At 52.6% G+C, this 57,671-nt stretch carries 37 protein-coding genes (1 of these 37 cut by a window edge); 8 read left to right on the top strand and 29 right to left on the bottom strand.

Going from position 1 to position 57,671, the window contains the following annotated elements:
- The 7 genes from OHJ21_RS22170 to OHJ21_RS22140 all read right to left on the bottom strand — a co-directional run.
- Positions 1-69, bottom strand: the 5' end (the start) of a protein-coding gene (locus tag OHJ21_RS22170) for a LytTR family transcriptional regulator DNA-binding domain-containing protein (RefSeq protein WP_411829530.1). The gene continues 1,269 nt to the left of window position 1, outside the view; 69 of the gene's 1,338 nt are visible here — the first part of the coding sequence; the start codon lies at positions 67-69; its stop codon lies beyond the left edge, outside the window.
- Positions 70-619: 550 nt separating this feature from the next.
- Positions 620-1,780: a GntR family transcriptional regulator gene (locus OHJ21_RS22165; RefSeq protein WP_326111608.1), complete on the bottom strand. Its 1,161-nt coding sequence runs from the start codon at positions 1,778-1,780 to the stop codon at positions 620-622.
- 274 nt (positions 1,781-2,054) lie between these two features.
- Complete coding sequence (locus OHJ21_RS22160; protein WP_100539786.1) at positions 2,055-2,942, bottom strand: carbohydrate ABC transporter permease; 888 nt, start codon at positions 2,940-2,942, stop codon at positions 2,055-2,057.
- A 10-nt stretch (positions 2,943-2,952) separates the two neighbouring features.
- Positions 2,953-3,822 carry an ABC transporter permease gene (locus OHJ21_RS22155; RefSeq protein ID WP_243390928.1) on the bottom strand — a complete coding sequence of 290 codons (870 nt, stop codon included), beginning with the start codon at positions 3,820-3,822 and terminating at the stop codon, positions 2,953-2,955.
- Positions 3,823-3,997: 175 nt separating this feature from the next.
- Positions 3,998-5,635, bottom strand: coding sequence for an extracellular solute-binding protein (locus tag OHJ21_RS22150; RefSeq protein ID WP_100539785.1), 1,638 nt, complete (start codon positions 5,633-5,635; stop codon positions 3,998-4,000).
- Between the two features lie 198 nt (positions 5,636-5,833).
- Positions 5,834-7,483, bottom strand: coding sequence for a sensor histidine kinase (locus tag OHJ21_RS22145; protein ID WP_394057802.1), 1,650 nt, complete (start codon positions 7,481-7,483; stop codon positions 5,834-5,836).
- The gene (locus OHJ21_RS22140; protein ID WP_243390903.1) at positions 7,452-8,204 is read right to left on the bottom strand and encodes a response regulator transcription factor; all 753 of its coding nucleotides are present in this window, start codon (positions 8,202-8,204) and stop codon (positions 7,452-7,454) included. Before OHJ21_RS22140 ends, OHJ21_RS22145 begins: the two co-directional genes overlap by 32 nt.
- 235 nt (positions 8,205-8,439) lie before the next feature.
- Here OHJ21_RS22140 and splB point away from each other — a divergent pair, with 235 nt between their 5' ends.
- Positions 8,440-9,465: a spore photoproduct lyase gene (gene splB / locus OHJ21_RS22135; RefSeq protein WP_326119574.1), complete on the top strand. Its 1,026-nt coding sequence runs from the start codon at positions 8,440-8,442 to the stop codon at positions 9,463-9,465.
- Between the two features lie 110 nt (positions 9,466-9,575).
- On the opposite strand, the gene OHJ21_RS22130 is transcribed toward splB, so the two are convergent.
- Positions 9,576-11,594, bottom strand: coding sequence for a bifunctional diguanylate cyclase/phosphodiesterase (locus OHJ21_RS22130; protein ID WP_486021163.1), 2,019 nt, complete (start codon positions 11,592-11,594; stop codon positions 9,576-9,578).
- Between the two features lie 362 nt (positions 11,595-11,956).
- Positions 11,957-12,295, bottom strand: coding sequence for a winged helix-turn-helix transcriptional regulator (locus OHJ21_RS22125; RefSeq protein ID WP_100539780.1), 339 nt, complete (start codon positions 12,293-12,295; stop codon positions 11,957-11,959).
- A gap of 178 nt (positions 12,296-12,473) precedes the next feature.
- Here OHJ21_RS22125 and OHJ21_RS22120 point away from each other — a divergent pair, with 178 nt between their 5' ends.
- Positions 12,474-13,478 (top strand): hypothetical protein, encoded by a 1,005-nt coding sequence (locus OHJ21_RS22120; protein WP_486021161.1) that lies wholly within the window; start codon positions 12,474-12,476, stop codon positions 13,476-13,478.
- Positions 13,475-14,059 (top strand): NAD(P)H oxidoreductase, encoded by a 585-nt coding sequence (locus OHJ21_RS22115; RefSeq protein WP_486021160.1) that lies wholly within the window; start codon positions 13,475-13,477, stop codon positions 14,057-14,059. Before OHJ21_RS22120 ends, OHJ21_RS22115 begins: the two co-directional genes overlap by 4 nt.
- Positions 14,060-14,311: 252 nt before the next feature.
- Here the strand turns inward: OHJ21_RS22115 and OHJ21_RS22110 are convergent, their stop codons facing one another.
- The 7 genes from OHJ21_RS22110 to OHJ21_RS22080 form a co-directional block, all read right to left on the bottom strand.
- Positions 14,312-14,731 carry an OsmC family protein gene (locus tag OHJ21_RS22110; RefSeq protein WP_486021158.1) on the bottom strand — a complete coding sequence of 140 codons (420 nt, stop codon included), beginning with the start codon at positions 14,729-14,731 and terminating at the stop codon, positions 14,312-14,314.
- A 30-nt stretch (positions 14,732-14,761) separates the two neighbouring features.
- Positions 14,762-15,763: an ABC transporter ATP-binding protein gene (locus OHJ21_RS22105; protein WP_486021157.1), complete on the bottom strand. Its 1,002-nt coding sequence runs from the start codon at positions 15,761-15,763 to the stop codon at positions 14,762-14,764.
- Positions 15,747-16,769, bottom strand: coding sequence for an ABC transporter ATP-binding protein (locus tag OHJ21_RS22100; RefSeq protein ID WP_486021156.1), 1,023 nt, complete (start codon positions 16,767-16,769; stop codon positions 15,747-15,749). The genes OHJ21_RS22105 and OHJ21_RS22100 overlap by 17 nt, the downstream gene beginning before the upstream one ends.
- 22 nt (positions 16,770-16,791) lie before the next feature.
- Positions 16,792-17,697: an ABC transporter permease gene (locus tag OHJ21_RS22095; protein WP_326111621.1), complete on the bottom strand. Its 906-nt coding sequence runs from the start codon at positions 17,695-17,697 to the stop codon at positions 16,792-16,794.
- Between the two features lie 15 nt (positions 17,698-17,712).
- Positions 17,713-18,663 carry an ABC transporter permease gene (locus OHJ21_RS22090; protein WP_486021155.1) on the bottom strand — a complete coding sequence of 317 codons (951 nt, stop codon included), beginning with the start codon at positions 18,661-18,663 and terminating at the stop codon, positions 17,713-17,715.
- Between the two features lie 99 nt (positions 18,664-18,762).
- Positions 18,763-20,361: an ABC transporter substrate-binding protein gene (locus OHJ21_RS22085; RefSeq protein WP_486021154.1), complete on the bottom strand. Its 1,599-nt coding sequence runs from the start codon at positions 20,359-20,361 to the stop codon at positions 18,763-18,765.
- Between the two features lie 310 nt (positions 20,362-20,671).
- The gene (locus OHJ21_RS22080) at positions 20,672-21,622 is read right to left on the bottom strand and encodes a phosphotransferase enzyme family protein (RefSeq protein WP_486021153.1); all 951 of its coding nucleotides are present in this window, start codon (positions 21,620-21,622) and stop codon (positions 20,672-20,674) included.
- Positions 21,623-21,894: 272 nt separating this feature from the next.
- Here OHJ21_RS22080 and OHJ21_RS22075 point away from each other — a divergent pair, with 272 nt between their 5' ends.
- On the top strand, positions 21,895-22,518 hold the full coding sequence (locus tag OHJ21_RS22075) for a TetR/AcrR family transcriptional regulator (RefSeq protein ID WP_100539771.1): 624 nt from the start codon (positions 21,895-21,897) through the stop codon (positions 22,516-22,518).
- 73 nt (positions 22,519-22,591) lie between these two features.
- On the opposite strand, the gene OHJ21_RS22070 is transcribed toward OHJ21_RS22075, so the two are convergent.
- The 4 genes from OHJ21_RS22070 to OHJ21_RS22055 form a co-directional block, all read right to left on the bottom strand.
- Entirely contained in the window at positions 22,592-23,731 is a 1,140-nt protein-coding gene (locus OHJ21_RS22070) for a toxic anion resistance protein (RefSeq protein WP_009593910.1), read from the bottom strand.
- 56 nt (positions 23,732-23,787) lie between these two features.
- A complete protein-coding gene (locus OHJ21_RS22065) occupies positions 23,788-25,476 on the bottom strand; it encodes a vWA domain-containing protein (RefSeq protein ID WP_100539769.1) in 1,689 nt (562 codons plus the stop codon).
- A 15-nt stretch (positions 25,477-25,491) separates the two neighbouring features.
- Positions 25,492-26,235 (bottom strand): hypothetical protein, encoded by a 744-nt coding sequence (locus OHJ21_RS22060; protein WP_486021151.1) that lies wholly within the window; start codon positions 26,233-26,235, stop codon positions 25,492-25,494.
- 429 nt (positions 26,236-26,664) lie between these two features.
- A complete protein-coding gene (locus OHJ21_RS22055; protein ID WP_486021150.1) occupies positions 26,665-27,507 on the bottom strand; it encodes a MurR/RpiR family transcriptional regulator in 843 nt (280 codons plus the stop codon).
- A gap of 198 nt (positions 27,508-27,705) precedes the next feature.
- Between OHJ21_RS22055 and OHJ21_RS22050 the strand changes: the two genes are divergently transcribed.
- Genes OHJ21_RS22050 through OHJ21_RS22035 form a run of 4 tightly spaced genes read left to right on the top strand, consistent with a single transcriptional unit; the run spans position 27,706 to position 32,138 of the window.
- Positions 27,706-28,596, top strand: a complete 891-nt coding sequence (locus OHJ21_RS22050) for a DUF8171 family membrane protein (RefSeq protein ID WP_486021149.1) — start codon at positions 27,706-27,708, stop codon at positions 28,594-28,596.
- Positions 28,589-30,547, top strand: a complete 1,959-nt coding sequence (locus OHJ21_RS22045; protein WP_486021148.1) for an ABC transporter ATP-binding protein — start codon at positions 28,589-28,591, stop codon at positions 30,545-30,547. The genes OHJ21_RS22050 and OHJ21_RS22045 overlap by 8 nt, the downstream gene beginning before the upstream one ends.
- Entirely contained in the window at positions 30,522-31,331 is an 810-nt protein-coding gene (locus OHJ21_RS22040) for an energy-coupling factor transporter transmembrane component T family protein (protein WP_009593920.1), read from the top strand. Before OHJ21_RS22045 ends, OHJ21_RS22040 begins: the two co-directional genes overlap by 26 nt.
- A 30-nt stretch (positions 31,332-31,361) precedes the next feature.
- Positions 31,362-32,138: a PHP domain-containing protein gene (locus OHJ21_RS22035; RefSeq protein WP_326119558.1), complete on the top strand. Its 777-nt coding sequence runs from the start codon at positions 31,362-31,364 to the stop codon at positions 32,136-32,138.
- Between the two features lie 211 nt (positions 32,139-32,349).
- Here OHJ21_RS22035 and OHJ21_RS22030 read toward each other — a convergent pair whose 3' ends face one another.
- The 9 genes from OHJ21_RS22030 to OHJ21_RS21990 form a co-directional block, all read right to left on the bottom strand.
- The gene (locus OHJ21_RS22030; RefSeq protein ID WP_486021147.1) at positions 32,350-39,942 is read right to left on the bottom strand and encodes a pullulanase; all 7,593 of its coding nucleotides are present in this window, start codon (positions 39,940-39,942) and stop codon (positions 32,350-32,352) included.
- Positions 39,943-40,381: 439 nt separating this feature from the next.
- Positions 40,382-43,066 (bottom strand): family 78 glycoside hydrolase catalytic domain, encoded by a 2,685-nt coding sequence (locus tag OHJ21_RS22025; RefSeq protein ID WP_486021145.1) that lies wholly within the window; start codon positions 43,064-43,066, stop codon positions 40,382-40,384.
- A 48-nt stretch (positions 43,067-43,114) separates the two neighbouring features.
- Complete coding sequence (locus OHJ21_RS22020) at positions 43,115-46,948, bottom strand: DUF5722 domain-containing protein (protein WP_486021309.1); 3,834 nt, start codon at positions 46,946-46,948, stop codon at positions 43,115-43,117.
- Between the two features lie 108 nt (positions 46,949-47,056).
- Positions 47,057-49,480 carry an alpha-L-rhamnosidase-related protein gene (locus OHJ21_RS22015; protein ID WP_486021144.1) on the bottom strand — a complete coding sequence of 808 codons (2,424 nt, stop codon included), beginning with the start codon at positions 49,478-49,480 and terminating at the stop codon, positions 47,057-47,059.
- Positions 49,480-51,624 carry an alpha-L-rhamnosidase C-terminal domain-containing protein gene (locus OHJ21_RS22010; RefSeq protein WP_486021143.1) on the bottom strand — a complete coding sequence of 715 codons (2,145 nt, stop codon included), beginning with the start codon at positions 51,622-51,624 and terminating at the stop codon, positions 49,480-49,482. Before OHJ21_RS22010 ends, OHJ21_RS22015 begins: the two co-directional genes overlap by 1 nt.
- Before the next feature lie 27 nt (positions 51,625-51,651).
- Positions 51,652-52,482, bottom strand: coding sequence for a carbohydrate ABC transporter permease (locus tag OHJ21_RS22005; protein WP_486021142.1), 831 nt, complete (start codon positions 52,480-52,482; stop codon positions 51,652-51,654).
- Between the two features lie 12 nt (positions 52,483-52,494).
- Positions 52,495-54,408 (bottom strand): ABC transporter permease subunit, encoded by a 1,914-nt coding sequence (locus tag OHJ21_RS22000; RefSeq protein WP_486021141.1) that lies wholly within the window; start codon positions 54,406-54,408, stop codon positions 52,495-52,497.
- A 98-nt stretch (positions 54,409-54,506) separates the two neighbouring features.
- Positions 54,507-56,177: an ABC transporter substrate-binding protein gene (locus tag OHJ21_RS21995; RefSeq protein WP_486021140.1), complete on the bottom strand. Its 1,671-nt coding sequence runs from the start codon at positions 56,175-56,177 to the stop codon at positions 54,507-54,509.
- 158 nt (positions 56,178-56,335) lie between these two features.
- Positions 56,336-57,349, bottom strand: a complete 1,014-nt coding sequence (locus OHJ21_RS21990) for a LacI family DNA-binding transcriptional regulator (RefSeq protein WP_009593909.1) — start codon at positions 57,347-57,349, stop codon at positions 56,336-56,338.
- Between the last annotated feature and the right edge of the window lie 322 nt (positions 57,350-57,671).

The raw sequence follows: 57,671 nt of genomic DNA, 5'->3' as shown, positions 1-57,671 counted from the left end.
GTCGATATGCGGAATTAATACGGTACTGCCGGATGTCTTCTGCACGTGTCGTAGCTGTACTACACTCATCTGATTTGATATCCCCCTAGAATGTTGTTCCAACAGTACTATTTTAGTGGAATGATTTGGCTGAAACTACTATTTGTTTCGGATAATTCGCTAGCAGATGCTATTTCCCGAGAAATAATGACAAGTGATGTAGACATAGGATTGAGATTTGTATGGATATTTTTGCATAGCAAAATAGTTCGTGTGTATTTAAGTTGATCGTATAATCTACAGTCACCCAGTTAATATATCAATATATAAAACAAATGTTATGTCTGAATTCTGCGTCTCCGCATAATATCTAATCCGCATTCATTTAGAAAAAAGAACAAAAAAACATGCACTCACTTATCCGTGAGCGCATGGCTTGTACTTGTTCATCTATAGTGGAAAAAGGATAAAACTGCCGTATTCCTGCATCCGGTTCAGATTCAGTATTCAGCTATGCATCGTCTTCGAAATCAAATTTCAATCAGGCGATATGGCGGTATCAGGTGGATTACGTTCGATCTTGCTATCCATGCATATGTTGACGCGCTTCACCGCACAGAGGTTTAGACAAGGTCACTGGTTATTTCTTTACAGGCCCGGTAGATGCACCAACCACCAATTCCGCCGGCAATCGCTTCTCAACGGCTACATCATCGTGATTCATGATGCCCAGTACCGTCTCGATCGCCAGCCTCCCCATCCCTTCCTCGTTCTGCCGCATATGGGTAAACAAATAACCCTCGCCGATATTTAGCTGCGGACTGTCGAAGCATATGATGGATACATCCTCCGGCACCCGCAGACCGAGGCGCTCGGCCGCAACCTTGGCCAGCAAAGCAATGTTATATTCGATCGCAAAAAAGGCAGTAATCGAAGGGTGATCCTGCAGATGCTGCACGATCCGCTGGATTTCACGTTCAATATTGCTCTCATGGAAGGCATTGGGCAAAGTGGCCGTCACATCGCTAATCCAGATTTCCTTATCAAACGCGATGCCCCGGGCGGCATGAGCCTGCACGAACCCTTCAATCCGTTCTTCAACCGCTGTCGTATCTCTCGGTGGAGGAGACAGCAGGGAAATATGACGGTGACCCAAATCGAATAAATGCTCCACCGCCTGCACGGCTGCCTCAAGATTATCTGTACTAATGGAAGCCGCTGCGACTCCCTTCAGCTTGCGATCAATCAGGACAAGCGGGAAACGGGCAATGACCATCTTTAATATTTCAGCATTGAAATATTCCCCCTGAGCGGGAAATACAATGAGTCCGTTCACGCCGAGATTACGCAGCTTCTGAATGGATAATTCCTCATTATCCTGGTCTCCAAACGTTCTGCGCAGCACCAGAAAGCAGTCATTCTCCCTCGAATACTGCTCCATGCTGTAGACCAGGCGTGTTCCGTAGCTTGAAGAAAAGTCCGTAATGACAAGACCGATCATCTTCTCCCGGCTGGCCCCTGCAGCATCTGCGCTCTCGGAGGAGAATGGTTCTCTGTGCACCACAGGCTCATCCGGATCGGCTACGAACGATCCCTTTCCCGGCTTGCGTACAATCACGCCTTCGGCCGCCAGCAGGTCCAATGCTTTTTTGCTTGTGATTCGACTAACTCCGTATTCATCCGCGAGTTCCTTCTCCGAAGGGACTTTATCGCCTATCCGAAAAATATGGGTTGAGATCTTTCGCTTCATCTCATTAAAAATTTGTTCATACATCGGCTTCGTGGAAGCTGCATCTTTCAAATTGATATCCCTCCAACGGTACTCCAAAACCTGCTAATTTATATAACAATATAACATGATATATTTAAATTGTCCATGTTGAACGGATACCACTTACAAATTAAATGCAATCTGAACAGTCTTAACCATGACAAAACAGCGCCGAAGGATGGTCTTTCGCCGGAAAGACTCATGCTAAGGGCGCTGTCTCTGTCGACTACCTAATTCATTTTGCCGATGCTGGATGTACCCGCTCAAACAGAGCACGCCAATAAGGCTGACCGGCTGAGCTGTTCTATTCCTTCACAGCCCCCAGAACGATTCCGTGGATTAAGTAACGCTGCAGAAACGGATAAATGAGCAGAATTGGAATCATGGAAACCAGAATTTTGGCCGAGTTCAGGGTCGTGTTGGAAATTTTATTGAACTGCTGCAGCTGTTCGACCGAGAGATTCTGCATCTGGTCACGCGTCAGACTGAGCTGCTGCAGATAGGTTTGAAGCGGTATTTTTTCGCTGTCATTGATCAGGATGATTCCGTCAAAGAAGTTGTTCCAGTGACCGACGATGACAAACAGGGTAATGGTCGCCAGACTGGGCATGGAGATCGGGATAAAGATCTTGAGCAGGATTTTCAGCGGACCGGCACCATCAATGAATGCGGCCTCCTCCAGCTCCTTCGGAATGCCCTTGAAGAAGTTCATCAGGAGAATCACGTTGAAGACAGGAACCGCACCCGGCAGAACCAGTGCCCAGATGCTGTTGATCAACCCCAGCTTGCTGATCACCATATACCAGGGAACGATCCCGCCGCTGAAGAGCATCGTAAACACGATAATCCACATATATTGGTTTCTCGATCGGAACTGCGTGACGCTCCGCGACAACGGATAGGCCATGAGGATGGTCAAAATCATGTTGATCGCGCCCCCAAGCAGCACCCGTTCCACGGATATGAGAAACGCCTTCCAAAACTTCGTGTCATTCAATATCTGCCCGTAGGATGAGAAGTTCAGCTCCACCGGAAAAAAGTAGACCTTGCCAGCATTAACAGCCGTGCTGCTGCTGACAGACACCATAATCGTATTGACTATGGGAGCCAGCGACACAAATGTAATCAGAACGAGCGCGAGCATAATCATCAGGCGGGATAGCCTTGAGCCCAGCGTTTTGGATTGAATCATGCTAACCCTCCTAGAAAATCCTGTACCCCGCATACCTCGAGGCCAGCCTGTAGGATATAACAATCAGAATAAAGCTGATGACCGATTTCATCAGTCCGATCGCCGTTGCGAACGAATACTGCATATTGATCAGACCCATGCGGTACACAAACGTATCGATAATATCACCCGTCTCATATACCAGCGGATTATACAGGTTGAACACCTGGTCAAATCCCGCATTCAGCACATTGCCGAGACTTAGCGTGCCCAGCAGGATGATCGTCGGAAACATGCCCGGCAGCGTGATATTCAGCGTCTGCTTCCAGCGGCTTGCGCCGTCCATTGCGGCCGATTCATACAAAGCCGGGTTAATCGCCGTCAACGCAGCCAAATACACAATCGTCCCGTATCCGAATTCCTTCCAGGTATCCGTCACGATGAGCAGCGGCCTGAACCAGTCGTTGCTTGCCAGAAACATGATCCGCTCCAGCCCCAGAAACTCAAGGAAATTGTTAATCATGCCGTCAAAGGAAAAGATCATGGTCAGCATCGTACCCAAGACCACCCATGACATAAAATGCGGCAAATACACGATGGTTTGAATCGTGCTTTTGAAGAGCTTCAGACGCACCTCATTAAGCAGCAGGGCGAACACGATCGGTACAATCAATCCGAGAACAATCTTCCCGACCGCGATGACCAGCGTATTCACAAAAATCTGTTTGGCATCCGGCAGTTGAAACATATACGTGAAATTGTCGAGTCCTGCCCATGCGGAGCCGAATATCCCTTTTGCAGGGATGAACTTTTGAAAAGCCATGACCACCCCGAACATTGGTACAATCGAGAAAATGAACAGCATGACCATGCCGGGCAGCAGCATCGCATGGTAGGTCATTTCGTCAAAGGTTCTTCGTTTCTTTTTCCTCCGGTATCGTACTTCCCGCTCTGAATTGACGGTTGTTTCCACTGCGCTCCACCTCCATCATGTCCCTGTCAGGACAGGCCTTATCGAATGAAAAGCCCGCGCGGATGACCACCAATAGCCCTCCGCGCCAAGGCTCCTGCTTTCCTTATCTGCTGCTCATCTGGTTGACCTCTTCCGTAATCTCATCGCCGCCGGTACGCTTCCAGGTGTCCACAAACTTATCGAATTCATCAACGGGGGCTTGGCCCATGATGATTTTCAATATCGTCTCTTCTTCGAGCTTTTGGAGGTTGGCCCACTTCAGCTTCATCGTCTCGGTGGTTCCGTAGAAGCCTGCAGGAATCACTTCCAGATTCGGATTGTTCGCTTCGCGTTGACCCTCGATACGTGAGAGGTATTCGCCATAGGTGTTCACATCGACGGCATTGCCTTTCTCCTTAAACTCCTGATATGCCTTGAAGGATACCACCCTGTCCTCCTGAACGGCCGAAGCATCCCCGGATTGATCCGCCTTCATCAGATCGTCGTAATAACGCTTCAACACGTCGTCATAATCCACTTGCATCGGAATTTGCGTCGGATCATTGTTCCAACGACTGGCATCGGTCAGCATCTCGTCCGGATGCTCTTTCTTGTAGTTGATTGCATCATCCGTTAAGGAGTACAGGAAATCCGTAGTCAGATTGACCGACTTCATGATCGCTTCGGGATGGGCAAAATCCTTCTTCACCACGACGATACCGCCGCCCACCGGATCCTGACGGATCGTTTTGAATTTGCCGTTCTCGTCTACCGGTGCCGATACGGCAACCCAGACAGCATCGGGATCCTGCTTGATCGAGTCCTTGTAGTTGGTGTAGCCGATCCACCATGGATTAAACAGCATGCCTACCTGACCGTTGATCACAAGCGCTTCCTTCTCTTCATTCGACCGGACGGCGAACTGTTTATCTATCAAACCTTCCTTGTACATGGCGCTCAGCTCCGTCAGCGCCTGCTTCATCTCGGGCTGAACCGATCCATATACGACCTGGCCGTCCTTCTCGATCCAGTTCATCGGAAAGGCGCCATGCGCAGCGAATACCGGCGTAAAGTTCATGGCGTTGGAATCCATCACCATTCCGACCGTCTTGCCTGTTCCCGAGGCGTCCTTTTCCACGAATGTTCTGGCGAGGTTCCATACGTCCTCGACGGATTCCGGCATCTTCGCGCCGACTTTATCCACCCAGTCCTTCCGAACCCACAGCAGCTGGTGCTGGTTGCCGATATTCGTCATCGGAAGGCCCATGATTTTACCGTCGACCTTCACCTGGTTCAGCAGCAAGTCGCCATAGGAAGCGTAGATATTCTTGACCCCGTCGGATGCGGTTTTCTCGTACACCTCCGTCATATCGGCAATCAGGTCATTATCCACCAGCTGGTTGAAAATATCGCGGCTGACCAGCATAACGTCCGGCAGATCGCCCGTTGTCATCGATAACGAGAGCTTCTGATCCATATCGTCCGTCTCCCAAGCCACCTTGGCTTTCACGTTCACCCGGTCCTCCACGTATCGGGTAGCCAAATTGTCCTCAATCGTATCGCCTGGTGGCAGGTTGTTCACATGATTGGTATTCCGGCCGATCGTAAATTCCACCGGTGTCTCATATTTTCCGTAAGGCTCATAATCCTGCTCTGAAATTTCCGGCTGCGCGTTATCACTCTTGCCCCCGCCGCAGCCGCTGAATACGACCAGCATCATGCAGCCGAGCAGCAGAGAAGCCATCTTTCTGCGTTTGTTCATCCTGTCATCCCCTTTTTTCTTGTTTTGGTTGATAATCAAATTGTATGCGGTTTCAAAATTGGCGTATATGCAACATTTTTTGGATATGTATCACTTTTTTCATGACCTTCTTGTTCTCCACTTCAAACTACAAAAAAAGCGGCTGCCTCAGCACACCGCTTTCATGACCAATGCTATGGACGGAATAACGCTCGCTGTTCAGGAAGCCGGAATGACCATCGATACTTCCGTTCCGCTGCCTGACTCACTATGAATATCGAGTCCGTAATCCTGTCCGTAATACAGCTTGATCCGGTCATTCACGTTCCGAACACCGCAGCCCCCGCTCTCTCCGGCCAGCAGCCTCGCCGCCTGCACGGGAGTCATGCCCACCCCGTTATCGCTGACGATTAGTTTAATTCCCCCTTCGACCTGGCTGACCCCAATGTGGATCTGGTAATCTGCCCCTCTGGCCTCCACAAATCCGTGTTTGATGGCATTCTCCACAATCGGCTGCAGAATAAAATGGATGACCTCGGTATGCAACACTCTCTCATCAATATGATAATCGACGTCAAACCGCCCATCATTCATAATAAGCTGCAAATCCAGGTAAGCCTTGATGTGCTGCACCTCATCCTTGATCGTTGCCATATGCCTCCCCTGATTCAGCGTCGTTCTATAGAACCGGGCCAATGCCGATACCATATAACTCGTTTCGATATCCGCCTTCTTCTCGGCCCTCCACCGGATAAAGGAGAGGGTGTTGTATAGGAAGTGCGGATTAATCTGATTGATCAGCTTGTTATATTCGCTTTCCCTCTTGGCGATTTCGGCTTGATACACCTGGGAGATAAGGCTGTTGATCCGTTTCAGCATTTTGCCGATGCCGTTGGTCAGCTCACCGAATTCATCCCTGGACGAGCTTTGGATAATGACATCCAGATTGTTCTGCTCCACCTTATCTACTTTGTTCTTGATATGGATAATTCTGCGCGTGAAATTGTTGGAGATCACATAAATGAGCAGGAAGGTAATGATCAAGCTGAGGATCATGACAAACAATGTAATTTGAAAAATACCGAGCGCATTGGCGTACGCATTCGTGTTCAGCAAATGGTAGTGAACCGTCCAGCCATTGTTAGCGAGTGATCGGCTTAGGCTCAGCCCGCTCGGCTCCCCATCCTCCAAACCGGCAGATGCATCCGGCGCCTTGCTTTCCTTGAATATCACCCGCTGCTCAGCATCCTCGATATGAACCGCCACATGCTCCGACAGCTTGTCCAGGTCTGCAAAGATGCTGTCATGCTGAATGGAAATGACCATGAAATTGCTATCCTTCGGATTGCTGATCAGCTCCTGAACGAGATAAAGCTTCTCCCCGTCCACAATCCAGCGCCTGCCCCGAAATCCGTCATACCAAGACTTGCTCTTAAGATCCCCGATCGGCAAAATATTGTCGCGAATCCCCAGCAGCTCACCGGATGTATAAAAGGTAATGGCCTCAATATCCTCGTCCATCAGCCGGATGTTCGAGATCAACGGCTCCAGGATATCCCGGAAATCCAGGTACATGTTAAAATAGTTCTCTTCGTAATCCTTAATGAAAATTTGGGATAAATCCCGATTCAGCACCATGAACTCGCTCAGCGTATTATACCGGTTAATCTTGTAATCCATAATGTTCGCCACCTGCTCCAGGCTGGCTTCGGCCTCGCTCCGCAGTTCCTTCATCTGAATGCGATAGGACTGAATGAAGGAGAGCAGCCCGAGCAGAAGAATGGGAATGAGTGCAATCACCAAGTGGGACAGCAGCAGTTTGTTGCGGAACCTGATATCATTGAACTTGTTCTTGATCCACCCGATCATGGAGCACCCCGCACTCTCTATACTGTATCGGACTCACGCCGAACTTGCTTTTGAACAGCTTGGCAAAGTAGGAATGGTTATCGATGCCAACCGCTACAGCGATATCATTGACCTTCATATTGGAATTCTGGAGCAGATGGCTTGCCCGCCGCAAGCGGTAATCGGTCAAATACTTCGAGAAGTTCTCGCCGGTCTCTTTCTTGAACAAAATACTTAAATACCCCGGGGACAGATATACATCATGGGCTGCATCCGACAACGAAATGTCCCGCTGGTAATGATCCTTCACATAATCCTTGACCTGAAGGATAACCTTGGATTCCAACGACTCCTGCTGGTAGTCCCCTCCATAAGGGCTGATCTGGGTAATGTCCTCCATCACCTCCAGAAACTCCTCCCTGACCAGCGGCTTCAGCAAGTAATTTACCACGCCCAGCCGGATGGCGCTGCGGGCATATTCAAATTCGTCATAACCACTGCAAATGACAATCTTTAGATCCTGCTGCATCTTTCGGGCTTGTTTGCTTAGCGCAAGTCCGTCCATCAGAGGCATTCTAACGTCGGTGATGAGGATATCAATCGCATTTTCCACCAGAATCCGCTCCGCGCTCATTCCGTTCTCGGCCTCCAATACTTGAAAGGGGAAGCGGTACTGAGAGATCAAATCCTTAATGCCTTCTCTTTGAACGGACTCATCGTCAACAACAAGAACATTAAACATCATGAAATCTCCTTTGCATATGAAAAGTATGGGAAATCATACAGGAAAATATAGGTTGTTATAAATGGTATGCCTGTTATGTCGTAGTATATCATAGAATCCGGAAAGGGCTTTCATAATCATGCTTAAGCCTGCTTATCCGTTTCCCCTTTGGATAACTTGAACTATGCATGATCATCACGACGGTTGCCAATCCTATACATCATATTCTTTATTTAGCGGGGAGGGAGATTATTTGGAGCGTTTTGACCCGGAACTGGTCTTTTTTGAGCCGGACGCGTTGGAGTATCCGCTTGGAAAGAAGCTGTATGCATGGTTTGAAGAATTAGGTACCCCCATTAAAATGACGACCTCTCATAATAGGGTGACCGGCATTCCAGGAGAATCGGAAACTGAAAAATACCGCAACGCCAAGAGAACGCTGGTTGTCGGGATCAGGAAAACATTGGACTTCGATACCTCCAAGCCGTCAGCGGAATATGCCATCCCGCTAACCACAGGATGTGCGGGACATTGTCATTACTGCTACCTGCAAACGACGATGAGCTCGAAACCCTATGTGCGGATTTACGTGAACCTGGATCAAATCCTGGATAAAGCAAAGGCCTATATCGCGGATCGGGCCCCGGAGATTACGCGTTTCGAAGCTGCTTGCACGGGGGATCCCGTATCGCTTGAGCATTTGACCGGAGCACTTGCCTATTACATTGAATTTATGGCCAAGCAGGAATATGGCCGACTGCGATTCGTGACGAAGTTCGCCAACATCGATTCCCTTCTGAATATCGATCACGGCGGCCATACCAGGGTCCGCTTCTCCATCAATTCCGATTATGTCATCCGTTATTTCGAGCCGGGCACCTCTTCCTTCGAAGAACGGATTGAAGCCGCGGGCAAAATTGCCGAAGCCGGATATCCGTTAGGTTTCATCATTGCCCCGATCGTCAAATATGACGGATGGCAAGAGGGATACTGGCATTTGTTAGAGAAGCTTCATGAGCGATTAAGCCATGTGGAGGTAGAGGATCTAACGTTCGAGCTCATTCAACACCGCTTTACCAAAACGGCCAAAAACACCATATTAAAGCGTTACCCCAAAACCAAACTGAATATGGACGAGGAAGATCGGCAGTTAAAATGGGGAAGGTACGGAAAGTTTAAATATGTCTATAAGGCCGAAACCGTCGAGGAATTCCAGCAGTTGTTCGAGAAGGGGATCCAAGAATATTTCCCTCGTGCGAAAATTGCCTATTTTGTTTAATTGCAGAGACTTGAGGGGCCCAGGCGGTTATTATATGTCTCCAATCACAACATAACGGACACCTCAGGGTGCCCGTTATTCGTATGATCTGTATCTATTCCTTCTACTTTTCATCGAAGGGTCACGATCTCTTCGTTCTTGTGTTCTTGGTCGTACATCCAGACCTTAATCTCATTGATATCCATCGGCTTTCCGTAATAATAACCCTGCATGACATGGCAGCCAAGTCCGGTCAAAAAGTCGATATGCTCCTTGTTCTCTACACCTTCCGCAATGACATCCAAATTCAAATTCTCTGCCATAAGAACGATGGCGTTGACGATGGCGCGTTTGCTGGGCGTGTCCAAATCATTGGTGAACTGGCGGTCCAGCTTTAAAGCATCAATCGGAATCCGGTCGAGGAGCCCAATCGAGGAATAACCGGTTCCGAAATCATCCATGGAGACCTTGACCCCCAAGGACCTGATATTCCCAAGCTGGCGGATAATATCATTCACATCGTGCAGCACCATGGACTCTGCTATCTCCAGCTCTAACAAGCGAGGTTCCAGATTCGCCTTGTCCAGCACGTTTTGAATAAGCTCCAGCAGATTGTCGCCATGAAATAAACGAATCGATAAATTCACCGAGACGGGCTGGACGATTCCTCTCTCCTGCCACACCTTGCACTGTTTGCATGCTTCCTCAAGCGTCCATCGGGTCATCGGTATAATCAGCCCCGTCTCTTCCGCAATCGGTATGAATTCAAGCGGGGATACCACGCCTAATCGGGGATGCTTCCAGCGGAGCAGCGCCTCAAATCCGACCAAGCGATCGCTCTGCACATTCCATTTCGGCTGATATGCAATGAAGAATTCCTTCAATTCAAGCGCTCGCTGCAGGTCCTTCTCCAATTCCATTTTACGAACCTCTTGAAGACCCATCTCCTCGTCATAGAGGCATTGCTGATTCTTGCCCAGCCCCTTCGCTTTATACATGGCGGTGTCCGCATTCTTCAGCAGCGTCGTACGGTCAGAGCTATGGACAGAACCGATGCTGATTCCGATGCTTGCCGTCACATACAGCTCGTTACCGTCGATATGGTAGACGTTTTTTATTTTTTGGAGTATATCGTCTGCTAAGCGCTGGGCATAATTGGGGTCGCTTCGCTTTAAAATAATCAGAAATTCGTCCCCGCCGATCCGGAATACCTGCTGGCCGCTTCCAATGAATTGACGCAGTCGCTTACCCACCTCCTGGACCAGCATATCCCCAACATTATGACCCAGCGTATCGTTGATCGCCTTAAATTGGTCCAAATCCAGAAACAGGATCGTAATTTTTTCCGTCTCGGCATTCGTCTCAAAGAATCGGTTCATTTCATTGCGGTTAGGCAATCCCGTGATGGTATCCTGATAGGCCAGCTTTTCCAGCACATGCCGGTCAAAGAACATCGCCCCCCAGGAAATCAGCAGGATGACAAAAATCGTGACCGTCACACCACACAGAAGCAGAAAATCGACAGACTGCGGCTGCTGCGTGATCATACCGGCATGAGCCTCAAACCGTGCAGCTTTCATGCCGGTATAATGCATCCCGCATACGGCAAATCCCATGACAACCGCCGAGCCCCACTTGAGAAAGCTGGACTTGGGATGATTCCGAAAGCGGAGAAACAATAATAAAGCCGCATAGGAAGCCACCAATGCTATGATGGCGGACAGTACCCAAAGGCCGGGATCATAACTGATCTCAGCATGTATGACCATGGCTTCCATTCCCATGTAATGCATGATGACAATGCCGCTTCCCATAATGAAGCCGCCAATGGCGATTTTGGACCAGTTAATATTTTTGGGCATCGTAATATAAAACGCGATGAAGGAGGAAACCACGCTGGCTAACATCGACATGATGGTCAGAAAGACATCGTACCTCACATTCATATTCATGTGCATGGCCAGCATGCCGACAAAATGCATGGACCAAACGCCGCTTCCCATGACCATAGCGCCGCCGAATAGCCAAAAAAACTTGGATTTGCCGTTCGCCTCCGAAATTTTGGATGTAATATTTAAAGCCGAGTATGAAGCAAGTATCGCAATCGCAATTGAAAGCCCAACAATATAATAGTTATAATTGCCGTCCATCTGAGCTGTGCACACCCCTTTTGTGAGTAATTCTTAAGTCCTATGAAGATCATACGTTTCCTAGCGGATAACGTTTCTATTAATTCACGGTGACTCGCCCCTGTGCATGCCAGGAAAAAGCAATCCTTATTTCTCGGCCTCCCTAGTCCTGCACTTCTCCATATTATATCTATAGTAACTATTCAATTTCTCGACAAACAAAGAAAGGTGCGAATGCGCCCGGATTTTAATGAGTCTAAAGAACTAATTATTCTACGGAGTTCAGGGCTATTCCTCTATCCTATGGAAAATATGGAGCGACAATTTTAAAAATAAAAAGCTACGGACCCTTATTAGGTCAGCAGCTTTTATTTTGTCTGTCCTCAAGGTGTAATGACCTTCGATTTTCCATTCAAGTACTTCTCGCCCCATTCACAGATTTGATCAAGGATCGGTTGTAGTGAAACGCCCAATTCACTCAGCTCGTAGACGACCTTAGGCGGCACTTGATTAAAGACCGTTCGCGTGATAATCCCATCCTCCTCCAGCTCCCGCAGCGTCTGCGTTAACATTTTCTGCGTAATATCCGGCATCTGCTTCTTAATTTCACTCGTTCGCTTGGGGCCATAACTTAAGTGGCACAGCACAATGACCTTCCACTTGCCGCCGATGACATCCATGGTCGCCTCAGACGGAATATTGTATTGTCGCTCCCCATTCATAAGAACTTCTCTCCTTTTCGAACGGAAGTGGCATCGGACTGATAACAGGCACTTTGGGGTACTAATGATACTTTTAGGTACCTATAGAACAATTAAGTGCGTACTTCCTTTCCGTCATTATATGTTACATAATCCCCTTATACCAGTACTTCAGTATGGAAATTGGAGGTGAAATGGCATGCAGCGTATTTACATTGCCGGAGGTTATGGCGTAATCGGAAGTGCTGTTGCCCGGCATATCCGAAAGATCAATCAAGATGCCGAGATTATACTCGCCGGAAGACATCCCGAGAAGGGGAGCTTATTAGTGCAAGAGCTGGGGAACGCCCGTACCGCTTTTTTAGATATCCGCCAGGGTCAGTCTCCAGCGGAGCTGGATCAAGTCGACCTTATCGTTTCTACCATTCAGGATCCGGCCGACCTCCTCATTCAAGAGGCCCTTGCAAAAGGAACTGCACATATCGGGATTACGAAGCTTGCCGACGAACTGACGCCTATTCTATTCGCCATGCAAAACCATCCCCCTCAAGCGCCGATTGTGCCTTTGGGGCATTCGCAAGCGGGGATCCTGACCTTGGTTGCGTATCAGGAGGCGAAGTCTTTCCGAAGCATCCAATCGATCGGTTTGACTGGTCACTATGATGAACGCGATCCGATGGGGCCTATGACGCTCGAGGAAACCGAAGGGTTTATCAGCCGTGCTCTCCTCCGGGAAAACGGGATATGGAAATGGGTTGAGGCTGCGAAGTATCCGAGAAGCATAAGTCTTTCAAACGGTTCCCGGGTAGAAGGCCATCCCATGAGTTTATTGGATGTTCCAAGCCTCGGGGCTGTTACGGGAGCGCCTAATATTCGATTCGACTTCGCCATTCATGACTCTATAGGAACACAGGCTGGAGGCAAGGCCTCCCAAGACCTCTACATTGATCTTGAAGGTGTTCTTCTTGACGGCCGTTCCACGAAACGGAGAATCGCGTTGACCGATCCGAAAGGACAGGCGCATTTTACGGCCCTCGGGATTCTCCTTTCCATTGAGCGAATTCTGGGCTGGGACGGCTCACCTCCTGCTTCCGGAGGCTTCTATCTACCGGAAACGTTGGTTCCTCTTGAAACTGCAATGAAACGTATTGAACAATTCGGCATTCAAATTCGAAGAGAAGAAAGAGACGGTGAACCTTCATGAAGGTATTAACGGTTGTTACGCATCCACGCGAAAATTCCTTTACTTTTGCAGTTACCGAAAAGTTTATACAGGGGCTTCGGGACTCCGGGCATGAAGCGGGAATTCTGGATCTTCACCGCATCGGTTTCAATCCAGTCCTGTGGGAGGCAGACGAACCCGATTGGTCTGATCCTAACAAACGGTATTCTCCTGAGGTTGAGGCCGAAATCGCACGAATGAAGGAGTACGACGCGCTGGCCTATATCTTCCCGGTGTGGTGGTACGGAACCCCGGCCATGCTGAAAGGGTATATCGATCGTGTCTGGAATCATGGCTTTGCTTACGGCGGCGGATCAAAGCTTCATCACCAACAGGTGTTATGGCTGGCGCTCGCGGGAGCTTCGGAAGACCATTTTGCCAAGCGGGGCTATGATCAGATGTTATCCCTTTCCCTCAATATCGGGATGGCCGACTACTCCGGAATCAAAAATTCCCGTGTGGAATTCTTCTATGATACGTTAGAAGGCAGACCGGAGCATATGGAGAGTTTGCTCGAACGAGCTTATCAGCTGGGATTGCATTATGCGGATTCTGGTGCATGATGCATTCTGGGCAATTCATCCCGAACGTATTACTACATCGCCCTCGAATCTGATGATGGAGACCGGAAGGTATTCCCCGATGCCAAAGGCGTAACTAAACGCCATACGGCATACGGTGAAAATAGATGCAGCATGTACACATAATAGTGCATTCACGGTCCCTGAAGAACACAACAGCCTTAGTCCGCTTATGAATCCTGGACTAAGGCTGTTGTTGGATTGGCTTGAAAAATTAACACAAAAGTTTATCCATTACGCATTGCTGCTCGTTTCGATGGGTTCATTCACTTCGATCAGTTCAACAACGGCCTCGCTCTTCAGCGTATTGCCGATCGTGCAGGCGCGCTCTACAACAGATTTCAGCTTCTCCTTGTACGCTGCCTCCAGGGTTGGCGGCAGTGTGACATGGACGTTGAAATGCGAGAACTTATTGCTTTTATCCTCTGCCTTTACCGATGACACTTCGATATGAATGGAAGACTTATCGTAATCCACGCCGTCGTAAGCCATTATTTTTTGGAGCGAGATGGATACGCACAGCGCCAGGGACGCTTCCAGCAGCTCTCTCGGAGACAGGCCGCCCTCCAGATTCGGGCCATGGTTTCCTGCGATCTGAAACCCAGCTTCATTGAATATTTGATCCTGGCCCTCTATCATTTTTAACGTTGTCATGTTCTAGCCTCTTTTCTTTTAGTCTTCGTTTCAGGATGAACGGCTCTCATCAACCAGATGACAAGCTACCTTTTGGCTCTGCCGAACTTCTCTTAAAGCCGGAACTTCTGCCTTGCATACATCCGTTGCATAGGGACAGCGCGTATGAAAAACACAACCGCTTGGCGGCGATAAGGGGGACGGGATTTCCCCCCGCAACATGATCCGTTCCTTTAATCGGCTGCGGGTAAAGTCAGGTACCGCCGAGAACAGTGCCTTCGTATAGGGATGCAATGGCTCATGGAACAAATCGTCCGTCAAAGCCTCCTCCATTATTTTTCCGAGATACATAATGCCGATCCGATCGGAAATATAACGAACCACGCTGATATCATGCGTAATAAATAATAGCGTTAATTTCAATTCCCGCTGCAGGTGCTTGAGCATATTCAAAATTTGCGACTGAATGGAGACATCCAGTGCCGAGACCGGCTCGTCGCATACGATAATCTTCGGATTCATAATAAGCGCGCGCGCCAAGCCTAAACGCTGGCGTTGACCACCTGAGAATTCATGGGGAAAACGGAAATAATGCTCCGGCTGCAGGCCCACGGTTTTCAAGATGTGAAAGACTTTTTCCTGACGCTCTGCCTTGTCACCCATTTTATGAATAATCAGGGGTTCCTCCAGAATCCGGCCGATTCTCTTCCTCGGGTTAAGTGAGGAGAACGGATCTTGAAAAACAAGCTGTACGTCCCTGCGGAAGTTCCGCATTTCCTCCCTCGACATCGCAGCCAAATCCCGGTCCCGGTATAGAACCTGACCTTGGCTTGCTGGGGTTAATCCTAAGATCGTACGCCCCGTGGTGGTTTTACCGGAACCGGATTCTCCAACAAGACCGTACGTTTCTCCCTCTCTTAATTGAAAGGAAACATCCGTTACGGCTTTCACATATCCCTTGGCGCCCCATAACTTACCGAAAGATCCGTACACCGGAAACTGCTTGTGGAGGGAGCTTACTTTTAAAATCGAATGATCAGATGCTTGTTCCAACGGTTGTCTCCCTCCCTTCCTGCTCGGATATAGCCTCGTAATGCCAGCACTTCACTCGATGGTCTGTATGGGCCGTTCGCATCGGCGGCTCCGAGGTACGGCATAACTCATCGGCATAGGGACATCGTGTAGAAAAACCGCAGCCCTGAGGAATATCCGTGAGTGAGGGCACCGTTCCCTCAATGACATGAAGCGGATCCCTCCTGTCTCCTTCCAGCTTGGGGATCGATTGAATCAGTCCCTGCGTATAGGGATGCAGCGGCGTGTGAAACAAGCGCTCCGTAGGGGCTTCCTCCACGATTTGTCCTAAGTACATCACCTTCACACCCGTACAAATTTCCGATACGACACCCAGATCATGCGTTATGAACAGCACGCCCATGCCCATTTTGCGGTTCAAGTCTGCAATGAGCTCCAGAATCTGCGCTTGAATCGTTACGTCGAGCGCGGTTGTCGGTTCATCCGCAATCAAAAGGTTGGGCTCACAGGAAAGCGCCATGGCAATCATGGCACGCTGCTGCATTCCTCCCGACAGCTGATGAGGATATTCATCCACTCTCACTTCCGGAGATGGAATACCCGTCATCCGCAGAATCTCAATGGCTTGCTGACGGGCCTCTTTCTTGGACTTCTTCTGATGGAGGCGTATAGCTTCACCGATTTGATTGCCAATCGTATATACGGGACTTAGGGAGGTAAGCGGGTCCTGAAAAACCATGGAGATTTTGTCGCCCCGGACCGCCCGCAATTTAGAATGCGGGAGAGACAGCAGGTCCTGCTTCTCAAACAGAATCTCTCCCTCGTACTCGATCGCATCCGTATGGTCCAGCAGCCTCATGATCGATTGGGACATTACGCTTTTTCCGCTGCCGGATTCCCCGACAATGCCGATGATGTCGCCTTTATTCATGGAAAAACTGACTCCGTTGACGGCCGTCACTTTCCCCCGCTCGGTATGAAAATGCGTTTTTAGATTGTTCACTTCCAATAGAGGCTCGTTATTCATGAAAGTACCTCCAGCTTTATATTCATGACTTTCTCAACTTTTGCTTCACGCGGGGATCCAGCAAATCACGCAGCCCGTCGCCCAGCAAATTTAAGCTCAGGACAGACAGAACAAGCGTTGCTCCTGGAAATACAACCATCCACCATGCCTTGTAAATAACAAGCTTGCTCGCCTGCAGAATATTCCCCCAGCTGGCTTCAGGCGCAGGAATACCCGCTCCGAGAAAGCTTAGCGCGGCCTCGGAAATAATGGCTTCGGCAAACACGAAGGTAGCCTGCACCAGTAGCGGAGATAGCGTATTGGGCACGATGTGCTGCCATATGATGCGCGTGGAGCTTGCCCCCTGGACATGCATCGCTTCGATGTAGGTTTGCTCGCGCACCACCAGCGCGGCCGAGCGAACGACCCGGGCGATATTCGGCGTGAACACGATAGTTAGCGCCGTGATGACATTGATGGCGGATGCGCCGAGCGCAGCCATCAAGGCAATAGCTAGCAAGATGCCCGGAATCGCAATCAATCCGTCACAGATGCGCATGAGAATATGATCCAATGTTTTGTAGTACGTGGCATAGACGCCGATCACGAGCCCCAGAGCGGAGGACAGCAGCGCAACCGCCAGTCCTACGCTAATCGATACCCTGGCGCCGTAGAGAAGCCTGGTTAACAAATCCCGTCCGAATTCGTCGGTACCCAGCCAATGCTCGGCTCCTGGCGGCATCAAACGTTCCACAACCTTCATGTCATACGGACCGTAGTTGGTGAAGAGCGGTCCGATCAGAGCCAGAATCACCAATAAAATAAAAATGGTCGCTCCGATCAAAAGCCCATAGTTCGACCTCAGTCGGCGATATCCTAGTGCACGCTGCTCCTTTTTCAGCTTTTTACTGACCTGAGCGACGTATTCTTTTTCCTGAACAGTTGCCATCCAATCACACCTCTTTTATTTGCGTTCCAAACGAACACGCGGATCAACCGCTCCATAAAGCAAGTCGATGATTAAGTTGATGGTGACGTACATAAGCGTAACGACAAGCACCACGCCTTGGATCACCGCGAAGTCCCTTCTGGCAATGGAATTCAAGATCAATTGACCCAATCCGGGAATATTGAATATCGCCTCCACGACCACAGCCCCTGTCACCAACGTGCCAAACGTTTGTCCAATGACGGTCAGAATGGGCAGAAACGCGCTCCGAAACGCATGTTTGAACAGCACCTTCATTTCATGCAAGCCTTTGGATCTGGCTGTCTTGATGAAATTCAAATTCAGCACTTCCAGCATGGACGAACGGGTCATCCGCGTAATCAGGGCTGCCTGTATGGTCCCGAGGGAAATGCCGGGAAGAATCAGATACTTCATATGTTCCCAGAGCCCGCTGCTCAGCGGTTCATATCCAGCCACTGGCAGCCACTGCAGCTTGACGCCAACAAACAGCATAAGGAACAATCCCAGCAAAAAACTAGGTAAAGCCATGCCCAGCAAGGATATCCCCATCAGCGTATAATCTGCGATGGACCCTCGCTTGTAAGCAGCGATAATCCCGAAGGGAATCGCCAGTATAATTGCGATAACCTGTGCCAGAATGGCCAGCGATAGCGTGGGGGTTACATGCTCCGCAATCGCTTCGCTGACCGGCTGATTCATGAAGATCGAATCCCCAAGATCCCCCTTGAACACGTTGGCTACCCAGCTCGTATATTGTTCGAGCATGGGGCGGTCCAAACCCAGGTCCTGATTCAGCTGCTGTATTTCCTCCTGCGACGCCTCCATGCCCAATATGGCCGCCGCCGGATCCCCTGGCGTAATGTGGATGATCAGAAAAATAGCGATGGTGACAACGGCCAGTACAGGAATCAACGACAAAAGTCTTTTCGTAATATAAGCCAGCACGGCAAACCCCTCATTTGTACATGGTCTATGAATCCAATTTCAAAAAAGGAAGGTGTTATCGAAGTTACTCCGGTAACTTGTAACACCCTCCATATACGCTTACTTCGCTACTTTGGCATTCCAAACCACCGGTGCTTCGAACAACTCGAAGCCTTCAAGCTTCTTCGTTGTGGCGACGACGCCATTATAATGGCCGATGACGGTGGAGGAAGCAAATTCGTAAAGGAAGCCCTGCAGCTTCTCCCATTCCTGCTTGGCGGCTTCCGGCGTAGCTGCGCCGCGAATATCAATCAATGCCTGCTTGACCGTTTCATTATCAAGACCGGCCCAATCCGGATTGACGGCCAGCAGCTGCGGCGGCGTAATCTGGTAACCCGTACTGGCAACAAATATGTCCCACTTGGAGCGGTCGTTCTTCGTTTCCAGGAATGTCGGGAAATCGAAGTTCTCCACTTTTACGTTCATGCCGATCTGACGAAGCTGCTCCTGAATGACCAATGTCGCGGTGTACATCTCATTGTAGTCCTTGGTCGTCAGCAGCGTGATTTCTTCACCGTTATACCCTGCTTCTTGCAGCAGCAGTTTGGCCTTCTCCGGGTTGGACTGGTTGTAATACTCCGCTCCGGCTTCGGTTGACCATTGGACCTGGTTCGTATTCAGGTAACCCGGTGCCAGGGAGTATAAATCCGGCTTGGCGAAGCTCGCCAACATGATCTCCTCATTATTAAACGCGGCGAGAATGGCCTGTCGGATCTTAACGTCCTTTAACAATCCTTCGCTGGTATTGAAAAATGCCGTCAGGGCACCGCCAGGGAACGAGAGCAAATTGATATTGTTGTCGGCGGCAAGCTCATCATAGCTTTCGATCGGAATGCTGTCCGCCACATCGTACTGTCCGGTCTTCACGCCAGCAATGCGCGTGGAGTGGTCGGTGACAAAATGAAAGTACAGATTCTGGGTAGGAGCTTCTTTTCGCCCGTCAAATCCGCTTGGCTCCGTATCCGCCACCTGATGATAATCTTCATTACGCACCAAGTGTATGTACTGATCCTGCTTCCATTCCTGGAATTTATAAGGTCCTGTACCGATGTACTCCTTGATTCCGTCAGCCGGCGCTGCGTCAACAATCTCTTTCGGCATGATGGAAGGGAACTGCGCTTGCGATGCAATAAGAATCAACACGTCGGATGTAGGCGCCTCTACAGTCAGCTTCACGGTATACGTATCGACGGCCTCAAATTTAGCATTCGTCAGCAGCACCTTCGCACGGGACGAAGTCACCAGCCAGCGGTTCATCGAGGCTACAACATCCTCGGACGTCATCTCTTTCCCGTTGTGAAACTTCACGCCTTGGCGAAGGGCGAACGTATACGTTAAACCATCCTCACTTCGTTCGACAGACTCTGCCAGAGCCGGTACGGGCTCATAGTTTGCATTCAGCGTGTAGAGCTGTTCGAAGATGTTGCCTGCCGTATCCAACGCGACCGCCGATACCGTCAAGGCCGTATCCAACGTAGGCGGCTGTGCCGTAAGTGCAATGTTCAGCTCGTCTTTGTACTCTTGTTGTTCGGCTTGCTTCTCACTTCCTTTGTCTTCGGCTGCGCTCTCTGCCGCCTGGTCGGAACCATTGCCGCATGCCGCGATCAACATCATCAGCACGATTGACGATAAGAGTAAACCTAACTTTCTGGCTTTCATTGTAATCCCCCCATGTAGTAGACATATGCATATGAAATGTATGCATCATGCTCTGTCAAAAACTTGTGAAACGAACGCACCCCTAAAATCTAAGTTATCTGGTAGGTTTAATAAGTTATGCACATACTAATAGATTCGCTATTTGCTGTCAATGCAATAATTGATCGTGCTTGAATTAATTTCCTGTTTCGAGTAATTCATGATTTCATCCTTGGTTTAGGCGACCTTCTTCTTCGGCTGAATACGCTGCGGCAGACCCTTACGTCAACTAAAAAAAGCCCTGGTTCCGACATGAACCAAGGCTTTCCGTTTATTCAATTGCTGGGAAACTTCGCAAAATCTTTTCCTTGCGTCCCCTCATATACCATTGTCCCCACGGATGGAGTTTATCGAGCTTCCCTCCACAGGCATGGAATAGCTTAATATAACGCCCCATTTCTCGCAGCTTCATGAAATACGGGATTTCTCGAAACCACTGTTCCTCCAGATGATGCTCCAGACGGTATCCTTCCAGAAACGGGGTCAGAAACGGACCCGGCTCCACATCCGCCCCTTCGGTTAAACCCGAGAAAAACGCGGCGACCGCAATATCATCGATGAACCATGAATATCGGCTGGCATCAAAATCAATCAAGCATAACGAATCCTCATAGACAAAAAAATTGCCGTAATGAAAATCCGCATGGATCAGTCCATAAGCGTCCACAGCAATCGGAAGCTCCGATATATAATGGAGCAATGCCTCATAACGACGGGTGATCCCTTTCTCGGTTAGCGGCAAATCGATATGCCGAACTTTCTCCGCCTCATCCGACCAATCAGGCCGTTTTGTAACGGGATCCAGATGGGTATACCCTCTGGTGATGCGATGCATGCAGCCCATGAATTGGCCCATTCGCCTGTATAAGCGCTCATCGGCATCGTTCTCTCCGACCGGACGCCCCTTGGCCTCCTCGTAACAAACTGCCGTATATTCACGGTCCTCCATCCGGATTCGCTCCGCAAGGTTTCCGGCCGCCGAATGGAGCGGCCTCGAAACGCAGACTCCCTTACTTCCGAGAAACTCGACCCACTGCACCTCGCCCTCAATTTTTACATACGGTTTGTGGGACTCATCCGTTATGCGCACATAAACGATCTTGGCACCAAGTTGATAAGAACGGATAAGGCTGTGTTCGGAAACATGCGTCTGTACCTTATCCTTCTCCAAGAGTCCGAACTTGCTTGCAGCGACGGCCATAAGTTCGTTTCGTTGTTCCAATTGCAGCGCCTCCCTTCAATACGGATGATCAAACGTTTCACTGATCATTGATTTCTGCATTGGATAGCCGGCTCCTGCATTTAACCACTATAATAAGGGAGGAAAACTACGGCTCTTCTCCTGTTTTTACCTTTACAACGGTTATCGATTTATAAGCGGTCCTTGTGCGGGCCGCTGTTTCCGCCGATGTATACACTTTTGTTGTCGTCAAAAGGGTGGGAGGATATAATACGGATAAAATAAAATCGTCATGTTTGAAAGAAGGCTCGATAATGAATCCCGAAACCCGAAATGCCCGAACGCAACTCATCATCGAAGCAGCAGAGTACGTATTTACACATAAAGGCATTGAAACAGCCACCATGCAGGATGTCGCCACCGAGGCCAACATGGGCATAGCCACCATTTTCCGGTTTTTTCCGCGTAAGGAGAAACTCGTCGTTGCCGTTGCTACGAAAAAGCTGGAGGCCGTTCTCGAAACCTTCCGTTCCATCGCGGAACGGCCGATTTCCTGCATGGAGAAGCTGGAGCTACTGTTCGACCACTTCATTTCCCTGCTGGAGCAGCAGACGAGCTCGAACGTCAAGCTGCTTGAGAACTTCGAGAGTTATGCCGCCCAGTTCACGGAGCCTCTGGAGGACATCGAGCTGTTTAACGCCGTCTACCGGGACATATCCCAGGTATTCTCAACGATTGTGGAACAAGGCATTGAAGACGGATCGGTTCAAGCCGATCTTCCGATTTCCGAGACGCTGACCACCATCGTAAATACATTCGGCATTTTTGCCAGAAAGCTGTCCCTCCAGAAAAACATCCTAGTGGTCGAGCCGGACCTCGCGCCGGAGAAGCAGCTGGCGATTCTCAAGCACATTCTGCTCAACTATTTGCGAGCCTAGGCTCGGACTAAGTAAAAAGAGTGCGCAGCATCACGACTGCACACTCTTTTTTTGATGATATCCCTGGCTTCCCCTATAAGCCCAGCTTCTGCCCCCGCTCCAAGCGCTGGATCTGCTGCTCACCCGTGACCGCCAGCTCACTGAACTGATGGATCGTCTCACGCATCCGCGGGAGAGCCTCCTGCTTGTATGTGCTGATGGAATCGAGCGCCGACAGCACATCCGTGAACGCTTGCTTCAAGGTATCGACGGAGATGCTCGTTTCCAGCGACTGCTTGTGGATCGCCGCACCTTGATCCTTCAGCATTTTGGAGGTAGCGCTGATCAGGTTGTTCGTGGTTTCGTTCAGCAGCTCGATTTTCTTCAGGACAATCTTCTGGTTGTACAGGGCACTAGCCACCGTGACCGAGATTTTCAGCGCCGTTACCGTTACGTTTCTCGCTCGATCCACGCCGCGAATTAATTCTTTGTTGTTCCGAATGACCACTTCAATGGCCATGATTCCCTGCTGGTTCACGACCAGCATCTGCTGCAGGTCCATCACGCGCTGGCGCAGCGGAAACAGCACCTCCTCGGTGATAAACCGGATTTTATCCTCCGACTCCTGCCGTATTTTAGCCGCCTCGACCTGGGATTCGATCTCTGCGTCCATGAGCATGCCCAGCTGAATTTCCTTTTGCAGCTTTTTGGTGAGCTCGCGGAGGGTTTGCTGTTCAATCTCCAGCGTGGTGTTGTCGTTCTTTAATACGGTTTTTCCTTTATCCAGAGAAATAATGATATCCGAAATGACGGCATCAGCCTTTTGAAACTTGGCAAAATATCGGCGCAGCGGGTTAAACACCATGCCCAGCAGCCCACTCTTTGCAAAATCCACGACGCTTGGGTCCAGATCCTTCAGCTGCAGCTGCAGCTCCGTTAACCCTTTAGCCACTTGACCGCCTTCGTCCCCGGTTTTCGATAATTTCCCCACCTGAACCTGCAGGAGCGCATTCTTCTCCGAGGAGGATCTCATCGAGCTGATCCCAAAGCTTTCAATGGATTGCAGCACTTGTCTTCGCTTCTCGAGCGATTCGATATCCAGCTCCATGATGGCCTGCACATTGTTAGCCGCCAGCTCCTTCAGCTGCGTGACTTCTTCCGGCTCAGGCTTCACCTGCTCTTCAATCGCCGTCTTAATCTCTTCGGGACTAATGACTTCCATCGTAAATGACAATATAACCCCTCCTCCAAATTTCTGTGTTAACCAGATTCACATCGTATGAAAAATTGCTACATCTGCACATTCAGCAGCTGGCCGATTTTGTAGACGACATCGTCGGTATCCGCGTTGATGCTCGCAGCTTCATTGATGCTGGAAATGCTCTGGAGCGCCTGGATGTCGGCATTATAGCCAATCGTGTATACCGGGATTTTGTAGGCTTGGATCAGTTCTCGAATATCGTCGAGGGAATGCCCGACGTTCGTCTCTCCGTCACTCAGCACAAAAATCAGGGGCTTCACGTCCGGATTCGCCGCCATCTCGTCTTGGAGCATCTTCATCGCCACCACGATGCCGTCAAAGGTCGCAGTATTCCCGCTGGCTTCAAGGCTGTTGATCGCTCCGACAAACATCGACTGCTGATTCAAATCGTACTTGCCGATCGGAAGGTTGATCGTAACGTCCGTGGAATACGATACGAAGCCGATGCTGTTGTCCCGGCCCAAATATTTCTGTCCCGTTAACAGCGATTCCTTGAGACGGTTTAACGGCTCGCCATCCATGCTTCCCGACACGTCCGCTACAAACACAGCCGCAACCGGCTTGTTGCCGTCTTTTTTCTCTTTCCACAGCTTCTGGGCGGACGGCAGCAGGCTGCTGTCGACGACCTCAAGCTCGGATTGGTAATCATTTAGACCGTTGAAGCCCTTTTTATCGGCTAATTGCTGATATTTATCCTGCTCTACAAAATCTGCAAATTTCTTGATGACGTCGAGCTTCTCCTTCGGCAATTTCCCGAGCGCATATAAGGGACTGTCGTGCCTTACGCCAAACGGGGTAAAGACGTAACCGCTCTTCATATCCGCCGCGTTGACATAGGTCTGATACTCCAGGACAAAAGCATCCAGCATGCCAGACTTCGCCGCATCGCGCATCTGGATCGTGGTCGAAGCCGTGAAAGGGACGTTCGCCTGAAATTTCTCGAAGCCCTGCACCGCTTTTTCGCTAAGCAGATCGGAGCTGTCAAACGTTTCAAGGGCCGTGATCAGAAAGTTAAGCCCCGTCGAGCTGGCAAAAGGATCCGTGTAACCCATCGCCAATTCATTATTCGCAATCGCATCCGTCAGCGTTTTGACGTTCAAGGAGCCGTACTTCTCCACCAGCTCGTCGTATTTGGCCTTTCGGGTGACGACGCCGGTGACGTTCCCCGTCAGGCGCTTGGATACGAGCTCGGCTTTGACGCCGTATTCCTTGACCATCTCCCCCCACAGCTCATTGGAAGGCGTAAAAGCGTCCGGCACGTACTTCCCGGATGTTATGTAATCGGTTGCGGTTCCCGAAGCGATATTACGGATCTTCACAGATACCGGCTTGCCGTTCACCATCGGCTTGGAGCTGTTGAATTCCTCAGCCACTTCGTTCAGCCATCCGTCAATGCCCGGTCCCGCCTTCTCTGGCGAGGAGAAGATCTCCACGTACAAGTCCGTCGTATTCTCGACCGAGATCGGAAACTTGGATATATCGGGCAGGGAGTCGGCTACGGCCACCGGGTCCAGATCGACTTGGCCTTTTATGGGGTCGGCGGTCGTGACCACGATATCCTTGTAGATTTTGTTGATTTTCTTAGCCGCGCCTTCCGAGTCGACCTCGGCTTGGCTTTTGCCCAGATTGGAGGTTAACGTGATCCCCGCATACACTAGAACAAACACGACCACTGCAATGGCCACGAATACGACAAAGGCACTACCCTTGCTTCGCATAATCATCTCCCTCTCTTATTGCTTGTATAATTTGGTTTGCTTGATTAACCCATCGATTTCCTTCATGCACGGCATCTCCTCCACATCCCGGTAATCGGTGCTGCCGAGCAAAGAAATCTCCAGCAGCAGCTTATCAAGCTTGAGCATGATTTCCTCATTCGCTTCCAGATAACCGGTCACGTAAGCCAAGTACTCTTGGTATAACGCCGTTTTTTTCTGCGCCACCTTGCTGGACAGCTGGGATGCCTTCGGCTGATCGGCCATGCGGGCGAAATCGGATGCGGCGAAGACGCCAAGCTTGTTCAGTATCCCTCGGATATTGAGATAGAACAGCTTCTCAACTTCATCGATGACCCCCATGAATTTCTTGTAACTGAGTTCCGTTTGCTCAAAACGCTGACTTAGAACGCCCAGCAGCGCATTCCTCTTTTTCTCGATTCGCTCCAATTGATCCAGGGCAAGGGCGATATCATGCTTCAGCACTTTCACATTGCGATAATGATGAAGCGCGTCTATGTAATCCTCACGGGTCTGAATCGTTTGGATCGGTTTTGCAGCCGGAGACTTGAACAACAAAACATAACTGCCATAAAAGAGTGCAAGAACACTGACAACCCATACGGTGATGACCAGTGCAGACTGGAAGGCGTTATCGCCGCCGACTTGGAAGCCGAGCAGCCCGGGCGAAACCAGGGCAATATTCACGATCGCGATAACCGCCATAAGCAGGAGCAGCTTCACGGATTTCGAGCCATTCAAGAATTAACACCTCCCCTGCTCCTATAGAGCGATGACTGATTCGACCTATCTTATAAAACATCCGTAAAAACATAGGCAATTGAAGGATATAACACATACTACGTCTCAATTCGAAGTTAGATGCATTTTCCTCTCCAGGCAGCCCTGCCGATATGCCATCCATTCATTTCTTTATCGGATTTTCACATGGATAACATGATGCGGGCATGACCGTCCCGTGTCTAAGAAGGCCATGGCGAATACGCAGAGAACTGCAGCGAAACAGAGGGACCAAGCCGAAGCGAGCAAGTTCATAGAGGTGAGGTAACTATATCAAAATTACATAAATAATCCAATGGTTCTGCGACAAAAGGCACAAAAAAAGTCCTTCAGGGCGTGCCTGAACGACTTCTATTATGGATGGGCTGCCAGCGGGGACGATAATCGCCTTCAAGCTTTGCCTCTTGGCAGCTTATCCGCATATCGGGTCCGCAGCTCGCCCAAGTAATCCAGCTTGCCGAGCGCCTTCTCTTTATTCAGCATGCCGATGCTCAGGATGAGCTGCTCGATCAGCAGCAAGGGCGTCACCATGGAATGAAACTCGCCCATATCCCCCCGACTGACAAAAAAGGAGCTCTGCGCCGGCGTTCCATACCGGAAGTCCTCCCGGTCCGTGATCATGATCGCCGCATTTCCGACGCGGCTTACGCAGTCCAGGATGACCTCCGTTTCCGGGAGCATCCGGGTGAAGCTGAAGATCAGCACGACATCTTCTCGCTCCACATGCGCGAGCGATTCCAGCAGTTCATGACCGCTGCCGGCCATGATCCGCACCGACATGCCGAACCGGGTTAAACGGTACGAAAGCAGCTCGCCCAGTGACAGGGATGGACCTGGGGCATAAATATACACGCGTCTTGCCGAGGCCATTAGACGGGCTGCCTCCTCCAGCTCGTCCGGGCGGTTCTTCTCCATCGTGTCTTGCAGATGATGCTTCGCCTGCTCCAGCATTTTCGCGGGCAGACTGGACGCGTCCAGGCGGGATATCGTTTTTTCCAGCTTTACGGCAGGCGTCGTATCCGAGGATTCCCGCAGCTTCAGCTTGAACGCCTTGGCATTGTCGTGCCCGACAGCGCGCCAAAACCGGGAAACGGTCGCAATGCTGGTGCCAAGCCTGTCGGCGATTTCCTGCTCGGTCATGAACAGCATCTCCTCGGGATAACGTTCGATAAAATCGGCAATTTTGAGCTGGCTCGGCGACAGCCCGGATTTATCGGGAAACCAATTTTTCAATGGTGATGCACTCCTTCTGCAATGAAATCATCGTAATTGGGCATGAGTTCATCATACGCTGTGATTGTTATGTAAATTTTATTTCATGATTATATTTTTGTAAAAAATATTACAATGCGTTGACATAGTACTCCGTTCATTTTAATAATCGCCTCCTATACTGATAGCAAATCCCATTCCCAAGGAGGCTTCTCTCTAATGGCAAGCAATTCACGGGTCTATACCCTGACCTCTTCGCAGAAAATGATGATTTTCGTGCTGTCCATGTCGCTGTACGGCCTGTCCAACATGTTCACCGAGCTCATTCCCGCGTTTCGCCTGGGTCCGATCGAGCTTTCGGTCGAATACTTCGCGTTCATTCCCCTAACCCTCTGCATGCTGTTTCATCCGTTTTATGCTGCAGTGGGGGCTGCGCTCGGCGAAGTCATCTTCGGTGAACTGATGCTCGGGCAATTCGGCGGTCTCGGAGAGCTGGAGAAGTTTCTTACCTTCTCCTTCGCCATGTACGTCGCCGGCCGCTTGGTCAAAAATCCCCTCAGCCGCGCTCAGGTTGGCATCGCCGCCATGTCGGGCGTCATCATCCACCAGCTGTGCAGCTCTCTGGTGGATATCGGCAAGGTTTGGATCGGCGTCGAGGAATTCGAAGCCGTGCCTGGGCTTGCACAAAGCGTGGTCCTTGTCGAAGGCATCGGTTTCCTGAACGATGTGCTGTTCTCCGGCATCCTGTTCGCTCTTCTGCCTACATTATATCTGGTTCCAAGGTTGTATGGAAAAATCGAGCCGCTGCTCGGCATCAAACCCCGCCAGAAGCTTACCCAATACGAAGCCGCCGGCATCGTCTCGCCCAAGCTGATCCTGGCTGGAATCGTTTTGGCACTGATTGCCTTCGGGGCGGAATCCCTTTCGGAAACGGACTGGAACTTCGGGGAGTGGGACAGCGGATTTGCAGACCGGTTCGGCATCGGCGCGATCTGGATCAGCATTGCTGCAGCCGCCATCGTGGCCGTTGCAGTACTGGCTTTCATGCGAGCCAGAAGAAACCGCGGCCTTCAGGAAGAGAAAATGCCGGAGAACCCGCCTTATGCCTAAACCGTTCGTTCATGACCACCCGGCCATCCGAATCGCAGACGTCACCTTTGCCTATCCCGGTTCGGAGCAGCCTGTGCTGAAGGAAGCTTCCCTGCACATTCGCCGCGGAAGCTTTACGGCGATCATCGGAGGAAACGGCTGCGGCAAATCCACGCTCTGCAAGCTGTTCAACGGATTGATTCCCCACTATTATTCAGGCGATTTCACGGGTACCGTCGAAATCTGCGGGGTTTCCGCCGAGAATCGGACGGTCTCCGAGCTATCGCGCATGGTGGGGTATGTCTATCAGGATTTTGATAACCAGCTTGTCCGCCCCACCGTCATGGATGAAGCCCATTTCACTCCGCTCAATTACGGGCTCCCGGACTACCGGGCCATGTGCGCCAGGGCACTCGATATGTGCGGATTAACCCATCTGAAGGACCGCTATATATGGGAGCTGAGCGGGGGGCAAAAGCATCTGCTCGCTTTGGCGGGCGCCCTCTCGCTGGAACCGGACATTCTCGTGGTGGATGAGCCGGTATCCCAGCTCGATCCCCAGCACGCCAGGCAAGTGTATGATGTGCTGCGCCAATTGAATCAGGTCCATGGAAAGACCATTATCGTGATTGAGCATCATGCGGAGTTTATTGCCGGCTACTGCGAGGAAGTGTGCCTGATGGAGCAGGGGAAGGTGCTATGGCAGCGCCCGGTCATCGAGGCGCTGAACAGCCTTGATGATCTGGAGCGGCTTGGCATCCAGCCGCCCCAGGTGACCAAAGCAGCGGTACAACTGTCTGCGATTCTGCTGAATGGCGGCATGGCCCCCGGCCGTCCGCAGGATGGACACTCGATAACGGTCGGCTCCGACTCTTATTCTATGGGGTTGTCCGGATATCAGCTGAAGCAGCCTTACCCTATTACGGCCGAGGAAGCAGAGGTCTATTTTGGAGAGCTTCTGCACAGGCACGCCGATACGCCATCGCTGTTTGATCATCCACCAACCGACGCTAGAGCAGACGATGCTTCCCCCGCTGACACCACCGTGAAAAACCCGGATTCCGACCAGCGTCGCATCCTGCAGGGCGATGAATCAGAACGGCAAGGGGAGCATGGTTCACTGGTGGAGTTCCACCATGCCGTACTTCGCTACCGAACGATTCATAAAACGGAGCATGAGGTTCTTCGAGGCATTGATCTTTGCCTGCATGAAGGCGAACGCATCGCGCTTGTCGGCAACAACGGCGCGGGCAAATCGTCGCTTCTGAAGCTGATTGCCGGCATCGCCAAGCCTTCCGGCGGCTCCGTCACGATGATGGGCAGAAATACCAAGGATTTATCGCTGGAGCAAATATCCGCTAGCGTCGCTTACGTCTTCCAGAACCCCGAGGATATGTTCATTGAAGATAATGTGCATCAAGAGGTGGCCTACGGCTTGAAGAGCCGCCGTCACCCGGAAGCTGAGGATCGGGTTCAGCGCATGCTGACCCATTTCCGGCTTCAGCCTCTCCAGGAACGGGATGCCCGCCTCCTCAGCGGCGGTCAGCAGCGCCGCGTATCCCTGGCCATAGGGGCCGCTATGATGCCCCGGCTGATTCTGCTGGATGAGCCGACGGCCAATCTGGACATGTCCACTCGCGAAGAGCTTCTGGATACGCTGCAGGAACTGGAGGACCATGTCCGTACCGTTGTCATCGCCACCCATGATATGCAGCTGGTTCACGAATGGGCGACCAGAGTGATCGTCTTAAATCAAGGCGTTGTGGCCGGCGACGGCACCGTCTCCGAGATTTTCGCCGATTCGGAGCTTATTTCCCGGGCCGGGCTCGCACCGACCCAGATGATGGATTTATCTATAAGGCTGGGCGTCATGCCCCCGACCAGCTCGCCGGACGAGTTTGCCCGGCATATGTACGGCATTCTGAGCGGAAAGGAGATTCACCGTCATGCAGGTAGTCCGCAACTGGTTTAACAAGATTTCGATTGAACGGATTCAGCTCGAGTTGATGAATACCGCCTACGGGAGCGGCCATGCCGCCCTTTCCCGGCTCGATCCCCGATGCATGCTGATCTGGTACCTGTTCTTTGCCATAGCGCCCTGGTTTATTTCCAGCATGACCGTGCTGGCCGGATTGTTTCTCATGATGGTGGTCACCACCATTCTGTCCCGGGTTACGCCGTTTATTATCGTCGTACTATGCCTGGGCCTGATCGGCCAGGTCGGCTGGCTGTTTGTGGTGTCCCTCTTTTTCGGCGGGGACGTCAGCTCGGCGCTTCCGCTGCTGAAACTCACCTTGAAGCTCTCGGTTGTATCGCTTGCAAGCATTACGGTGTTCTCCGGCATGGATCCCGAGAAAATCAGCGACGGCCTGCTTGCGCTCGGCATGCCTGCCGCCTTCTCGTTCAGCTTGTCGTACGGCTATCGGATTCTCCCCGTATTGTTCGAAGAATTTCGCCATGTGCTGCTTTCTTACCGGCTTCGGGGAAAAGCGCCGGAACATCCCGGTTTTCTCTACTGGCGGCTCGCGGCCTATTACATGAAGCTGCTGATGCTATCCTTTTTTCCTTTGATGCTGGCCACCGCCAAACGTTCCCGCACGACGGTAGAAGCGCTGGAGACCCGCGGGTTCTCCTACGGCATGAAGAATCCGGCTGCCAAGAAGCTGAAGCTGTCCCACCTGACCCTGTCGGCGAGGGATGTGGTGTTCCTGACCGGAACGGCAGCGTATACCGCATTGTTGTTCTGGTTCGGCTAAACTACTGACTTTGACAAGGAGTGTTCGAATATGAAAATTGATCTCCATACCCATGCCAAATTGTCCAAAGCGTCCGATTTCTCTAAACATTATTATGAGGAGATGATCCGGGAAGCGTTGGACAACGGACTTGATGCGCTCGCTTTGACCGAGCATTTTAACACGCGCCATTTTGACGAGGTGTACCGCCAGCTTGACAGCATGTTTCCCTATAATGGCGAATACTACGATGCAGGCGGATTGAAGATCTTTCCGGGGATGGAAGTGGACATCCGGGAAACCGGCCACATTCTGCTGATCGGCCGGAAGGAGTTCATTCTGGAAACCCGCCGTCGCCTGGACGGGTATACGGAGAAGGGCGCCTTCATCCCTTTCGATGATCTGATGGAATTGGCCGAAGCCTTCCCGCTGCTCAAGATCGGAGCCCATCCATTCCGGGAGAGCACGCCGCTCCACCATCTCACGCGCAGCCAGTTGAGCCGCCTGGACGCTTTTGATCTCAATGCCAAGGATATGTACCAATACGGCAGCGAAGCCAATCAAGATCAGGTTCAACGTTTCGCTGCCGATCTCGGCAAACCTGTTACGGCGGGAAGCGATACGCATCAATGCCTCCAATTCGGAAGCGTCTATAATGAGCTGCATATGCCTTGCGAATCCGCTGCCGAGCTCAAGGATGCCATTATGCAAGGCGCTTACCAGCTTCATGTCTCGGACAGCCTGCCGATTAAGGTCAAAGCATCCGTCATGCTGAAAAAGCTCATGAAGGAGATCATCCGGCTCCAATCCCCCTCAGCCGTCATCTAGCTAGTGAAACGTGAACTACGCCAAAGTTCAATAGCCCCCTCTATGTATCATTTACATTCATGTACGAAAAAGAAGCCTGGTCATGTATCCATGTCCAGGCTCCTTGCGTTTCCGAAAGATTGTTACATTGCGACTCGATCCCATGTCATTCCGACCCGAACCGGCTCTCTAACCCCATTCCGGCGTTACACGAATCGGCGGGATGTCGGAATTACTGCAGTCGGTCCAACAGATTCAGCATGGCTTGTGCGCTTTCCGCACGGGTGGTTTTGGCTTGAGGCGTAAACATGCCATTGGCATGCCCCTTCATCAAGCCAAGGGCCAAGGCTTCATTCACCTCTTGGAGTGCCCATGAAGAAATTTGCCGCTTATCTTTCAGGTTAGGTGCTCCCTCTAAAGAGGAAGTGCCTCCCTTGGTCTGGTAAGCACGATAAAGCATCACAGCCAGCTCCTCGCGGGTGATGGCCGCGTTCGGTGCGAACGTGTCCTTGCCTCTGCCGTTCACCAGCCCGTGCTGGTAAGCCGCCGCAACCGCCGAAGCATACCATGTTTCGCCGTCCACATCCGTGAAGGTCGTGTCTTGCGTGCTTTCAAGGCCCAGGGCACGAACGAGCATCGCTGCGAACTGCGCGCGTGTCAGCGGCTGTTGCGGACTGAATTTCGTATCGCCGGTGCCATTCACAATATGCTTGGCTGCCAGCTCTTTTACCGCTTGCTCCGCCCAATGGCCGGCAAGATCGGCAAACGATTTGTCGTATTCCAGCACGGCATAGTAGCTCAATTGACTGACTTCAGCCGTCAGCTGCCCGTTTACCGGCTTTCCGCCGGCATATTTCAATGGTCCCCATTCCGAAATGCGGTAGATGCCGGCCAGCTCGCCGTGAATGGCGCTGTCGACAGGAAAAGCAATCGTTACAGGCGCTATGAAATGCTCCAGCTTATATGCCTTGCCGTCTTTCGTACGGACGTTAAGATCTAATTCGTACATCTTGCTGCCCTGCTTCAGTTTAGCCTTCCCGGCAGCAGCTGCTTTGGCTACGAGAGAGGCAGCTGTCTGCGTTCCAACCTCCTTCAGCTTAAACGAAATGACCGCATCCTTAGCCTGCTCGGCCGGTACGAGCTGGCGCAGCGCTTTGAGCAGCGCGGACGGAAGCTGTACCATCACGCCGTCCTGCTTCAGCTCCAGCGGCTTCGCCCCCAGAATATCCCCTGCCGTCAGCGGCAGGAGAACTTCGATATCCTCGGCACCGAGCTGAATCGTCACTTTCTCCTGCCCGCCGCGCAGCGATTCTTCGTTAACGATCCGCTGACCCTGATTTGGCTTCGTTCCCGGATCGGTAGACGGATTGCCGCCTGCTCCTCCGCTTCCGTTTCCACTGCCGGAGTTGCTGCCGTTGCTGCCGTTGCCGCCGCCTTCAGTTGGCACTGCAGCCAGAATGACGGTACCGCCATCCGACATGGCAGGGAGCGTTAGCGTCACTTTCTGATCGGCCGTTACGTTATACACTCTGCCGCCGTACAAGTCCTTCGCCTTGCTGCCCGCCTTAAACGGCACAGGCAGGACGACTTCTTTCGGTTCGTTCTTCACGTGAATCGCGGTAACGATATGCTCTCCGTTATACTGCTTGTCGAATGCGAGATAACCATCCGCATTCGAAGCCGCGATGGATGTGCGCGTTCCTTTTGAAAACACTTTCGAGTTTGCCGCTCGAATGTTCAAGAGCTTCTGGTAATGCGTGAGCAGCTTCTTCTCGCCCTCCAGCTGGTCCCATGGCATATCGCCGCGGTTCTCGCTAAATTCGCCTTTGCCCATATCCCCGGCATTCTTGCCGGAGCGCCCAAGCTCTTCGCCATAATAGATGACCGGCTGGCCTTTGGATGTAATTTGCAGCGCTGCGGCCGCCATCAGCTTTGCCTTATCGCCATCCACGTAGTGGGACAGGAAGCCATCCTCGTCATGACTGCTTAGGAATTGCCCCATCATTCGGGTGTTATCCAGCTTCGATTCGCGGTCAGCCAGGTAGGCCTCAACCGATTCCACGCTGCCGTTCACGAATTCCTTGGCCTTTCCTTTGAAGCCGAAGTCCAGCAAGCTGTCCATCTGGCCGCTCTGAAGCGTTCCGCCAACGCTGTCAACCGTGGCTCCGAAATATTCGCCAATCATTTTGAAGCTCGGATCGAGATGGGTCAGCGCATTTTTGAACGCCTTCCATGTCGTTTCATCCACGTGCTTCACCGTATCTACGCGGAAGTAGTCGATCGTGTCTCCGCGGTCGGTTTTGGCACGCTCCAGCCAGCTTGCCTGCCAATCGATGATCTGCTGGCGAACAACCGGATTCTCCGTTATGAAATCAGGCAGCCCCGCTAATTCGCCTTTGATCGGATCGGTATCGGCAGACAGACCGTCTGTACGAAGCATATCTTTAAACCGGTCCTTATCTTCCTGCGTGATACCGGGCGCACTGTCTCCCGGCTTCAGGCCATATCCCGTATGGTTGACTACGACGTCCACCATAATTTTGATGCCCCGGTCATGCGCCTTATCGATCAGCTCCTTAAAGGTATCCAGATCGCCCAGATGCTCATCGATCTTCGTAAAATCTTTGGCCCAATAGCCGTGATACGCATATTGCTTGCCGCCGAAGCCTGCACCCTGATTGAAATCGATGTTATCCACAATCGGCGTGATCCACAGCGTGTTCACGCCCAGATCCTCGATGTAATCGAGTTTATCGATCAATCCTCTGAAATCCCCGCCATGGTAGGCTTCCGGGTGATCCTTGTCAACATTCGCGTTGTTGGAAGCATCCCCATCCATGAAACGGTCGGTCAGCACAAAATAAATGCGCGCCTCGTCCCAATCGAAATCGAGTTTGCCGCCTGCGATTCTTGGCTTCACCGTTACCGCGGCTTCGCCGGTATGCCTATTGCCGTATTGGTCGACTAGCGTGATTCCTACTTTCTTGCTGCCGGCCGTGACCGTATCTTTCACGGCAATGCTGTGCTCCAGCAGCTCTGTATCCACCTTCGCTCGGGCCGGACCTCCCAGCTCCGTTAGGTCGACGAACGCTTCCTTGTAAGCAACGGGCTCCGAAGAGGTTACATTCAATTTTAGCACCGCATTTTCATCATACGAGATGGAACCAGGGGTTACCTTCGCCCCGATGGTCACGGTCGGATCGCGGTAAACCACCTGCGACTTTCCGTTCACCGTGTTTTTCGGATCGGTGACTTCCTTCGCGGTTCCGTTATGATTGACGATGAACGTGTATTCGTAAGTTCCGGGAGCAACGCCCTTAAGCGTATAACTGAACCATTCCTTGTCAGGAACGTAGACCATCGTTTCCAGCTTCCCGTTAATCTTCACTTTCACGTCAGAGATGCTATCCATCCGTCCGTCCCGGAACAATTGATCGTCCCGATAATGGAACGTAATGTTACCGTCTTCAAGCATCGGCCCCGTAAGGCCCGGCAAAATGTCCAGCTCATGCACCATGCTCGTCACATTCACTTTCGTGAAGGCCTCGCCTGGCTGAAGCGGAATGATCCGGTCATCAGGGATATCCTGCTTGGCCGTATCCCAATTCGTTCCTTTGCGCAGAACGAAACCGACGCCGGTTGTTTCGGGTGCCACCTCAATCTGTACGGTAGCCGCGCCATTCTCTATCTTTTCAAACCTAATCTCACCGTTCGTTGCCCCCGTATTCCAAACCCACAAATTCCAATCCGCATAATCCTGATCCGGCCGAATGTAGTTAAGCTGCACATACCGTTTATTGTCCACTACATCGGCTGTGACGGTTACGGTAATCTCTTTCTGGAACCCCCGATAGGAAACGGTTATGACCGCCGTTCCTTCCGAGACTCCCTTCACCACGCCTGCGGCCGTTACCGAAGCCACCTGCGGGTTGCTGGACGCATAGGTTGCTTGTTTCGTTACGGCTCGTTTGCTGCCGTCCTCGTACTCAGCATATACCGCGGTCTGATGCGTCTTACCGGTCTGCAATGAGTAACTATCTTGATCCACCGATATATCGCGGAGTACGGCTGCCGCGGCGTTCGTTTTGATCACAACGGCCGTCAGAGGCTCTAGCGTGATCGAGCCGGAGGTTAACGTGAAGCCGGACTTCGCTTTGACGCCGGTCGTGCCGGCTTCATCGTTGTCGACCACCACCGTGCCGGAGCTCAGATCTTCGCTTAGCGTCAACGTTCTCGACTGGTTATCCGCATTAACGAACACATAATAATGGCCGGTTCCGTCCGTCGCTTTATTCTTATAAGCAATGACCAGATCCTGCGCCTTTACTTCGGGAATCTGCAGCAGCGTTACGTTCGAATTCACCATCGACTGATCGCCAAGGCGGAAAGCGTCGGACGATTTTCTTAACTCGATCAGTCCGGTCGTATATTCCCGCGTCTTGTTATTCTCCGGATACTTGGCTTCATCCGTCGCTTTCTCCCAATCGAACATGTTGATGGCGTCGGAGGAATCGTAGGAATCATGGATGAAATAACCGAAACGGTTTCCTGCCTCGTCCTCTAATTCATGGTATTTCTGCTCGGGAACCCCTGAGCCCAGCCATTGCTTGGTCCGCCCGTACTCCTGTCCTGCATGGAGGAACGCCGTTCCTTGCGAGGTCAAGGTGAGCAAGTTGCCCAGGCGAACGCGCTTGTGAATCTCCAGATCATTCGCTGCAATCGACGGGTCCTTCTTGATGGACTGCGCAATAATGTCGTACAGCGGCAGATTGTCATGGGCTTCAATGTATTGAACCATGTCACCCGGATCGTCTTCCTTCGTGTTGCTTGGCTGCGCCTTAATATTGTTGAAAATGGTTTGGATGTCGCGCACGCCACCCGTAATGAACCGAGGCTCGCCTTCATTGCCGAAGCCGGATTTCAGCTCGTTGCGGAACTCGTCGGAGAAAACGCCGACGTCGTCCGTTTTATCCATCCAATTCTGGTCCGCGCCCTTGCCTGCCAGGGAGGGATCCGACAGATGACCGCCGAACGTGACCCAGCCCTCGCCGATAAACAGCGCTTTCGGGTTGATGGCTGCCGCGGCATCATAGGCATTCTGCACGGCTTCATACGTGGCGTCGCCCATCATGTCCCAGCGCATGCCGTCGATTTTGTATTCGTCGAACCAATATTTCACGGAGTCCACCATCAGCTTCTCGGCCATCTTGTGGTTGGTCGCCAGATTGTTGCCGAAGCCGCCGATGAAGTTGCCGTTGGCATCCTGGAAAGCATAATAGTTCGGTACGATATCATTCAAGAAATCTGCCTTGGCCATATGGGTATAGACCACGTCCAATACGACGCCCATTTCGGCCTCGTGAATGGCGTTGATCATCGCCTTCAATTCTTTGATGCGAAGCTCGGGATCCGTTGGATCCTCGGAGTAAGCACCGTCAGGGGAGAAATAGCTGTGCGGGTCATACCCCCAGTTGTACTCATTGTCTTTGGCCGAATAATCCAGCTCCCTGTTCTTCATGGCTGCTTCGTCGCCGTAATACCAAGCCATCACGGGCAGCAGCTGAACATGGGTGACGCCCAAGGACTTGATGTATTCGAGCTTCTCTTTGAACGCATCGTAGGATCCCCAAGTCGCGTTATGGAGGTCATTCTCAATCGTCGGATCCGACGTGAAATCCCGGACGTGAATCTCCCAGATGATGGCGTCTTCCCGCTGCTCGTAGCCCGGAATGTCCGCAAAATCCAAGCCGGCGGGATCCGTTTGACTCAAATCGACGATCGCGGCTTTGCTGACGGTATCGCCGTCCGGTCCAACTTCGCCCTTGGTGTTCACTCTGAATTGCGCCATGGATTTGGCGTATGGATCCAGCACGGTTTTCGTCACGCCGTTGTTGGTCACTTCGTATTGATAAAAATATCCTCTAAAATCTTGAATGCCGAGGTCCCCCGGCTTCAACCGAACCGACCATACCCCTTTATCGCCCTTTTGGAGGGCGACGTTGCCGATAAACTGCGTGGCATCATCCTTGCTGTACACCTTTGCGGTGACTTCGGTCGCCGTCGGTGCCCACAGCTTAAGCTCGGCTCCTCCAGCCTGATAAGTCGCCCCGAGGTCATCGCCGTCGTAAGCGTACATCTCATCCAGCATTCTCCAGCCGGTGGTTGCTGATACGGTTTTTCCGGCGTAAGTTACGCTTAGCGGTATCTGATCCAGCTGAAATGATGCCGACACTTCGATGGTCGTGTTTCCGGTAATCTTCACGTTTTGAATGGCAACCGGATGGCCGTCCTTATCCTTGATCTGCAGCTCATTCTTCAGCGTATCCGCTTCCAAACCATCGGTCATCGTAAATCCGAGCTGGAGCTTTCCTGGAGCCAATACTTCAGCCGAGACCAACCCGGTAGGCACTTCCCCATATGGGGATGTGTAGACGGTGTTGTCGCCTTCTTGAATGAACAGATGCTGGTATCGGTCTACCAAGGTGAAGCCTTTGTCGCCCCCGTCTTTGCCGGCGTCTCCTTTGGCCGGATCCAGCACGAGGAAGTTCATCTTCTGGGCTCCCGGCTTCATTGGAATGTCCACATAAGCGCCATATCGGTCGGTTTGGCCTGAAGGGAACATGGTAGCCCCCGTCGGCCAGTCTTTCGAAGGCGCAGCGACATCGTCTCCCCATAACCATAAACCGTACGGATCATAGTTCTGATCCTGCCGTTGATAGTGGATACGCACGGTATCCGCCGGCAGGTCAACAGGCTCAAAGCTGTATACCGTATCAGAGCCTTCCTTGAGCCATACTTCGTTCATGTCCGGCGAGGCTAAGGTGAATTTCTTGTCGCCGCCGTCTTTATTGCCGCTGATGCGATCGACAACGACGATGCCGACTTTTTGCGCGCCGTCCTTGAGCGGAATGTCGACGAAGGCCCCGTAGGCGTCCTGCTGCCCGCCAGGGAATGGCGTTGCGCCTGCCGGCCAATTGGCCGACGGAGATGCGACGTCATCGAATATCCACAGTCCGACGCTCCCGTAATTCGCGTCAGCCCGGTCGTAATGGACGCGCAGATGGTTAGCCAGCACCGGCGTTCCCGGATCAGCGGGTACCGCGAAATGAGCGGCAACGCCGTGATTGGCCGCATCGTAGCTGAACGTAACCTTCACGTCCTGCGGCAGCTGAAGCGCCTCCCGATTAGCGGGGTGAACCGGACTTGCCGCATCGCTCCCCAAAGCGATTTGGTACTCATGATCCCCTTCGTACACATCGGCTGTCACCGTGTATACGTTGTCATAATCGGAATCCTGCATGATTAATCTCGCATCCGCAGGCGACCAGTCAGCTGCTTCGCCGATGCCCGATTGGAAGCTGCCGATCACTCGGGGAAGCTTATCCGCCTCGATCGGAGCGTAGTATGTAGAATCCGCGATCCGGTGCGTCCCATGATTGTAATAAAAGGTAACCTGGGAATCTTGAGCGAGCGTTATGAGGATGTTGCCATCCTTGTTTGCTCCGCTGGGATTGGAATAATGGGCGGAGCCGTAATTCTCGTCCCACTTGCCGTCGATCGCGATCTTGTATTCGTACGATCCCGCGGGCAAGCTGCCGGTGAACCTGTATTCTCCGTTCCCCATATCGTTCATGGTTGTCGCTGCGGCAGCCGGATCCCAATCCCCGCTATGGCCTAGTTCGGATTGCAGACTTCCTACCAGCGTAACCTGGTTTGGCGCGTTATTGGCATCGGCCGTTGATGGCGGAATGCCGAGCATAGAGAAAATGAGCGAAACAATCATAATGATAGACCACATTCGTTTGCTTGAAACCGTCATTCTCATGAAACAAATAACCTCCTTCTGTTCTTGGATTAGGTATAGCTGATACTGAGTTGATGCCATTCATTGCGCAAACGCTTGCATAAACAAGTTTGAGCTTCCATCAAGTAAAGTACGACAATTACTGACAACGTTTAGAGAATATATTCGAAATATAGAATGAAACATTTTAGATGAAAGCGATTACAATGAAAACGTTTGCATCATTTATTGTAGTATTGAGGCTCCTTCTCGTCAACCACATTTTGACCTGTTTTCATCATGAATTTTGCGGCTCAGGCGGGTTTTCTCCAGCAGCATCTAGCTCTAACAAATAAAGGGAATCCGTCATCCAGATGATGACGGATTCCCCTACTAAGTTTTACATGTATGGTATGGCCGTTGCCTGTAAATAGGGTTGGGAATTGCTGAAGCTGGTCGGCCGCAAGCACAACGCTGCCTACTAATAGCGAACCGTTAACTCATAACGTCCGGACAGCAGCTCAAGTTCAAGCATGCTATGGTCCAGTCCACAGCGGACGATGCCGTCCGGCATGCAGCTTGAAGCTGCTCCTCCCCATATCTCTATACCATCCATCAGGAGACCGGTAATGGGGCGGGAGTGCGGTGAATCCAGTACAACGGTAGCGCTCATTGTGCAGGGCAGCTCAAGCCGCATCCGAATACCGGTCCCGCCGACCCGCTCCCAGCGTACGGCGATATTGCCTCTTACGGTGGAAACGGAAGCCTCGGCGAAGTCCAGATCCGGCGCGAAAAAGGGGCGAATTCGTGCCGTCGCGAATCCGGGAGCTCCGCTCTGAATCCCGCAGACATACTCCTGAAGCAAGCGGGCGGGATAACCGTTCCATGCATGGCAATGGGACTCGATATCATCCCAGCCTTCCCACATGGTCTCGGCTCCTTGTGCAATCATGTAGCCCCACCCCGGATAATCCGTTTTACTCAGCAAATGGTAGGCCTGATCCTGCAGTCCTTCCTCGAACAAAAGACGGAGCAGCGGGAGCGACAAGACCGTCTTGCTCTCCCACGGCTTGCCTGCCACGGCCTGCAATGCAGCCTCCCGGTCTTTTGTCGGCAGCAGCCCCGCATATAATGCCAACGCATTAACCCCTTGATGGGTTGCAGTCGATCCCGAGCTGTCATGCAGCAGCTTGCCGGAACCATCGTACAGCTCATTCAGGATGCTGACTTGCAGCTTCTGCGCATGGACTGCGTACGCCGCACTGTCTTCTGCTCGATTCAGCAAGGCAGCGGCTTCCGACAGGATGCGCAGTGCCTGCCATGCCTTGATCTGCTGCACGGTCAGATGTTCGCCTTCATGCTCAACCGTCGGATAAGGCCAATCGCTAATATGCCATCCGCGGCCGACCGGAATCAGGCCTGTAGCCGGCGATATCAACGATAGATAGCCATCGATCATGGCCCGGAGCGGCTCATAATAGCGAGAGAGCAGCTCCGTATCCCCGCTAAACTGATATAGCTTCCACAGCAAGGTCGCATAATGCAGGTCCCATTCCGGAATTTGAATAAAAAAATCAGGATGCTCGTAGTTCGAAGGGAACACAAAAGGGAAGGAGCCGTCTTCCAATTGACCGTCTGCAAAATCCTGCAGCGTCTTATCCAGTACCGGATAGGCATCGAAGTTATAGAGGAGCGTCTCCGCTTGCAGATCGGTATCCGCGAGATACTGGGCCTGTTCCCGATGCGGGCAGTCGACCACCTGGCCCAGCACATTGTTGCGCTGCGTCTGCAGGCAAACGTCGTACAGCTTGTTCAAGAAGTCGGACGAACACCGAAAATGCCCCGTCCGCGCCATAACTGTACCCGCTGAGCAAATTCGCAGTTGGCTTTCCTCAATCGGTTGCGGATAGCCGGTAACCTCCACATAACGAAAGGCTTTAAAGCTGAAATCGGGCTGCCAATACTCGATTCCTCCGCGCCCATGCATCGTATAAAGGTCGTAATAATGATGCGAAGTCTCGTTGCATACTTGATGAACAACCCGCCCGCTGCCATCGAGCGTTTCGGCATACCGGAGCCGTATTGTGACGCCTGCTATACCGGGCAAGGCCAATTGCGGCCAGCCCGATATGATTTTGCCAGCGTCGAATACCTGAATGAGCCCCTCTTTCCCGTTAACGACCAACGGCTCCGCTGTCACGGATGGAATGATAGACTCCAGCTCTTCCGCCTCGGGGAGCTGCTGCCAATGGAGTGACCATTGCTGTACGGATGGATGAGCAAGAACGACCGAAGTACAGTGTTCATCTCCAACATCGGGCTGCAGCCAGTTCGGTTCCAGAAGAGCCGCGTCATAGTCCTCTATGGCCGATAAACGGCGGTTCTGCTGGTATGAAGTCCCGGTGCGATGCGGAATCTGCCTTAAGGCCTGCCATGTCAGATCCGATACAACCAGCTGCTCCGTCCCGTCCTCATGCTCTACGTGCAGCTGGAGCAGCATGCCCGGGACGCCGTTCACATAGTTCTGGCCGCTTCCGCCCAAATAATGAGCCGCAACGCCGATGCAATTGGCACCGCTCGACAAGAGGGGGGCCACATCATATGCCAAATAATATTTGCGGCGAGGCACCCCCGTCGGGGCGGGAGAACCATAGCCTCCAACCCGTTGTCCATTGACGAATAATTGGAATACATGGTGGGCGGATACGAAGATTTTGGCCCGCGCAACGGCTCCCCGGAGATCAAGGGATTTGCGGAAATAAGCAAAATCATTAGGCTTCATCTCCTCGGACCGCCATATCCATTCAGCACTCCAATCGCCGGGAAACAAGCCCGTATCCCAATATGCCGGTACGCTTTCGCTTTCCTTTCCCTGACGGTCCCAGACCGTAACCCGCCACCAGTAACGCGTATTGCTCTGCAGCGGCGGACCATCATACAGGAGGCTTAGGCTTTGGCCACTCCGCCTGCCGCTGTCCCACACTAAATCTTCGTCCCTGTTAGAGAGACCCTCCGCGGAATGGGACACCCACACCCTCACCCTGTAAGCCGTGCACGCCTCTCCGCGCCGATCGCTCTCCAGCAGCCAGGAAAAACGAGGAGAAGACACATCCAGCCCCAATGGATTCTCCAGACCATGCACAAGCGGTTTTTGTAACGTAAGCACGTTGCTTCTCCCCTTCCAGACTGTCTATCGGGCGTTAGAATCCATCCATCATGGATTCGATTGATCATGCGGCACGTTCACCTGGGCCACGGCTGCGGTTTCATTGCCGGCTTGATCCGTGACCGTATAAGTGATCGTGTAGATCCTGCCGAAGCCTGCACCCGATCTTGACGCGCGCAAGCTGAACGAGGTATCCATCGTGCCCAGCTCCGCACCCTGAATATCCTCCGCTTGCAGCTCCTCATTACTTGTAATGGAGGACAGCACGACGGAACCGATATCCGAGCCCGAATCGCTGGCGTCGACGGAAGCCGTGACCTGGACCAGCCTCTGGTTAGGCGGCCACAACTTGACCGGGTCCGCCGTTACGGTCGCCACGGGCGCAGTCTGATCGATCTTCAAGGTCAACGACTTGATGGAGCCCGGTTCCCCGGCTGGACTCATCGTCCGATAGTCCAGCTCATGAATCCCGTCCGTATCCATGATCATTTCGGAACCGTACGTCTGCCATTCTCCGTCATTCACGCGAAACTGAATGTCGTAGCCGTCCGGCAAGCCATTGGCTGCGCCAAGCTTCACGGTTACCGGGCTTCGGTACCAGCCGTCGTTGCCATCCGGCTGCTCCGGCGTCAAAGCGGCGGTAAGCTCTGCCGCCTCCATGCCGTCGGCCAAACCGATGCCGTCCACATGGAAATATCCTCCTTGCCAATGTACCCGGCTTGCCGGCACAAGCCCGATTTTAATTTTGGTGATCCGGTCCTTATACGCCCAATCTCCTAAGTTAACCGCCAGGTTGCTCCACTGCTTCGGCGGAACATTCCCCTCTGCTTCCAGCACATGCTGATCGCTGTACACCTTTACCCGAACGGTATAGGATTCGGACGCTGGTCCGCTCGAAGGATTGATGCCAAAGAACAGGTAGGGTTTGCCCTCGGCATTCAGTGGCTCGTCGAACCGCTTGGCGATGCCTTTGCTGTCGCCCAGCTGCTCTCTGGTCATCACCGTGGCCTTGAGCGTTTGACTCCCGCTCCAGATGATGGAAGCATCGGTTTCGACGCCGGATACATACTCTGCATGGGTCCAGCCCTCATCGCCGTTCTCAAAATCAAACAGCATTTCCGCGCCCTCCAGCTGCTCCGGCGAAAGGACAGCCGCTGGCGCCGTATCCGGTATCTCCCGCCGAGCAAGCATGCCGGCATCGAAGGATGGCGCGATATCCTGCCAGTCGGCGATGCCAATGATCGGCTTCGCGAATTCCGTCACCTCCAGCGAACGTTCCGTATCGATATACTTAAAGACATCATACACCAGCTTGTGCTCCGCAGGGATGCTGGCGCCCCTGCTCGTATCCGGATCATGCGTCCACAATCCGAGATTCAAGCCGTACTCTTCGGCATGGTCCACATGCCGGTGCAGAATGAAGGAGTCGATGCCGTCCAGGAAGTCCGTAATGTAATAAGCATACGCATAGGCTGCCGCCTGCAGCTGCTGGCCTTCCGGCGAATTGTCGCCGCTGTGGAAGCCCTGCTCCGACAGGATAATCCGGCGCGCCTCATCGCCGTACATGAACTTTGGCTGCTTCATGTAATCAACGAGGACGTGCAGGTTTTTAAACGTGATTTTCGGCGTATCAAACTGCTCGAGGGACTGCGGCGCAACCCAAGCTCTTGGATCGAACAGATTTTCCGGATAAGGATGATAAGCGATATGCCATGGAATATCTCCCTCTGCGTCGATCTCCGCCTGAAGCGTATCGATGATCGATCGGCCGTCGAACGAGCCGATCTGCGTGGACGGCAGCTGCTGATCCCAGTTATGCGTCAGCGAAATATACACTCTGGCGTTGCTGTAAAAGCTTTTTACGACGGTATTCGTTATTCTTACGGTCCGGGCATAGTCCTGAACGAATTCCCTGACCGTTTTATCGTTGCCCATATTGTACCAGGTCTCCCCGGCGTCCACCTCGTTGCCAACGATGTAATTGACGGCTCTGCCGTATTTCTCGTCCTCGCGCGAGTAGCGCTCCGCTAGGAAAGCGGTGATGGCTTTATAATACTTCGTCCCTAGCTCATCCGTTGTGTTAAATGCATAGACGATGCCTTCCGTGGCATCCGGATGGAGCAAATACCGGTTAGGCGTTGTATCGTCCATTCCCCCCTTATACATGAGGAGGATCAGGGATACCGTCACTCCGTTATCGGACAAACTCTTGATGGAATTATCCCGCTCCTCGATCCAATCCTTCTTGAAGTAGAAGGTCTCCCCTTCGTAGGAATATTCGAACGTATTGGCCGGATTGACGCTCCCGTTCATGTACAGGGCATTATTGTAATCCACGTTCAACGCGGCATGGCTGATGCCGAGGTCCTCCGCATCGCCGACCATCTGCACCTGCAGCCCCTTCTTGCTCTTCGCCACTGGGAACGGATACGTATTCGGCGCAAGTATCTCGGGATTGCTTACGTATTTGGCGTGGTCCACGAACTCCAGCGATCCGTCCGGAAGCCTGGCCGCGACCGCGAATTTGGACTGCAGCCGGTTGCGTCCCTCTTCTCCTCCCAGATCCGGCTCAAACATAAATTGATCTTGAATCCCTTGCTCGGCAATCGGTTCTCTGTTCGCCAGATCCCTTTCCGATTCATAAGGCTGCAGCTCAAATAACTGAAGTACTCCGCCTTCAAAATTCTCCGCTTCCCCTGGCTTTAATGCTCCCTCGATCACGATCCGATCTCGGGAAGCCGCGATCTCATGTTTCGTAAGCTCACCGGGAAAAACCTCGATCGGCGCCAGCTGTTTGAACCGGATCTGATCGATGCCGATTTCTCCCGTGCTTGCCCCTCCGCCGCTCAGGAACGTCAACCGGAACTGCTTCAGGCTGCCGCTCCACTCCGGATGCAGCGACAGATTAAATTCCTGTTCAACGGACTGGCTGTTATCCGCTTCGATGTCGAACACCTCCGACTTCGTTTCATCCCAATCGGGGCTTTCCTCCGTAATCCATTCGACTTTCACTTTGCTGAATGGCGACTCGTTCCTCCATTTGACGCTTAATGTATTGTAATGATCGATATCCTGGATGATCACCGGAGATTGCAATACGGGAGCGGCACCCGCCGGTGCCAATCGGAGCTCTCCGCCGGCTGCGTCCACCTCGGCGCCTTGGGCGGTAAACCCTTCCGTTTCCCCGTCCACGTTAAAATCCATGCCGATGGCGTTCGAGCCGCTGAGATAATCGATCTGGTAATTGCCGCCCCAGAATTCGTATCCCGGATCGCCCGGCTTCAGTCCGCCGTGATCGAAGTTGAGCATGAACGCGAATTCGATCTTGGTGACGTGGTCCCGCTGGGCCCAATCCTTGACGGACACCGCCACTTTGCTCCAGCTGTTCGGATTGATTTGGGCAATGCTCTCATAGGAATCTTCGCCGCTGAACAGGGTAACCTTGATCAGATAGTCCTCCGTCTGCCACCCGTAGCAATTGGCCGCAAACGTCAGATAGTTCACGTCCGACAAGTCGAGCGGCTGATCGAAATCCCTGGATACCGTTCTCCATTCATAAGCCTTGACTTCATCCGACCATACCTCGAGCACATGGCTTCCCTCATATGGAGAATTCGGGCCGTTGGCATAACGGTCGGCGTAGGTGACTTTCTCCGCCCCCGCTCCGCTGGTCCATTTTCCCGGCTGGTTTACCGCATCGGGCTCGTTAAAATCGTCAATGACAATCGAAGGCGTGTAACCCGTCACGTTCAGCACATGGGGAGATGCCTTTAAATCCGGATCATACGTGCCCGCAAACACGATCCCGGCGGGATACGCTTGCAGGGTGAGGGCCAGCAGGACGGAATACACCAGCAGCGTCTTAAGCCTCTTCAACTTCATCAAGCTTGTTCCTCCTCAAAATGGATTCTGATGATACGTTTGCCGCAGTTCGACGCCATTCACCCCCTTTCCAAACCGAATATTCGCTCAGCACCAAGCCGGTATGCCTTAATCTCTGATTTTCAGCACAAGCTCCGTCCCGTCGATTGCTTTCACGGTAATCCCCTTCGGAATCGTCAGCTCGTATTTCAGGTTTCCTCCTCCCTTCTCTCCCTCTTCCCTCTTCCAGTTGGCTTCCATCATCCCAAAGCGCGTCGGCACAGCGCCTTCCGCCCAATCGAGATCACCGGCATGCGGGGCAAGATACACCTCCCCATCGCCGAGTCTGCTTAAATCAAGGCCCAACACGGATTGCGTCAAAATATAACTCGGCGATGCACCCCAGCCGTGGCTAAAGCTCACGGGAATATGATCAATCAAATAGGTCGGCGTATTGCCTTGATAAGCGCTCGGCACGGTACAGGCCGGCGTTGAAGGATCAAACGTCTCCCACCAGGTCGTCGCTCCCCGGTCCAGCATGCCACCCCAATAGCTTCTAATGATCTCCAAAGCGCGTTCTACGCGCCCCCTGCTCATCAGCGTCTCCAGAACCACATGATAGAAAAAAGCGCCTTTTAACGGCGGCAGCTTTCCGCCGTCGTACCATTCGTCGAGGAAGCGGTCCTCTTCCGCCGGGTCCATCAGGCCGGACCATATCGCCGCAAAATTGGTCTGAGCCGTGATCTGCTTCGATAATCCGTCCGGTCCGATGCAATCCGCAAATACGATCTCGCCAGGGGGCCGCATCTGCTCCCTTATGGCAGCGCGAAGCCGGACCGCCTGGTCTTTCCACTGCCCTGCCATCTCGCCGCGCCCAATCGCTTGCGCCAGCTCCGCCGCCAACCCGAGCGCCTTGTGATAGAAGCAGGAGACGGCCGTCACCCGGTCGCGCCGGTCGATGTAATCGGCCCAGTCGATAAAGCACCACCAGCCAGGCCGGTCGGCGCCGGCAAACAGGCCATCCCGATCCTCCTGCAGCGCGAACCACGCCATCAACCGTGTAATGGCCGGCCAGATTTCTTCCAGGAAATCGCGGTCCTTCGTATACAGCCAGTGGGCATGCACGCCGAACAACCAATGCGCGCAGAAATCGGGCAGCAGGAACGAGTTTCGTTCCGGGCCGGTACCGGGTATGGAGCCGTCGTCATTCTGAATCCGCGCCCCTTGCAGGAGACATTTGCGCAGCAGCCGATCCTCGCCGAACGCGTGGTAGATGACTTTGCCCATGACCACGGCATCGGCTACCCAGAGCGCCTTCTCGCGCAGCGGGCAATCCTCCAGATGGTCCTGGCTGTTCACCAGCGTTGTATACGCCCCGACCTCCCAGATCCGGTTCAGACGATCATCGCTGCAGCGAAAAAAGCCGGATTCGTCAAACGGATAATGGACGGATTCGACGCCGAAGCGCGATATCGTCAGCGCGGCCGGCGTCGCCTGTGCCGTAACCTGAAGGAAACGGAAAGCCCGGCGGCCAAAGGGCTTCAGCCGATTTCGCCCTTTGCGCAGGATGAAGGTATCGTACAATTGCAGCTCCAGCGATTCGCCGTACGACAGCTGGATCACGCCGCCCTCGGGTGCGTCCAGCTCCAGCTCGGGATACCCCACGATTTCGCTGGCAAAGTCATATACAACACCCGGCAGCGAGCCGGGCATACTGGCATCAAGCGTCCAGCTCGTTGTACCTGCCGCTAACCGACCTGGATCTCTTTCTGTTTCCGCCGAGTCCTCTTGCAAGCCAAACGCTTCATGACCCGGAGAGGTATGCTCCAGCGAACCGAACGCTTCCGAGCTGCCCCCACGATTCCGAAGCATGCCGGACTCCCCCAGGCTGACGCCGAAATTGGCGTCAGTTCGCACGATCGCTGCCGGACTGACCCACTCCCTGTGCAGCGGAGGAATCTCCCGCGGAAGCAGTCGCGGCCATGGCGAATCCGGATCCAATGCTTTGGCGATAACCACCGCCCCGCTCCAGGAGGAATCGTCATAAGCGGATTCCTCCCATCCGTCCTCCTGATCAGCGAGATAAATTTCGCGGAATCCGTTCCATTGATGCTGGCGCGACACCTGGGCCATCCATCTTGGCGATCGCCGGACCTTCCATTCCGCATCCGTGGCGGCCACGCAGAACACTCCGTTTCCGCGCTCGATATCAAGCTCGGCAATCAAGCCCCCCGGCCCTTGCATCTGGCCTGTCACGATATCGGTCGAACCGAAATTGTAAGCGACGATGGCCAGCACATTCCTACCCTCCGCCAGCAGCGGGGTCACATCAATCTCGTCGTAATATTTCCACTGCTGATCGGCAGGTGTTGGGCCCCTTCCGACCACGGCTCCATTGACATAGAGCAAGTACTCTTGGTTGGCCGACACGTACAATCGGCCCGCCATCGGCGCTTCCTGCAAGTCAAAGCTCCTTCTCGCTTCCAGATATACGTTGGCCGAATCGGGCGGTAAATCCCCCCATATCCAGCTCGCCTGCCAGTGTTCTTTCATCATGCCCTCCCTGCCAGCTCGGCTTCTCCAATGCGAGCTGATTTGATCATGCGCCCATCCTCCAGCTTCCATTCCACCTTAATCAAGCCCTTGGGACTTGGAATCACGCCCCGTGCAGCCGTTAGCCCCCCGATGGCATGAGGCTCGAAAGCGATGCGGGCATAACCGGGCTCAAGTGCGCGAATCCCAAGGACATACCTAGCAATCCAGACCACCGGCGTGCTCGACCAGCTGTGGCACAGGCTCATCCGGTAGGAATCATACGCGGTATACGTGGTCAAGTCATGATGGATATCGCTGCTCGGCGTCAGCCTGATCCCCTCCCAGAAGGTGGTTGCTCCCGCATCCAGCATCGTTCCCCAGACCGTAGCGATAACATCCCACGCCCGTTCGTGCATGCCGTACTCCGAGTAGCATTCCGCCAGCCAGTAGGCGGACAATGGCGTGAGCGGGTCCCTCAGCCGATAGTCGAGGAGAAATCTGCGTGCGCTATCTTCTTCCACATACCCGCTCTTAATGCCGATGACCGAGGTGAGCAGCGCGTACGATGGTCCAATGAACTGCTCCTCCTTAAGCTCTGCCTGCGGTTCATCCCAATGGAGCCCGAGCTCCGGCATGTAATCCGCCAGCTGTTTCATTTGACTCTTCGTCATGCCGTAAATCGCGTTCAGGCACGCCCACGATTCAGACGTCCCCATGGGCGACCATTCGATGAAGGAATGTTCCTCTCTGGCATCCGGCATAAAAATCCCGCTGGACGGTTCCGTATTCGCCTTCACCCAAGCGATATGCCGCTGCAGATCCTCCCGGATTTCCCATACGAATTCGCGGTCTCCCGTCTCGAAGAAGTAATCCCATATGCTGCTGAGCCACCACAGCGTATAGGAAGGGAGATTGTTCATCCAATAGCCGTAAGGGGTCCGCCCCAGCTCCCGGAGCGATCGCTTCAATACCGAATAATCGTCCCAGAGCGAGTATTCGGTTTTGGCGGCCAGATAAATATCGTAAGCCCAATTGAGGCGGTCCCGCTTGATGCCGTCCCACAATCCGATTTGATGGCAGACCCGGCTGGTATGCACCGACACGTCATAGATTCGCTGCAGAAGGTCGTGATCCGTCTGCAATTGTCCCGCCTGATTAAGCTCAGCACCGGCTGCCTCCAACCGGAGCTCGATATGGAATTCCCCTCCATCGTCATCGCTTACGTAAATTTGCACGTACCGCATGCCCTGGGGATTCGTTGCCGACAGGCTTCCCGGCGGAATCGCCAACCACTCCGTCATGCATCCGTCATAATGCCGCAGCTCCTGCAAGGATTCAGCGCCATTCCACAGCAAACCGATCTCGGAATCGCCGTGGTTGCTCACCTGCATCCGCACATTGAGCTCATGGGGCAATTCCAGCAGCAGCTCCGGCATCCGGCTCAAATCCAGTTCTTTCTGCTGTGTCCTACGTTCCTTCCATTCCCCCTGCTTCAGAAGATGATAAAAAATATGCCGTTCATTCCGGGACTCCACTTCGTCCAGGACGATTCGCCCTCCGGCCGTTCCTTTCATCTGAATTACACCATCTATGCCGCTGACCGCGTCCACTCCAGCTGCGGAAATGACTCTTATGCCTTGAACAGGCTCGACCACGATATCGCCGTATCCTCCGGCAATAAACCAAGGAGGCGCATGATCCAGGTCTCCAAAAGGCTCCTCGCCCCAAACGCATACCACCTCCGCCGGGCCGTCCCCGGTCTCCCAGGTAGCATCCGTTGCCAGCCACAAGCCTTCGCTTCCGCTCAAGTAGGCGATACATCCCACCGAGCGGTCAAACAGATGCATATTGATGGGATGCATCGGCATCGGCTCCGTATTTCGGAGCTCGATTCGGATTGTATAGGCTCCAGGCTCCAAACCGCCAGGGAGCCCCTCGACCGCATAAAATGCGGACGTATGCCTGGCATGCTCCGGGAAATGGCCGATCACGGCATCGTTCAGCCTGATCTCGGCTTCTCCCGTACAGGCGATTCTCATCTCAAGCTGCTCCACCGCGGCATGCAGGACAAAGGATTTTTCCAGTACAACTTGCCGCCGGCCCGCACGTTCCCGATGCCAGATCCAGCTGGGTATCTTCTCCGCTTGTCTGTGTATATTCATCCATCTCTCTCCATTTGGTCCGTCGTTTTATATTTTTAAAGCCCCTTGCGTAACGCCCTGGATGTAATACTTCATCCCGAAGCTGAACAGCAGCACCAGCGGAATCGCCGATATGATGTAAGCCGCGAATTCCACGCCCATGTTGGAGATGCCGAACTGGTTCGTGAATTGCGTAAGCCCGACGCCAATCATCTGAATGCTGTTCGATTTAATGGTCAAGAGCGGCCAGATGTAATCGTTATAGATCCCGACCGACTGCATGATCATCAAGGTCATGAGAACGGGAACGGACAGAGGCAGCACCATTCTCGTGAACACCACGAACTCTCCCGCACCGTCGATTTTGGCGGCATCAAACAGCTCGTTGGAAATGCCCGCCATAAAGCTCCTGCACAAAAACGTGCCAAAAATCTGTCCGCCCGCGGCCGCGCTGATAATGATGACCCACGGCGTATTTACCAGCCCCAGATTCGCATATAGCACGTAAGACGGGATCAGCGTCATGACGCCCGGTATCATCATGATGGCCAGCATCAGCATGAACAGCACCTCCTTGCCGAGAAAGTCCTTCTTGGCAAAGGTATAGCCCGCAACGGCGGACAGGGCCACGACCAGGGTGCCGCCTACCGCCGCATACAGCACCGTATTCAAGGTGTACCGCCAGATCGCTGCGAAGGCTTCCGCATAATTCACGGTCTGCGCCGGGATCGGCAGCGTCCAGATGCCCCCCAGAATCTGCGCGTTATTTTTAAAAGATGAAATCAGGGTGAAGGCGATGGGGGCGAGGGTCAACGCAACAAAAACGATAAGCAGCACATAGAGCGCCGACTGCCGAACGAGTCTTGCCTTTGCATTCATGCCGTTCCCCTCCTAATCCGTATTGGTTTTGATGAATTTCATATTGATGACCGTAATCACCATAATGATGGCGAACATGCTGACGCCAAGCGCCGACGCATATCCCAGGTCATTGAATTTCGTCGCGGCAAAATACATCTGCAGCGCCGGCACATAGGTCGAGTCGGCAGGCCCCCCGCCGGTCACGATCAGGATGGAGCCGAAGTCCTGAATGATGCCGATCAGCGCCAGCACGATCAGCAGCTTGAATTGCCCTGCCAGCAGCGGCAGGTGAATCGCCCGGATAATGCGAAAAGATTTGGCGCCGTCGATTCTCGCCGCTTCGATCACTTCTTCCGGAATGGCAATCAGCCCCGAGTACATCACCAGCAGCTGCAGGATGCCGACGAACGGGAAGCCCATCATAATGATGGCCCACAGCGCCGTATTCGGGTCTCCCAGCCAAGGATGGCTTAGCGAGCCAAGTCCGATCATGCGCAGCAGCTGGTTCACCAGGCCGATGTTCGGATCGTACATGTCCTGCCAGACCAGCAGCATGCCGACGGATGGAATGACCATGGAAATGACGAAAAACGTGCGGAATACATACTGGGACCTTTTGCTTCTCAGATGATAGATCAGCTCCGCCACGATCAGCGGGGGAATAAGGGCCTTGAACAATCCGGTGACGATGAGGATGAGCAGATTGCCCACGCCTTTGGTGACGTACGGATCATTCGCCATGCGCCTGAAATTGTCCAGCCCGATAAACTCGCTTCTTGCCCCGGGATTCCAGTCGTACAAGGAATGAATCAAGCCGGAGAACGCCGGGATATACAGGAATATGATAAGGAGCGTAAAGCTGGGGAGCAGCATGGCATACGCCAGTTTGCTCTTCCACAACCGGTGAAGAATGTACGGCTTCTTACGCCACAGCCAGAAGAATAACAATGCCGTCAACAAAACAAATACGATCACGGCCGCCACCTGCACCACGGTTTTAACCATCGCCGCCTGCTTGCCTTGCTCCAGTACGGCGCCGACTTCATATTGGAAGACGGCTCCTTTGTCCGAGCCTGCGAAGAGCCGCGTGCCGTCTTTGCTGAACCGGATTTGCTGGCCGGCTCCGGCCTCCTTCGTGCTCCATAACAATTCGCCGCCTTGATTGGCCACGTAATAATTGCCCGAGTAATCCGCTACCGCGATAAACTCCCCGTCATGGGTTACATGAACGGAGGTCACTTTATCCTTGGTCAACAATTCGCCAAGCCTGCTGCCCTCCGCCGAATAGAGGACCGCTTTATTGCTGGACGTTCCGACCACCATCGTTCCGTTATCCGCAACGGAAGCATGAAGAATGTCGCCCTCCAGCGGCGTCTGGAATTGCAGCTCGCCGGCAGGATTGAACAAATAGGCGTACTGGTTCGCGGCCCCGGCTGCCAGCCATTGCCCGTTCGGGGATACCGCGGCGCTCTTCACCGCGATGCCGATCGGAATTTCACCCAGCGTCTGTCCTTGTTCATCCAGCACATGCACCAAACTTTCGTTATGCAGCGTCACGATAGCCAGCTTGCCGTCGGGCGTTGCCGACAGATTCTTGATCATTTTCTTGAAATCCCGCTTCCACAGCTCCTTGCCGTCAGCGCTCAGCATATAGAGATGCCGGTCATCGGAAGAGACGAGCATGCGGCCGTCATTCAGGAGGGCGACACCGGTCACGACGTTGTTTGCCATGAATTCGAATCGCTGGGTGCCGTCGCGCTGAAGAAGAATGGCACTCGCATTCTGCGTACCGACTGCCACCAGCTCGCCGTCTTCCGATATGGACAAGGCTTTGATCGTAAGACCCTGCTCCATCGTCCAGATCGGCTCAGAGGCATGGATCGGCTGGGCAAATAGAAATAGCAGCAGCGAAGCCAGCAGGCAGGAATATATTGTTCTTATCACCTTCGTGTTCACACTCCCTTCCATGCCAAATGAACCCGCAGGACTCCACTGATGAAGGCGAAGTCCTGCGCCTTACAGCCTTTTACAGCCTTCTAATGCTATTGTCTGACAGGCGGCTGACGCTCCGGATTCTCGATATCGGAGAGTTCTTTTTTGCGTTCCTTGAGCATGGCTTCGAATTTGGCGTCAATATCCGCCTGGTACTGCTTCAGCAGCTGATCCACGTCGATTTCATTGTTGAAGTATTTGGAGATCAGGCCGATATAGCTCTGCACGGACGGTTGGTAATCATGGAGACCGCGGGCCAGCACGTTGCCCGGGCTGTTCAGCCCTTCCGTATTCCCGATTGCGTCAAACGATTCGAACGTCTTCTTCATTTCTTCCGGCAGCTCGATGTCGTTAAGCAACGGCGCGCCGTTCAAGGAGGCATCCTTGGAATTCTGGACGGCTTCCAGGTACACCTTATACCCTTCCGGGCTGGTCAAATACATCATGAAATCCACGTTCAGGGCCGTTTGCTCCGCATTCTTCTTCACGAAGCCGTAGAAGCCGGTGTAGATGTGAATCGTTCTCGCCGGAGCCTGGACCAGCTCCCCTTCCATGGAAGGCATATTAAAGAATCCGAAGTCGAAGGATTTCACGCCGCCGCTCTCTCCCGTTTTTTCCGCATCGGCAAAATCCTTCGGAAGCTGCCAATAGGAGGACGGAAGCGCGACCATGGTTGCGGCCTTGCCTGTCAGGAAGAGCTTGTAGGCCTGCTCCTCGGACATGCCCATAAAACCGTCCGGCGCGTAACCGAACAAGGTTTTCAGATTTGTCATGACTTCGCGCCACGCCGGATTGCCCTCGACTTTATACGGGCCGACTTTGTTCTTAATGGCCTGGTACATCCGCAGCTCGTTCGTCGATACTTTGGAACGGGAATCGTTGTACGGGTCGCTCAAGTCGAACTTCCAGTTGTCGTCGATGTTTGGCATGTACGTATAATCTTCCGGCTTTGACTTAATCAGCTCCACGTAATCACGGAAGTACTGGTCCGGATAAATGCGCATGAGCCAGCCCGCCTGACCGCTCCACAGGGAGAGCGCGTTGCCGCCGATCGTGAACGGGATATAACCCGCCGCCTTCAGTTTGTCGTAGGTCGCGATGAGTTCATCGAATGTTTTAGGGGTATCGGTAATCCCCGCCTTCTCGAACATCTCTTTGTTGTACATCCAGAGGATTTGAACCGATTCAAAGTTAAGCGCTTGCAAAGTTTGCAGGTTAGGATCATCCAGATTGACGCCCATGCCGTCCAGGTTGAAGCTTTCCTTCCAGAGCTTTCCGGTGTAGGGGTTCTCCGTCTCCAGCCAAGGCTTGAAGTCCACGAATTTCTGGTCCTCGTTCAGGTCGCTGTTTTCATTCGTGTTCACAAAATCGGCCTCCGGCTCTCCGGCGGCAAACTGGGCCTGCAGCCATTCGCGGTAACCCTCGGCCGGCTTAATATCCACGACGACTTTGACGTCCGGATGCTTAGCCATGTAGGCGTCGGCTACCTTGCCCCATACCTCGGCTGAGGCACCGCGCAAGGATATTTGGATCGTGCCGCTTTTTGGTTTATCTGTATCTTCTCCGGCTGGTTCGGCTGGTGTTTTGTTATCCGTTGGGGTAGGCTGTTCGGATGGTGACGGGCTAGCGGTATTGGGTCCGCTGCTGGTACAGCCCGCTGCGATGATGATCATTAGTGAGGATATCAAAATGAGGCTTACGATTTTTCTAAAATGGATCATGACGTTCACTCCCCTAAGCGTTTAATGAATTCGCTTACATTTATGTGAAGTCTTAGATGTCTAAATTGGACCCGCATCACTCCCTTCAAGGTTAACAGGGTGCAAAAACGTTTTTGCACCCTTCAAAAAAAAGAATCGTCCAACGAAAATATCCGTTTTCAGGTCGATTCTCTTTCAATGACGGTACACGGCAAAACGATCGTCTGAATATCGTCAAAACGAATTTCGCCGTCAATCAGCTGCATTAACAGCTTCGCTGCTTCCAGGCCCATCTGCCGCATCGGCAGCTCAATCGATGTAATGGATGGCCGGGCCAACTGGGACACAGCCGTGTTATCGAATCCGATCACCGCCAGGTCCTCCGGCACCTTGTAACCCAGTTCCTGAGCCTTCTCGACGACGCGGGAAGCGACCACGTCGCGTCCGGCGATGATGGCGGTAGGACGCTCGACTCGGTTCAACAGCTTCTCCGTTTCCGTATACCCACTGTCTTCTTCGAAGGAACCGATCTCAACCAACCGCTCGTCGAACCCGTCGCCTAATTCCTCCATGGCCTGGCGGTAGCCGTTATACCGGTCCAGCGAGGCATCCACTTCCAGCGAGCATGGGGTGATGAGCGCAATCCGGCGATGACCCTTGCCGATCAGATATTTAACGGCTTCATAGGCGCCTTGCTCATTATCCGCATTGACGCTGTGACACACCCCGGGCATCGTCGGCCTCCCGAGCAGGACGAAAGGAAACCGGTTCTTGATCAGCTCCCCATACGGCTGGTTAATGGCCGCCCCCATCAGGATCAGCCCATCCGCCGATTGCTTGCGGTAGACGTCCAGCAGGTGATCCGCCAATTTATTCGTACTCGGCTTCTGAAAAGACAGCAGCAAATCGTAATTGTTGTCTCCCGTCGCCTCCCCAAGCCCCTTGACGACGTCGAGGAGAATGGTATTCTCCAAACCGTCCACCGTATCCTCGACCACCAGGCCGATGTTGTTCGTCTTCTTCGTAACCAATCCGCGCGCGGACTGGTTCGGCCGGTAATTCAGCTTCTCGATTGCATCGAATATCCGCTTCTTGGTCGCTTCCGCTACATGCGCGGAGCCATTGACCGCAAACGACACGGTACAAACCGCTACGCCTGCCTCACGGGCGACGTCTTTTATGGTTGCTGCCATCCTGATCATCCTTATCCAAAATTATAGGAAAACATTTGATTAGACTATAAATGCAGGGCCTGTAAAACTGCAGAGTACAAACCACTTATGTAAACGCTATCAGATATTAGCCGATTACGGCGCTATCGCGTTGAAGAAAGAATCACCGAATGACGCAATGATTGATGTACTCATGATACAAAACGTTTTTGCAAAAACGATTTGTATATAAAATACACCGGGTTATCGGCAGTGTCAATCCTGTTTTTTTGTTCTTTTTTTATCTATTTCGTAAATGAATAGCTCGTTCACGAACCGCTGTACGTTTGAAATAGGTCGTGAT

The organism is Virgibacillus sp. LDC1 (genome assembly GCF_025792345.1).
GTDB lineage: Bacteria > Bacillota > Bacilli > Paenibacillales > Paenibacillaceae > Paenibacillus_AQ > Paenibacillus_AQ lautus.
Note: the sequence above shows the minus strand (reverse complement) of the source record. Positions and strands in the feature narration are given on the sequence as shown.

Bases quoted from the DNA above. Each gene is read 5' to 3' on its own strand.
- OHJ21_RS22160 (WP_100539786.1), bottom strand. From the start codon at position 2,942: ATGATTCAATCCAAAACGCTGGGCTCAAGGCTATCCCGCCTGATGATT.
- OHJ21_RS22155 (WP_243390928.1), bottom strand. From the start codon at position 3,822: ATGACCTACCATGCGATGCTGCTGCCCGGCATGGTCATGCTGTTCATT.
- OHJ21_RS22150 (WP_100539785.1), bottom strand. From the start codon at position 5,635: ATGAACAAACGCAGAAAGATGGCTTCTCTGCTGCTCGGCTGCATGATG.
- OHJ21_RS22145 (WP_394057802.1), bottom strand. From the start codon at position 7,483: ATGATCGGGTGGATCAAGAACAAGTTCAATGATATCAGGTTCCGCAAC.
- OHJ21_RS22140 (WP_243390903.1), bottom strand. From the start codon at position 8,204: ATGTTTAATGTTCTTGTTGTTGACGATGAGTCCGTTCAAAGAGAAGGC.
- OHJ21_RS22130 (WP_486021163.1), bottom strand. From the start codon at position 11,594: ATGGACGGCAATTATAACTATTATATTGTTGGGCTTTCAATTGCGATT.
- OHJ21_RS22125 (WP_100539780.1), bottom strand. From the start codon at position 12,295: ATGAATGGGGAGCGACAATACAATATTCCGTCTGAGGCGACCATGGAT.
- OHJ21_RS22120 (WP_486021161.1), top strand. From the start codon at position 12,474: ATGCAGCGTATTTACATTGCCGGAGGTTATGGCGTAATCGGAAGTGCT.
- OHJ21_RS22115 (WP_486021160.1), top strand. From the start codon at position 13,475: ATGAAGGTATTAACGGTTGTTACGCATCCACGCGAAAATTCCTTTACT.
- OHJ21_RS22110 (WP_486021158.1), bottom strand. From the start codon at position 14,731: ATGACAACGTTAAAAATGATAGAGGGCCAGGATCAAATATTCAATGAA.
- OHJ21_RS22100 (WP_486021156.1), bottom strand. From the start codon at position 16,769: ATGAATAACGAGCCTCTATTGGAAGTGAACAATCTAAAAACGCATTTT.
- OHJ21_RS22095 (WP_326111621.1), bottom strand. From the start codon at position 17,697: ATGGCAACTGTTCAGGAAAAAGAATACGTCGCTCAGGTCAGTAAAAAG.
- OHJ21_RS22085 (WP_486021154.1), bottom strand. From the start codon at position 20,361: ATGAAAGCCAGAAAGTTAGGTTTACTCTTATCGTCAATCGTGCTGATG.
- OHJ21_RS22075 (WP_100539771.1), top strand. From the start codon at position 21,895: ATGAATCCCGAAACCCGAAATGCCCGAACGCAACTCATCATCGAAGCA.
- OHJ21_RS22065 (WP_100539769.1), bottom strand. From the start codon at position 25,476: ATGCGAAGCAAGGGTAGTGCCTTTGTCGTATTCGTGGCCATTGCAGTG.
- OHJ21_RS22050 (WP_486021149.1), top strand. From the start codon at position 27,706: ATGGCAAGCAATTCACGGGTCTATACCCTGACCTCTTCGCAGAAAATG.
- OHJ21_RS22045 (WP_486021148.1), top strand. From the start codon at position 28,589: ATGCCTAAACCGTTCGTTCATGACCACCCGGCCATCCGAATCGCAGAC.
- OHJ21_RS22040 (WP_009593920.1), top strand. From the start codon at position 30,522: ATGCAGGTAGTCCGCAACTGGTTTAACAAGATTTCGATTGAACGGATT.
- OHJ21_RS22035 (WP_326119558.1), top strand. From the start codon at position 31,362: ATGAAAATTGATCTCCATACCCATGCCAAATTGTCCAAAGCGTCCGAT.
- OHJ21_RS22030 (WP_486021147.1), bottom strand. From the start codon at position 39,942: ATGAGAATGACGGTTTCAAGCAAACGAATGTGGTCTATCATTATGATT.
- OHJ21_RS22020 (WP_486021309.1), bottom strand. From the start codon at position 46,948: ATGAAGTTGAAGAGGCTTAAGACGCTGCTGGTGTATTCCGTCCTGCTG.
- OHJ21_RS22015 (WP_486021144.1), bottom strand. From the start codon at position 49,480: ATGAAAGAACACTGGCAGGCGAGCTGGATATGGGGGGATTTACCGCCC.
- OHJ21_RS22010 (WP_486021143.1), bottom strand. From the start codon at position 51,624: ATGAATATACACAGACAAGCGGAGAAGATACCCAGCTGGATCTGGCAT.
- OHJ21_RS22005 (WP_486021142.1), bottom strand. From the start codon at position 52,482: ATGAATGCAAAGGCAAGACTCGTTCGGCAGTCGGCGCTCTATGTGCTG.
- OHJ21_RS21995 (WP_486021140.1), bottom strand. From the start codon at position 56,177: ATGATCCATTTTAGAAAAATCGTAAGCCTCATTTTGATATCCTCACTA.
- OHJ21_RS21990 (WP_009593909.1), bottom strand. From the start codon at position 57,349: ATGGCAGCAACCATAAAAGACGTCGCCCGTGAGGCAGGCGTAGCGGTT.